We start from the raw sequence: 45117 nt of genomic DNA, 5'->3' as shown, positions 1-45117 counted from the left end.
CTACAGGGAGAGGGAGAATTGTCCCAAATGATCCTTACTTTCATTATCTAGGAATATCCTCGGACGTCCAAGAGAACATTGTGTTAAATCGTCGCTTGAAAGAGTAACTAAAAAATAATATACGAGGGAGAGGTTTCATGAAATCAACAGGAGTAATGCGAAAATTAGATCCATTAGGACGTATAGTCATACCAATGGAATTAAGACGCACGCTAGCAATACAAGAAAAGACACCGTTAGAGATTTATGTAGAAGGTGAAAAAATTATCTTAAAAAAATATGAAGCGAATGGTGCTTGTGCAATAACAGGAGAAGTATCTGATAAGAATATTTCTCTTGCAAACGGCAAGATTACATTAAGCCCAGAAGGTGCAGAGCTACTAATAAAAGAAGTACAACAGTATCTTGTAAAATAATTAGCCTCATTTATAGGGGCTTTTTTTAGCCAAATATAAATAATTTCACGTACCGAAATTAAAAATAAAAAACACAGAAATCTTCATTAGGGGATTCTTTCCCTTTTCTGAATTTAGTGTGCTACGATAGTTATATATTCGCTTTGACAGTAATAGGAGGCTTGTCTATGAAAAATCATATAAAAGTGAATGGACAAATCCTTCAAACAAACAAGAAATGGTCGCATCTCAGACAAAAACAAAGAGAACTCATTTCTAATTGTCTTCGTAGAGAATATACAAAATTTGTACAAGTGAATCATAGAAGACCTAAAAAATACGAGCATGATGAGATTCTTAGTGAAGTAATGGATCGAATAGAAGAACGTGAAATTTGGATTCCATATGGAGAAGTAAAAAGATATTATTTGAGTAAAATTGGTAAATGGTTTCGAAAAATAGAAAATGATTGGGAAGCACAAACATCCAATAAGGGGGCACCATACATGCCCATCAACTTAAGAAAACAGATCAACCCCAAAAAGAAAAAATGTGCTTTTTTTATACAAGTTAACATAAAATTTCGTTCTGGCGGGCTCTATAAAATTTTTAGTTGACGAAGATACGTCAGCACCCCTATAGCAAAATCCAAGCGTACCGACAATTGCAATAAGCCGGAGATTTTGCTGGTGTAGAATTCATTGGTACCAACACATCATGCGCAAAATATTCGGCTATTGGTTCTATAAATAAAAGAAGTAGCCATGTTGCAAGAAATATTCAATCACAGTACACCACAAATTACCCTTAAATATATTGGAATTAATAAAGAAGAAAGTATATTGGATACATTCCAAATTTGATTACATTAAATCTTAAATTTCACAACACATCAAAAAAATCAGCAATATAAATTGTTGCTCATTTATATTGCTGATATATCTAACAAACATTTATTTTAGGTTTAACTTTTAGCTTTCAAAAAGGCGAATTTCTTTAGTGTTCAATTTTACTGATGAACGATTCTATTATTTTTCCAATCAATTTTATAATGATCTACAGACGTATTTTTATGTTCATCAAGCTTAATATTTTTCGTATTAAATCCTTTCCAACCTACTGGTTTTCCTATATCGTATCGATCTTGCTCTCTACTATGCTTCACAGATAAATCAGTTGAATCCTCATTTTTATTTGCAGTTATAATTGCAATTGTACCTGGCTGAAAACCGTATGCTGTTAAACTTGGCAGTTTATCTTGAGGTACTAAATTATCTATTGCAGAACTAACTCCAGACGTGGTAGCCATGAACAATTGGTTACCATTAAAGAAAGTCCATGAATCTCTATCGTAAAATCCATTTCCATTATAATATTTATCAAAGGCAACTTTCCAATCTACTTTTTTATTCGTACTATTTTCTAAAAATGTTTTATAATCTGCTTGGTCATATGATACAGTAGTTGACCAAGATGCACCAGCTGATGCACTTGCTCCAGCTCCATCTTGTTTAGCTTCCACACCGCCACCTACATTATATGCAACTGTAGAAGATACATTCTTTGTTTCTATTGAATTTTTAGGCAAAACTTTATAAAATGCTGCACTATCATTACTTGTGATTTCTAATCCCGTTTTAAAAGTCGATGTCCAGTCCATACGAGCTTCATAATAATTATGAATGTGATGTTTTAAATTTGAACCAATGCTACTTCCTTCCGTAGAAACAACAGCATATTTTTTATCAATAGTTGGGTCGTCAATAAATGAAACTTTAATTGAATTTTTTATGTTTGCATCACTATGATAAGTTGTGTCCAAACTGGTCATAACTTTTGCGCCACTTCCAATGTCTTCAATTGCTTTTAGAGAATCAGCATGTGCAGATGTAGAACTAAATGCTAATGTTCCACCAGCAACAGCGGTAGCCAGTGTTAAAGCTTGTACTATTTTTTTGGTTTTTTTCATGTTTTTCTTTTTTGTAGTCATTTCCATTCTCCTGTTACATTTTTTAGTTTCTAGTGTTTAAAATAAAATTCATATCAACAAATTCATATTAATTTATATTCCTTTCAAATGACTTACATAAGTATTACAAAAGTCTTGCAATGATTACAAAAGCCTTTCAATATATAGGGTCACATTACATGAACTGCAATAAATAGGAGGAAATACAATAAATTAGAAGTATTAATGCAACAATTTAATAATATAGAAAGCAAAAATTTTATTAATTACACTAAAAATGACATAGAATATGAATTCCATGTCATTTTTCAAAGTGATTTCGAAAATAAAGGGGAAAGGGGTTACTCAGGCTTATTTTTCTAGCATATCTGAGCAAATAAATTTAAATCATATGTTTTAATTGCACTTGTTGAGGTAGATGAAACTATAAAACATAAGATTATATTGTACATTGCTTATACTTTTTACTTCTGAGTTAAAATAAAATCACCTTTGATATATTCATCATATTATATATCCCTTTCAATTTGCTTTCATAAATGTTACAAAAGTCTTGCACTAACTCCGATATATTACACATTCTATAATTAATAGAAGTATTAAACATCAATAAGTAGAAGAGAGCATAATAAATTAGAAGCATTTATGTTGAAAAACAACACGTTTTAAGGAGACTAGGACATCTGAGCGCGGTTGAGAGCTTTTCCTATCACATGCGAGGGCATGGCATGTTTTGTTCCGCATAACAAAAGCTTATATGTCAAAAAAATTAAAATGGATTCATATAGGTAAGAGGTAATCAATTACAGATTTTCTCAACGAGAAAGCCCATCAGGGGCGTGACCCGGCTTTGGCTGTGGGATGAATTTGAGGTCAAATGCAGTGTGTAGATAAAATGCCGCAAGGCAGATTTCTGTACATCAAGCATTTGAAATCTTACTACTAATATAAAAACCTACAATTTTATAAATTACACGAAAAAAGACATAGAATATGAATTCTATGTCTTTTTTATAGAGTAATTTATAAAATAAGGACGAGTTTCGATTAAGTTTATTTTTCTAACACATCTGAGCGAATTAATTTTAAATCATCTGTTTTAATTGCACCTGTTGAAGTAGATGATACTTTTACTTTTGTAGATGTATCCCAATAATGGCCACCTTGCCAGAACTGTGCGAAAGGTGATTTTACTGTTTTATTTACAATTCCAGCAGCTACTGAACCTGGTTTTAATGTATATTCAGCAGTAACTTGATACAATGCGGCTGTAATCGTTCTATCTGATTCGTTCGTAAGACTAAATTTACGGGATACCGTTTGTTCTTCACTTAATGAGATACTTGTACCAAATGTACTTTGGAACTCATAGCTTGCTCCAATTTCAAAAACATCTTCAATACCCGCACTAGCATTTACACCTACTGTATGAGCAAATGATTGTGATTGTTCATTCGTCATCCCTGTTGTGATATCAAAGGATACCTCGTATCCTGTATTTTTAGCTGGAATAGATGCGGATCCACCAGGAACTTTCTTTAGATATTTCTTTTCAGTTAATACAGCATCTTTTAGTGGATTAAACGGTGTTTTCGCTGAATAACCAATTGTTACGGCCTTTTCAGCACCCCAATTATTGTCGCCCCAAATTACTTGGATTCCAAGTTCATCTAAACTTTTCTTTCCGAATTCCTCTAGAATAGCTCTTTTTAAGCCGCCTGGTCCTTCAAAAAATTCTGGTAACCACCATGAATCTTCAGCTTCGCTTTTTTCGTAATATTTAGATTGCAATATTTTTTGCACATCAGGATCATTTGGATTTTGCGCATAACGGGTATGGAAGAAGTTTTCCAACGCTTCCAGAACAAGTCCTTTTACAAAGGACTCTCCATAAGTGCTTCCAAAATATTCTTCGATTTGGGATTGGCTATATCCCATAGATTGTAAGTCATAATAAAATCTAGGTGGCGGATCCATTTTTCGTAACTCTTTGTTTCTCCAATCCCCAATAATTTTATTACCATTTGTATAATTATAATCTAAATATAAATATTGAAGAGGTTTTGCTTCCTTGATATGAGGTGGTGTAACAGATGGAAAATTCGCTTTAATAACATGATTATTAATATAATCTGCATTAAACTCTTGGTTTACATTAGAATTTTCTTCAGATACCTGTCCATCTTTAAGATTTAATGATGGATTTTCTTTTTCAACAGAAGTAATTGCACTAGAAGCTGAAGATACTGTACTTGCTTCTGCTTTTAAAGAGAAAACGGGACTTGCTAGAACAGCAAATGCTAATGCTGTAGGAATCACTTTTTTCTTATTAATCATGTGATTTCTTCCTTTCTTTCTTTCATTATTTTTATGAACCTATAAAACATAAAATTATACCGTACATTGCTTATACTTTTTTATACGGATCAAAATTACATATTTGTATATTAATATTAAAATATTTCAATTCCCTTTCGTAAATGTTACAAAAGTCTTTCAATCACCTTATTTTTTTCTGATATAACAGGAAGAGTAAACCAAAATTCACTCCCCTGTTTACCGTCTGAACGATCTCGTACACCAATATTGCCTTTGTGCATTTTAATTAATGATTGTGCAATGGCTAATCCAAGTCCAGATCCCCCAGATTGTGAGCTTCTTGATAGATCTGTTCTAAAAAAGCGTTCAAATATGCGCAGTTGATCACTATAAGCAATGCCTTCTCCTTCATCACGTACAATGAATTGAACGTGATGCTTCTGTTTATTTTCCTCTACAATTAACTCAATCGTTCCAGACACTGGAGAATATCGAATTGCATTATGTAACAAATTACTGATAACCCGTGCTATCTTACAAGGCATAATCCAGAGCTTCGGCAATGTATCAGAAACTTGTAATTGCAAATGGATCTGTTTTTCTTCTAATAAAATAGAATGTGAACCTAGTACTTCTAATAGAATACGATCCATATGTGTGAAACTTGGATAAAAATCTTCTTGTCCAAGTTCTAACTTAGAAAGATCAAATAAGTCATTAATTAATCCACTTAATCGTTGTATTTCTTTATGGATTGTCGTTAAGTGCTGTGTTTTCATTTCGGGATTTGCAATTACATCATCTTGTAATGCTTCAATCATCAATTGTATGCTAGCCATAGGTGTTCGTAAGTCATGTGAAATATTCGCAATGAGCTCTGTACGTGCTTTTTCTCCTTCTTCTAATTTAGTAAACCCTTCTTTTAATTTTTTAGCCATTTGTTGAAAAGCTGCCGCTAATTCTTTAAACTCTTGTGGTCCTCGTCCAATTCTATACATCGCTCCAAATTGTCTATCGCTAAATTGTTTTGTTAATGCAATTAAATTTTGAATAGATGCCGTAATAGAGCGTGTTAATAACCAGTAAATCATCGTTGAAAGCGCCAATGCTAGGGTTATAATTCCTATAAATAGCTGTGTTTGTTCTGGTCTAAGTAACATTTTCATTTCGCTATACCAGATAGCAATTACCATAATGCTGGCGCTTAATAAATTCATCAATAACAATTGATTCCGTAATTTCATATTGTATTTCCCCCAGTTGTCTCAGACCAATAACTTGTGCTTCTCTAATTCTTCATATAGATGATTCATTAACACAGTTACTACCTTAATCTCCTCGTATTCAAGCTCCCGAATTTGTTCAAGAATTCGAGAGCGTATAAATGTTTTTTGTAATACAAAGTACCTTAAGTACCCCTTGTTGTAAAATAAAACTAATATCAGTAAGCACATCTTAGCTTAAATACCTTTCAATTTTCTTGCAAAAATATAACAAAATTCTTTCAGGGATATCATGAAAGATCAAAAGGCTTAATTGAAATTGCTAAACTGACTTCTCATTGTATTTCTCGTATGACACTGTATCGTAAGATACTATGGCCAACTGATAATCTAATGGAGAAAATGAGTAGCTAAATTAATAGTTTACAAAGATGTTAGCATGACAAGAAAATACTTCAATCCAACATCCACTGAGCTATAGTATGCTTTAGACAAGGTATTTTCTTGCATTTTAGAAAGGAGAAAAATATGTCCTCAAAACGTGCAAGAGAATTATTGACACTAGATCAACGCTTAGAGTTTGTATCCATTTCAGAACAAATTAGTGAGTATGAATTAGGAAGTTATTACACCTTGTCTCCATATGATATCGAAATTATTAAGCGCCATCGTAGGGGTACAGCCGAGATACGTGTAATTTTGAGTCATAGGCTTACTTTTATTTCCAAACGCAACCTATTGAACTTATAACTAGGTTTCGTTACGTCTGTTTATAATAAAGAGCTTGTCATTGTCTATTATGGGTTAACCCTAATCATCCATTAGTTAGTTACTGAAAACACTTTGTTCCAATTGTATGATTAGGGTGTATGATAATAAGTTAAAAAATAAAAGATTAGACATACGAAGGATTTTTATAAAACTAATAGTGTGGATTTTAAAAAAACTTGGCGGGAGAAACAATATATAAATGATTAAGGGGAGGAAGAGTTATGTCCAATAACGTAAGACAAAGAAGAATAATTTTAGATTTAGCAGTTACTTTAGATGGTTTTATTGAAGGGAAAAATGGGGAAGTTGATTGGTGTATCATGGACTCTGAGATGGGGTTTATTGATTTCTTAAATCAAATTGATACTATTTTATATGGAAGAAAAAGCTACGATTTATGGGGACAATTTACTCCAGGAATTGAAGGTACCAAAGCTGAAAAAGAACTTTGGGAATTAGTTCACAGTAAAGAAAAATATGTGTTTTCTAGAACACAAAAAGGGATTGATAATAAAGCAATATTCATAAATGATAATATTCTTGAAGAAGTAAATAAATTAAAGAAAAAGTCTGGTAAAGACATTTGGCTATATGGCGGAGCAAGTCTAATTACAACATTTATCAGCTTAGGGCTTGTGGATGAATTTAGATTATCTGTTCACCCTGTTATTTTGGGAGAAGGAAAACCGTTGTTTATTGATATAAAGCAGAGGTTGAATTTAAAAATGGTTAATACAAGAACGTTCTCCTCTGGCGTTGTGCAACTAATCTATCATTTGAATAAGAATTAATAATATTGCACATTCCAAAGATAAAATACAATAAATATCATTAAGAAATACTCGATAGTAATTGTCATTTCTTCAACAATAAGGCGCGATTCTTGAATAACATAGGTAGAAAATAATTGAACTTTTTTATAAAAACCCAAACATAAATCTGCTAAGGAAGAATCCTCTTTAATCAAACTTTATTTCAAAGTTACAAATTGAATAAATAAGGTTGAACTTAAAATTGGTGCGCAACTGATATGGAATATTTTTTCTTAATACCCCTTTTCGGGGATGGGCAAAGTTATCTATAATTGAAATCTGTATATAATTTTATCAATAATAAAATATTAGAATATAACTTATACTATAAGTAATTCTTTTTATTGTTTATATTTTTGTTATTTCCTGTTGCAGAATCCTTACAATAAGGATTCTTTTTTTATTGTATTTCAACAAAAATATTTTTGCCCCCATAATTTTTAAAATTTCTCTTGTAACCCTTATCCCTATTATTCTCTTGCAATTCATAAAAATGCCCCCATAATTAAAAGATGAAAAAATATTCTGAAAACATATTTACACATACAATATTTGTAAGATATGATGACATTGTTCTACAAATTAAAGACAATAGGAGGATGATGTTATGAAAAGAAAATATTTAGCTAAAGCAGGGGTATTTGCATTAGCAGCAGGAATAATCTTACCTTCAACTGTTGCACATGGAGAAGCTTTGCCTTCTTCTGTATCTGCATCTACAGCAAATGTTGATAATGCAGAAATTGATGATGTATCTGTAGAAGTTTACGATAAAGATGGGAATTTGGTTAAAACATATTCTAAAGAGGAATTAGAAAAATTTAATCAAGACATGGCTAAAACTCCTCTAAGGAGTTCTAAGTTTGATGGTAATATTCAAAAGGAAACAGATGTTACTCCACTTGCTATGAACGTTAAAAATTTTGGAAAAATGTCATTTAGTAACTATCAGTGGATTGATGATGGCACATCATTTTACCTACCTCAAAGTGTACAGGTAGAACCACGAACTAAGACTACTGGATTGGCAGTACAAGTATTTCATAATAGTTCGATGTGGGAAGAATATAGAGTTAAAGGTTCCTTTTCAAGTGGATTAAACATTCCAATTTCTCACCTTTTAACTGCTTCTGGTAATTATTATGAACTTAGACTTAAAAATTATGGTGGGGGAACTATATATCTCTCTAGTGGACAAGTATATTATAAATAATACAATTTCTTAAATTTAATAGTTATATACAAGTAAAAAAGACTGGACATTGTTTATCCAGTCTTTTTTATCAAATACTAGCCTATTAATACTAAGTTTCCTATATCCTGTTCACAGATTTGTTAGTTGATTCTTTGATTATCTTGACTATAAACTTCAATAGTATATAAATCATTTTCAATCCATTTTCGTGCTTGCGGTGTTTTAAGTAAATTATCAATTTCTTTCTCAATCTTCTTTCCAAATTCTTTAGCCCCTGCATCAGTACTATTTATAGGGGTATATATAGCAAACGGAATAGGTTGGCTCAATTCTATATAAGCCCGCAGTGAAAAACCTTTGTATCCTTTTTTATGGAACAATTCTTCAAAAATATAACTGTAAATTTCGTCCCATCTGTTCTCTATTTTTACAATGTCCATATCTCTTTGACTAACATTAATAGTATATGGTCTAATATCTTGGTTCTTTAACTGAGTGTTAATCTCTTTTTTTAATTTACTTGTATTTACAGTATCCACTATTTCTAGGTCTACAACTCTCGATGTATCATCCACAGACGCACTGAGAAAATCTTTTTTATTCACTGTATTCATAACAGTATCCATAACTTTTGAATCTTCACTTTTTTCTTCTTCTATATCGCTCTGTTGGCAGCTACTTAATACAATAGTTAATACAAGAGGTAACAATAACCCTTTTCCTTTATTCATCCCAATCTCCTTTCCAGTGATTCCTTGTTATATATTTGAATCGTATCTGAGCCTAGATTATAAAGAAAATACTTCAAGTGTAATTGATCTAACTTCTATTTTCATATTGGATTAGGTATTCTCCAAAACAAACGAAAAACCTGCATCTCATTTTGGGGGTTATTTTACTTTGCTATTAACTGAATTTGAAAAATATCCGATTCTTTTAGACCTAGAACTCTCATCTCCTCTTTAAACGTTCGCCAAGATTCAACTTTAATGGATTTGGTACTTCTATCCCTTAATGTATACACTCTTATGTACTGTTGCTCCTGTTTTTTATTTTCCTTCATACTATCTTCCTCCGTTATTTTTAATCGATGAAATCATAATATCTTTTTAACGAAAGTTTAGATTTAAAACCTACCTGTTTTATAATTTGTTCCTCTAAAATTCCATGTTCAATCAGCCGTAAAATGAAGGTATTTCGAAGATGTTGTGCTGAAATTCCTTTTCGTAAATTCGCTCTTTTAACTTCAATTCGAATCATTTTTTGAACAGCAATCTCTGTTAGAGCTTTTGGCGCATCATCTTCATATGACCAATGATAAGTTTTCCGAGTAAAATCAAAGGCTACGAACACTGGATCATTACTATGGTATCTTGGACGAACAGGTTCAGGAATGATTTTGTAATAGTTAAATAAGCACTTTTTATCGTCTTCAGTTAAAAGAATCGTTCTTTCTATACCCACTATCCCTGGTACTGAGATCGTATTGTTTTCAAAATGGACGTGCTTCATCTGTAAACCGACAAGTTCTTGTAAGGATAATCCATTATGAATGAGCAAATGCACAATTGAAATGTTACGATCCATAAGTACTGGGCGAACAGAACGTTGTTTTTCTGTTAATCCTTCTAATGAACTTAAAATGGACTTTAACGTTTTCTCTTCCTCTTTTGTAATAAAATCTTCATCACGTAATGCACGATTCGGTTGAATGCTAAATTGCATGTCTTCTAACGGATTTGGCAGTTGTAAATACTGATATAGTCTATTTAAGACAATATAGACACGATGCATTGTTTTGTCAGAGTACTGTCGTTTCTTCTTTAAATCGTAAAAATACGCTTCAAAATCCTTTTTATTAAGTGTCGTCCATATATTGCATGTAGGGAGTTTTTTAGATTTTTGCAACCAATGACCAAAGTCTTCAATATCATAAACATATCGTTTAATTGTAGAAGGCTTGCGTCCTTTATTTAATAAGAAAGAAGAAAAATGTTGTACAGTATCTTGAAATTCTTTTGTTGGCATAAGCTTATCATCCTAATTTTTCTTTTAGTATATCAAATTTTACACATATTCCACTTACCCATTCATCCCCAAAGAAAATATATAAATAAAAAAGATAAGACCAGAAACTCGGTCTTATCTATGGCATAAGGAGAAAAAAATGGGGTGATAACCATCACTTTTTTATCATATTACATTAACTGTTAATTTTGAATATTATAGCTAAAAATAGCGACAGTATCCATATTGAGAAATTTATTACTAATTTATTTGTGCAGTATCAAAAGGTACACCTTTAGATACATTTTTAGCTTTCATGTATTTAGTGTTAAGTGAACTCCTTGGATTGTCTATAAAAGTATACTTTTATAGGCAATCCAAAGGCTCTCCACATCTTTGAATACGTAGTAATAAAAAGTGAACCAAAAGGTGTACCTTTTGAAATGGTTATTTATGTTCATATGCTTATTTTAAATTATTTATAATATATTTTTCGAAATAGAAGTGAACAAACGTCGAATTGAAAATTTTAAATTATATGGTAATTTAAAAGGGAAAGAAAAGGGGAATTATAATTAGGTTAAGGAACTTTCAAGTAGAAAATCATGATTTTACCATACGGTAAGGAAGTTATGTATTAATATGGATATTAAACTTACATCATTGTATATTTAATAAGTATAAAAATCATTTTAGGTCGGTGAAAAAATGGAGAACCAATCAACAGAGAGTGGAAATAAGAGAAGTAAGAAAAATAATATTAAACTTATACTAAATATTATAGGAATGTATTTATTAGGTTTGGGCATTTATATAATTCATCATGATTTAAATGAATTTTTCGAGAAATATTTTCCAAAGACCGTAGAGATAAGTTTAATTTATGCAGCACCATTCATTATTTTAGGGTTAATACTCTTTAACATGGATAATCTAGAATCTTTCTTTAAAAATATAAAAAGTTCTCATAAGTTCTATTTTTTTAGTTTCTTTTGCTTTTTAGCCTATATTGTTATTTTCATATTCAAAAACGATAATATATTATTTCTCTTAGTTTTTTCAAGTTTGCTATCAATAAGTTATTATTTTTATATAGAAGGGAATTTTCATAAATCAAAAGAGCTTAAGTATGAGAATGAAGAATTTGATGAGGCTATTAGATCATTAAAAGAGGATGCTCTTGGAAGAGTCCACACAGCAAAATTAATTACTGATATATTAGAGACTAATCCTAATAAAAATATGAAGATTGGGATATACGGAAAATGGGGCTCAGGTAAGACTTCTATAATGAATTTAGTCGAATTATTATTAGAAGGAAAAAAAGAAGAAAAGAAATATATTATGTGTAGATTTAATCCTTGGATATACAACAATGAAAAAGATTTATGGATTGGTTTTCGAAAATCTATTGAAGAAGCATTAATTTTAGATAGTAAGGGAATACTTGACTTCTCTTTATTTAAAAATATAAAAAAAGTATTCTTAAGTATTTTCCAACATTCAACTTCAAAATTACCAATTGGAAAGCTTATTGATGAACTTATTAAAAATCCTGGGACGCCTATGCAAGATCAGATTAAGGCATCTATCAATAATTATCTAAATCAAAGCGTAGGTGAAAATAATAAAATTATTGTTTTCGTAGATGACTTAGATCGTTTAGATGATGCAAAAATGATATTAAATGTATTAAAAACAATTAAAGAAATATTAAACATCAATAATATCTCTTATATTTTTGCCATAGATGATGAAAATGTAAGTAGAATTATTGCTGATGAAATGAAATTACCAAACGGGCATTTATTCTTGGAAAAAATTATTGACTATCATATTACAATTGATGATCCTGCAAAAAGGGATTGGGAATTCCTACTACAACAGGAAATAAATAGACTTGATACTACAATTGATAAAAACGTAATAAAAACAATTAAAGAATATCTACCAAGTAACCCTAGAACACTTAAAAGATATATGCAAAATATGCAATTGCTTACTCCAATATTGCAACGATTTAAAGACGAGGAATTAAACTTGGGTTTTATATATTTAGGGCAACTATTAAAATCGGAGCTTCCAGATGTATATAGGGAAATAATAAAAGACAAAGAGGCTATAGGTAAACTTTCACCTTCAGCTGTAGATCCTAATAAAATGATCACAGAAAAAGACGCAGAGGTGATATTGAAGCAGTTACCTGTACAATTTGAGAATACTGGTAGAGCAAAAAAAATAATTACCGGATTACTAAGACATATAAACAAAATGGATAGAAACTTTAATATGTATTTTAGAGTAATAGAGAATTCAAATGTGTTAACGTTAAAAGAGTTTCAACTCTATTATCAAAAAATACATTCAGATGCCTTTGAATTTAATAAACTAGAATCAGATTATTTAAAAACGGCATACATAGAACGGTTGTTTATTAATCGAGAAGATCTAGTATATAGAATAAAACATATACAGTACCTCGATATGTCGAAAGAAATACAACAAAATCTAGAAATTTTAGAAAATCACATTGAAGAATTAATACCAATATTGAATTCAAAACATCAAATCAAAATTTTAGAATTGCTTTATAGAAGTCTTAAAAATTATATAAATAATAATGATCCTTTATACTCTGAAATTCGACAAAGAGAAATGGATATAATAAAAAATATTAGTAAGTTAAACTTAAATAACCACTACACTGAGTTGCTAGAAATTATAGATTTATGGGATTTTGAAATTGATAAACTTGAGTATTTTAAGGAATTTAAAAAAGATTTAATTAAGATGATTGAACCACCGTTTATTGATGAATTAATCAGTAGATTCCGCACAGTTAATGGCTTGAAACTATGGTATAAAAATGCTTTCCCTTACGAAAAGTATTATTTATTTAATAAATCTGCATTTCATCAAAACGATACATACCAAAAACTGAACATCCTTGCTGAGGAATCTAAATCTGACCGTGTAATTAGGCTGAATTTTCTCGAGTACATGTGGCAGTTCGTTCATTACTCGAAAGAGAATCAAAATTATACAAAAATAGATGATGTAAAAGAAGTATTAGAGAACGAAACCTTTTTACAAATCCTTTGGAAAGGTGTAACTTCTGAAGAAATTAACGAATATTCTCTTTCTATTCCAAAAGATTTTGAAGAACTTGTTAAAGAAATTCATAAAGAACAGGGAAATGATATTTTTGATTTTCCTGATTGGTGGAGAAATAAAGAAGCTCAATTACTCTCTTAACTTTAATCCAAAAAGAACTTGTAGGAATCTCTACAAGTTCTTTTTTAGATAATGTAAAAAAATTAAAACAAACTATCTCATAATTTGAATTGGAGCAAACACTCTAACCACGGGTTGATTTCATTATAAACCAAATCTTAACATGTTTAACTTTAATGTTTGAAAATTGTGTGAATTTAGAAAAGGAGAACAACAACTATCTTAAATCCCTAAAAATTCTAATTACTCTTTTTGTACAAAACACTTTTAGGCCTAATACCAGCGTAGCTGCGTTTAAGGGCAAAGTAGTTTTTTGTAACATAAACGATCATTTTTGTTACGTTTCGTTTGAAAAAATAACCACTTTTCTAACTATTGAAGTTGTTGTAACAAAATACCGTATCAAAAATAATTTGTAACTTTATTGGTTAAATACCTTTTTGTTACTGAAAAACATGTATATAGGGGTATAGACGAGATACATGTAATTTTGAGTCATAGGCTTACTTTTATTTCCAAACCGACTTGAAATCGGGATTTTCTCTATTATTTTTGAACTTATTATCATACACCCTAATCATACAATTGAAACGAAGTGTTTTCAGTAGCTAACTAATGGATGATTAGGGTTAACCCATAATAGACAAATTACTTAATAAAAATAAACGAAACGATATTAATAAGCTCAATAAATCAATCCTGGAAATAAAAGTAAGCCTATGACCTATTTTTACACGTATCTCGGTCGAACCCCTATATATTAATGAAATTTGCTACTTTGCCCCTGGTTACAAGAACGCTGGTACTGGGCCTACTATGTGGATTCCTTTTCCTTTGCAAAAACGATTATTTGCTAGTTAATTCTTTGTTTCTCTTGACTATAAAATTCAATAGTATACAAATCATTTTCAATCCATTTATTTACTTTCTTTACTTTAAGTAAATCATCAACCTCTTTTTCTATTTTCTTTCCAAACTCTTTGGCTCCTGGATCAGAATTATTTATTGTAGTATGTATAGCAAGGGTAAATGGTTGGTTTGATTCGAAATTAACTGGCTGAATTCCAAAACCTTTGTATCCATTTTTGGTAAACACTTCATCAAAAATAGAACTGTAAACTTCGCTCCATCGCCTCTCTTTCTTTACAATGTCCATATTTCTCTGACTCACATTAATTGTATATGCTCTAATATCTTGATTCTTTAATTGAGTGTTAATCTCTGTTTTTAACTTACTTGTATTTACAGTATCAGCTATTTCTAAGTCTACTGTTCTTGGTGTATCACTCATGGAGGCACTAAGGAAGTCCTTTTCAATTAGTTAAATTCTTTCTGCCCCCAAGTGGTACAAGAAAAGAATGGATTATCACAAGAAAAGCAATGTTTAAATGATTTGGAGAGCCAAAATCTAAAGTTGAATAAAATAATCACTCAAATTTTGCGTTTAGAAAAAAACGGGTGCTCAGATTCGTTTGTATGACGAGATAGGGGGTAAAATAATGCGATTATATTCAATGAAGCTAAGTGATTATAAAGAAGAAGATAGAGCGTTATAAGTGATTTTGGTTAAATCTGTAGGTATTTTATTTTATTTTTCATAAGAATAAATGTAAAATTCTACATACCGTATTTATAATAAAAAACAAATTAACCGAATTTAGGGGTTTCCTTGCTTTTTGTTTGGAGTGCTGGCTCGTCGTGTGGGGACGAAACCCCACGTACTAAACGTATCAAAATTTTGAGTAAGAACTATTTTTGAACGAATGATCTAAGCGGTTCGGCTCGTATAATTGCTAGTCCAAGTCGAGAACAATTGCTTTGCTTTTTGTCCTTCGGCTTGGCGAAACAAGCGAATCGAGCCGAAATGACTTAAGATCTATCCTTCTATTTTACTTTCTAGTAATTCTTTTATATATTGCGTTTAGATGTTCAGGTGTTAAACTATTTGTATATTATCTAAATATCCATCTGAACAGAAAAGCAAGGAAACCCTTGTTTTTCTGTTCAGATGTTTAGATGTTTAGAAGGATGGTGATCTGAACAGTGCAACAAAAAGACTGGTTATCAGCTGAAGAAGTAGCCAAGGAAATAAAAGTATCAGCTATGACTATAAAACGAAACTGTCAAACCTACGGTAGTTTTTTAAATTTCCAACAAGGTGAAAAGAACAAGTATTTAATTCATCAAGAATGTATACCTGTTTTTCAATTTATAGCTAAAATGAGAAATAAAAGAAACCTCCAAACAAAACAAATTATTGAGCTCCTCAGTAAAGAAGGATTACCTGAATATATAGACATTGAACCTATCCAAATAACTAAACAACAACCTGAACAGATCCAAGTAGGAGAAGGAGTTGTAGCTATTCAGGAATTGGATAGAATTGTTGCTGAAAGAGTATCTGAACTGCTAAAAAAACATGAAGAAAATTTAAAGGAATGGTTAACTGAACAGCAAAAACAACAACAGGATTTTCAAAAAATTAATGAACGTGATCAAAACCTAATGGCTATGATCCGTGAAAACCAGGAGACTAAAAAATTGATTGCAGCCACCCAACAAAAAAAGTGGTGGCAATTTTGGAAATAGAAAAAGCCTTGCTTATATGCAGGGCTTTTTTATACAGAATTCTATACAGATTTTTGTACTAATAGGGTAATTTTTCCTAAATCCCCGAAAAGGGGGAATAAGATTGATTCATTATAAATTTATATGTTATTTCAAAAAGTACACTTTATGACAATGCTGAAAATCTAGACTATTTCATTTCAAAAATACAACTTAATAATGTTTGAAACATGTCGTACCCCTTATTAACAATACAAAGAAAGGGAACCTGCTACATCCTTATATGCAATATTGCATATAAGGATGTATTGATAAAGCATAAGCGCTTACTATAATATAGATCACATCGTAGCAACAACAAAAGGAGGTGAAATCATATGGCAATCGCAATGGCAGCTTTAAAATTTATCGGTGGGATCCTTCCACTCGTACAAGAACTTTTAAAAGCAGTAATGTAAGTTCGTTATTCAGCAATTATTTATACAAATGATCTGTATAGCGAAGATGAATCAAGGTCCAGATGAGAGGAGGTGAAATCATATGGCAATCGCAACGGCAGTTTTAAAATTTATCGGTGGGATCTTTCCACTCGTACAAGAACTTTTAAAAGCAGTAATGTAAGTTCGTTATTCAGCACAATTATTTATACAAATGATCTGTATAGCGAAGATGAATTAAGGTACAGATGAGAGGAGGAAATCATATGGCAATCGCAATGGCAGTTTTAAAATTTATCGGTGGATTACTTCCATTCGTACAAGAGCTTTTAAAAGCAGTAATGTAAGTTCGTTATTCAGCACAATTATTTATACAAATGATCTGTATAGCGAAGATGAATTAAGGTATAGATGAGAGGAGGGAATCATATGGCAATCGCAATGGCAGTTTTAAAATTTATCGGTGGGATCTTTCCACTCGTACAAGAACTTTTAAAAGCAGTAATGTAAGTTCGTTATTCAGCACAATTATTTATACAAATGATCTGTATAGCGAAGATGAATTAAGGTACAGATGAGAGGAGGAAATCATATGGCAATCGCAATGGCAGTTTTAAAATTTATCGGTGGATTACTTCCATTCGTACAAGAGCTTTTAAAAGCAGTAATGTAAGTTCGTTATTCAGCAATTATTTATACAAATGATCTGTATAGCGAAGATGAATCAAGGTCCAGATGAGAGGAGGTGAAATCATATGGCAATCGCAACGGCAGTTTTAAAATTTATCGGTGGGATCTTTCCACTTGTACAAGAACTTTTAAAAGCAGTAATGTAAGTTCATTATTCAGCACAATTATTTATACAAATGATCTGTATAGCGAAGATGAATTAAGGTACAGATGAGAGGAGGAAATCATATGGCAATCGCAATGGCAGTTTTAAAATTTATCGGTGGATTACTTCCATTCGTACAAGAGCTTTTAAAAGCAGTAATGTAAGTTCATTGTTCAGCAATTATTTATAAACAATTATCATACCTTAATACGAAAAAAAGAAGGGAATGAATTTTTTGAAAATTAAAAAAAGTGTTAAAGGAATCAAATTATTAGCATGTTTATTAGTTAGTTTAAGCACTATTAGTTATTCATCTATTACCTTTGCGGAAACAAAAACAGGTAATTCAGCTGGTGCAACAAAAAATGCAAGTGGCATTGATACTGGTATAGCAAATCTTAAGTATAATAATCAAGAGGTTTTAGCAGTAAATGGTGATAAAGTAGAGAGTTTTGTTCCAAAAGAAAGTACAAATTCAAATGGTAAATTTGTAGTAGTTGAACGTGAGAAAAAATCACTTACAACTTCACCAGTCGATATTTCGATTATTGATTCTGTGGCTAATCGTACATATCCAGGAGCAGTACAACTTGCAAATAAAGCTTTTGCAGATAATCAACCTAGTTTGTTAGTAGCTAAGAGAAAACCTTTGAATATTAGTATAGACTTACCTGGCATGAGAAAAGACAATACAATTACTGTCAAAAATCCTACATATGGTAATGTGTCTGGTGCAGTAGATGAATTAGTATCTACTTGGAATCAAAAGTATTCAAAAACACATACGTTACCTGCAAGAATGCAGTATACAGAATCTATGGTGTATAGTAAATCTCAAATAGCAAGTGCTCTTAATGTTAACGCTAAATATCTTGACAATGCACTGAACATTGACTTTAATGCTGTTGCAAATGGAGAGAAAAAAGTGATGGTTGCGGCATATAAGCAAATCTTTTATACCGTAAGTGCAGAACTACCTAACAATCCATCAGACCTTTTTGATAATAGTGTTACGTTTGACGAGTTAACTCGTAAAGGGATAAGTAAGGCGGCTCCGCCTGTTATGGTATCAAATGTAGCTTATGGTAGAACAGTTTATGTGAAATTAGAAACATCATCTAAGAGTAAAGATGTACAAGCTGCTTTTAAAGCCTTAATTAAGAATCAAAGCGTTGAAGCGAGTGGACAGTACAAAGATATTTTTGAAGACAGTACCTTTACCGCTGTAGTATTAGGCGGAGATGCAAAAGAGCATAACAAGGTTGTTACAAAAGATTTTAATGAAATCCGAAATATCATTAAAGATAATGCAGAATTAAGTTCTAAAAATCCAGCATACCCAATTTCATATACAAGCACTTTCTTAAAAGATAACGCAACTGCTGCTGTTCATAACAATACAGATTATATTGAGACTACAACTACAGAATATTCTAGTGCTAAAATGACGCTTGATCATACTGGTGGATATGTTGCTCAATTTGATGTATCTTGGGATGAATTCTCATATGATAAAAATGGTAAAGAAGTACTAACCCATAAAACCTGGGAAGGAAACGGCAGAGACAGAACTGCTCATTTCAATACAGTCATACCACTTCCGCCGAATTCAAAAAATGTAAAAGTCGTAGCAAGAGAATGTACAGGTCTTGCATGGGAATGGTGGAGAACAATTATTAATGAACAAAATGTTCCATTAACAAATGAAATTAAAGTTTCAGTTGGAGGAACAACATTATACCCAAGTGCTAATATTAGTCATTAGGTAAAAGTGAAGCGCCCTGTAAACAGGGCGCTTTTTCAAATATATCATACTTCTCTATATAATTGTTGTAGCTATCACCTCTCAAAAATAAGTATTTTCTGAACAATCGGGTATTAATCAATTTTCGCTGTTTTTTTGCTGTAAACTTCCCCAAAAACTCACTCTAGAAACTATGTCCTAAAAATGTACGTTTTAGATTTGTTGTATGTAGTCTTAAGTGAGCCCTTCAACTCGTCTGTAAAAGTATACCTTTACAGATACATAGGAAACTATAAAAAACTACGTCTATAAATATCCGTTTCTCATTTTACAGACATCTGTTTATTTTGTATACCTTTACAGACATAATTGTTATAATTATCAATGAGGTGTAGCATATGAAACATAAAAAATTTGGATATGTGCGAGTTTCGAGTAAAGATCAAAATGAAGAACGGCAAATTCAGAATATGAAGAATTTAGGGATAGAAGAACGGGATATTTTCATAGATAAAGAATCTGGAAAAAATATGGAGCGAGAGAATTATCAAATGCTAAAACGTCTTGTTCGTACAGGAGATACCATTGTGTTCGATTCCTTGACAAGACTTGGAAGAAATATGAATGATACATTAGAAGAATTTAGATATTACGAAAAACATAAAGTAAATTTACAATTTATAAAGGAACCATACATTAACGTCAATTACACTGGAGAAAGTACAAATGATGTTATTCAGAGCGCAATTCAAAAAGCAACACTGACAATATTATCTGCCTTTGCAGAAAAAGAGCGAATTGATATTAAACAACGTCAAGCTGAAGGAATTGCTCTTGCCAGAAAACAAGGTAGACGTTTAGGACGTCCGCCTGTTGAAATAACAGAAGAATTTACGGATGCTTACAAGGAATGGAAATCTGGTTCAATTACAGCAGTAGGAGCCATGAAAAAGTATGGCATCAAACGTTCTTCTTTTTATAAGCTTGCTAAACAGTATGAGGAAAGAATGAAAGAATGAAAGAATGAAAGAATAGAGAGACAAAATTTTAATTTGTTAAGATAGTAATTGAGGTAGCACCAACATTCGTTAAAATGTGGGTGGGCCCCCTTTTAGCAAAACCGGAGTGGAAATGATGAGTATAAATAGTTTTGTGGAATTGATAAAGGACGAATTATTAAAAGAGGTAAGCGTAAGAAGTGAGGATGAATTCGAACCTGTAGTAGTTAAAGATATTCCTAGACTTTGGAAGTGTTTAGGGACAGGTAATTATGCCGCAGTATTTATGCACAAAGAATACAAAGATTGGGTAGTGAAAGTTTACGCGCGAGAAGGAGAAGGAATTGAAAAAGAGTCAGAAGTATACCGAAGAATCGGAAATCATCCTTCTTATTCGAAGCTTATATATAAAGGAGAAAATTTCATAGTATTGAAACGTTTAAAAGAAATTACCTTATACGATGCTATTCATAAGGGGATTAAAATTCCTAAGCAGGTAATCCTTGATATCAATGAAGCTTTAGAGTATGCAAGGGAACAAGGATTAACTCCTTGTGATGTTCACGGGAAAAATGTGATGATGGAAAACGGAAGAGGATATGTAGTCGATGTATCTGATTTCTTAAAAACAAAAGAAGATAGTAAGTGGAGAGACCTAGAAAAGGCATATTTTACATTTTACTTGCCTTTCATTTATAAATTGCCTTTCCCTGTTAAAATACCGTATTTCATGTTAAACATTGTTAGACGTTCATATAGAAAATATAAGAAGCTTAAAAAGAAATTCAAATTGTAAAAGGACCACATACTTATCTTTAGGTTAGATAAGTGAACCGCTAGTAAACAAAAGGACCGTACATTTTAGATATGTCTAATGTGTACGGTCCTAATTTTATAACTTCATGAAGTAATCAGTAAGCTTTTCATTTTCTTTTTCACGCAATTGCTTATTTTCTTCTTCAAGCTCTTTATTCTTTTTCTCTAACTTTTCAATTCTTCTTTTAAGAGAAGCGATGACGGCATTTTGATTGTTCTCGTCCCGTTTAATCCTAGAGTCCACAAATGCTTTTTCTTGTTGATTTCGCAAGAAATTCATGCGTTCTTTGAGCTCTGTATGGTTATACAGTTTGGCTTTACTCACTCCGGCTTCTTCTGACACACTATTGAAGTTAATTGCTTTAGAGCTCTTGGTTAGACGTTTTATAGCTTCCTCAGCTGCTCTTCACGGTCGAAATTTGCTTAGCGTATGTCTTCGTTAAAATGTGGGTGGGACCCCATGCCCATCAAGCTAATATTTTGAATTACCCCCAAACGATAAAATAAGTGTTTTTTGTATTAAAGTTGCAAATGAGTTTTGTTCTGAATTATTTTTCTTTTTTAAGTTGTTAGATGAGAATCATATATCTTAACAGATTGATTTTTTTTATTATAAAAAGATTCAGATATTTATATAGATACTAATAGGTGATATTATATAAAAAATAAATGCGATGAAGAGAAGAGTAAATAGATTGAATTCTATACAGAGAGCTCCAGTAGCTGAAAAGGAGTAAGGATAATTTATTGAATGAAACCTCTGAGCATCACATCGGAACTTTCTAGAAAAGGGGTGGTGTGGCGGGAGCTCCCGTTATAGAGCTAGGGTATAAGCATTTTTCATAATGCCGTACTTGATAAGGTTAATATGGTGACATATTAACAAACTGGGGTGGTACCACGAAATTTATAATCTCGTCCCCAAGACTTAAGTCTTGGGGGTGGGATTTTTTTTATTGTATAAACGATACTTTGATGAATTCTATGAAATGTAAAGGAGGAGATTTTTATTTTCACTTATAAAATTGATGACAATGTAAAATTAAAGATGTTAGATTTGCAAGACACAGAGAAATTATTCACACTAACTATAAATTCCATGGAGCATTTAAAAAAATGGTTACCATTAATTGCAAATAATAAACAAATTGAAGATACAGAGAACTTTATAAAATCGACAATGAAACAATTTGGTGATAATAACGGATTTCAAGCAGGGATTTGGTATAATGGGGAAATTTCAGGTGTAATAGGGTTTCATAAAATTGATTGGCATAACAGATCTACAAGCATAGGATATTGGTTAGGGAAAGATTTTGAGGGGGCAGGGTTAATGACAAAAGCATGTAGAGCTTTGGTAAATCATGCTATTACTGAGTTGAATTTAAATAGAGTAGAGATTCGAGCAGCTGTAGAAAATCAAAAAAGTAGAGCTATTCCAGAGAGGCTTGGTTTTATTAAGGAAGGTCAAATAAGAAAAGCAGAATGGCTCTATGACCATTACGTTGATCACATTGTTTATGGAATGTTAGCAGAAGATTGGATTGGAAATTAATCCTTTATTCAATAAAACAGAAACTATAATTTCAAATTATTTCTTGAATAGGTATCTATCCCATCTTCAGCAAGACAATATTTTAGTGTTACGTCTTTAAAAACTCAAAAGAAATCCACGATAGTCAAGTGGTTGTGCAAAAAACAACTATAGTACCCTGATAATATGTATTATATAAAATTCATATGGAACTAGTATTAATAAAAGTAAAAAAGGTGAGAGAATGATTCGTACATTTAACTTAGAGGATACTAATTATATAATTAATTCACATTACGAGCTGTACAATAAGGAATATAATTATGATTTATCTTTTAGAGATTTTATTTCAAAAAATATGGAAGGTTTTATAGAAAGGGCTGATAACATAAAAGAAAGAATATGGATTTTAGAAGTTGAAAAAGAACGAAGAGGTTCAATAAGTATAAAAAAGGTTAATGAAAATGTGGCGCAATTAGGGATGTTTCTTGTTGATCCAAATTTAAGAGGAGCTGGGTTTGGAAATCAATTGGTACAAAAGGCAATTCATTTTTGCCAACAGACAAATTATAAGACTATCATACTCTGGACTAACAATGATCTTAAAGCTGCCAGACACATTTATGAAAATAATGGATTTAGATTAATAAAAACTCGAAAACAAACCTTGTCTAATCAAGAACTTCTTGAAGAACTCTGGGAATTATCTATTTAGAGGTTCTGCTTCATTGTTATCAATTTAATTTAAATTTATGTTCATATAATGAGAAAAACGCTATTCTTTTTGTAGTAATATACAAAAACGCCACCCTCTCTGTATATTTCTACAAAAAGAATAACGCTTTCTATGAATTATGGGTATAAATTCATCTTAGGTTGATAGTAATGTGGCGATACCCCAATTTTGAGTTATAACAAATTATTACAGAGTAGAGTGTTTATTTTTATTTTTTACCATATCTAATATATCCCTTATTACACCAACAACAACTTGAGGTTGATCAATATGTATTGCGTGTCCAGCATCTTCAACAACAATATGTTTTTTATTAGTCGACAAGTTAGCAAGCTCTCTCTGGAATTTCATCCAAGTAGCCATAGACTCCACTGTATGAAAAGGCTGCAGTCCCCCTGTTACAACAATGAGTGGAATGTTTCCAAGTGATTTAGAAGTACGAACTTGTTCTAAGCTTTCTTCCACTTCATTAAGAGAACCTTCCAAAATAAATTGATTATAATAAGCCTCCTGAACTTCTTTTGTAAATAAAGAGGGCAATATTCTGTTTTGATTTTCGTGAGTTGAGTCTAAGAGAACAACTCCTACTACTTCCTCTGGATATGTGCTTGCAAATAATCTTGTATTTAATCCTCCAAATGAGTGTCCGACTAATACATAGGGAGGTTTTATACCTGCTTTATTAAGTAATATACGTAGATTTTCGACACTTTGCTGACTATGGCGGGGTCTTTCATTCATTTCACTTTTGCCAATACCAGCTCTATCATAAATAAACATTTTTGAAAACTTTGAAATGTCATCTCTAATTGGATTCCAGCTTTCTAAAGTGGCTCCATATCCAGAATCAAAAACTAGGGTTGGCCCTTCATTATTCCGCCCTAACAATTCATAGTATAATTCAATACCACCTATATCTAATTTTTGTCCTGTTTCATTCCCATTAAATTCACTCATATCCAATCCTCCATTTTTCATTTTGATATACATTTCTATTTATAGAACTGCCCTTTTTATTATCCATTTGAAAATCCTAATTAAATAAGTTCAATTTAATTGAACTTATCGTAACATGGACTGATTTTCTTTTCAATCTAAAGTTTAATATAATTGAACTAGTAGACTGAATTACAAAGGATGTTGAAAATGAATGAGCTAGGAAAACGAATAAATAAATTAAGAGTAGAAAAAGGTATGACCCTTGTAGAGCTAGCTGGTAATAAAATGTCAAAAGGGATGTTAAGCATGATTGAAAATGGGCATTCGAACCCTTCGATGGATAGTTTGAAATTTATCGCGCACCAGTTGGGCTGCGATCCTCAATATTTATTAGGGAGCTCTACATCAGATGAGCTAAAGCACTTATTTAATAAAGTAGAGGAAGCGTTTGAAAAAAATAATGATGAACAGATACTTAATTTGACACAAGACATGTTGGACCAACAGTTTCCCATTTCATTTGAATCTGCTAGGATATTAGAGATTTCTGGAAGGGTAGTTATGAAATCCGAGCAAAAAGGTGGAGAAATGTTGATAGAACGAGCAGTAGCAATCTATGAGCGGCTATCCCTTTACAGCCACTGCGTGGCTGCTAAAGTACATATGGTAGAATGCCGTGCAAAAGAGGATAATTACCATGATGCTCTGATAATGTTACGAAATATAAGAAAAGAGTACCATGAACAAGTAACAGTGATTGATATGGTCGTTGAAATAGAAGCGAATTACGTTGAAATGGTCTTACTCTTCGGGATAGGTGACTATAAATCAGGAAAGAGTAAGCTTAATCAATTAATTGAACTATCTAAGAGGAAAATGGTCTTTTATAAGATGGATAATATTTTCCGAATTGCAGCGTTTCAAGCCCTTCTTCATAACAATGAAAATGATTATGCTTATTTTATCGAGAAGTCAGAACAGTTTGCTGTTTTTAGTGAAAATGATGAATCTCTAGCTTTTACACTGTTACTTCAAGCACATTATCATAATCAAACATCAGAGGATTATGAACAGGCCCTTTATTACTTAGATAGGTTTGCTACCCTAGTAAAGGGGGATCTCGGAAGTGACTATTATTATCTTGAAAAAGGTAAAGTATTATTAGGAAAAGGACATGTAAAAGAAGCACTTGAAACATTTGAGCAATTTAAGATGCCAAATACGACTATTTACCCACTTGAATTATGTATTCTCTACACTGCAGATGCATATAGAGCAAAATGTCTTTTACAACTAGGAAGAATAGAGGAAGCACTTATCTATGCGCAGAGAGCAGCTAGTGAAATAGATTCGCTGCCTCAAACGCCTTATCAAGGTTTTATAAGAAACACCCTAGAGTTAGTGAATAAAACCTATAATATTATTTTAGAAAGAAAAAATGAATAGCTTATAGAGAATAAAGAAAAGAATGTCAAGTTAAGAAAATAGATCATCCTCCAAACGAAAAAAACAGCTGACTTCTCAAAGTAACTAACTGTAGAGAAAGAAAATTTTCATTTTGGGGGTACTTCAAAATTTTAGCTTGATGGGCATGGGGTGGGACCCCATGATAAAATAAAGCATAAAAAATTAGGAATTAGGAGTATATGATGAATAAGCAAACCTGTCCTTGTTGTGGTTATAAAACATTAGAAGAACGTAATAATTAGGAAACATGTCCAATTTGTAAGTGGAATGATGATGAAGTTCAGGCGGTTTTCCATGATATTCGTGGTGCAAATAAAGAAACTTTAAAAGAAGCTCAAATAAATTATAAAGAAATTGGAAGAGCGTCTAAAACCTTTTTCATTCAGAACCCGAACCAACTTCTAATTATGCAAAAGATAAAAATTGGAAGCCAATAGATGAAAAATAATAATTCCTTATTCAACTAATGCATGCATTAGTTGAACAACCTAAGGTTGCTTCGGTAGCCATTTTTTTGTACCAACTGGCAGTTTAGTTTTCAATATGTGAAAAGGGATTTCTAAGTGATTAATTGAATATATATTTATTGTTTACTAATTTTTGGGAGGTTCCTTTATGGGAGATAAGCTTTACTGTATTGCTGTATATCAAGTTCTTAATGAAGAAAGACTAGGAGCTTCGCACGGTTCTATAATAACTTATAGTGATGCTGTGACGGGATCTCCTGTTAGTGAGATAGGGTATTTTTTAATTTATTTATTATAGTAACGTACCCGAAGAGGTTGATATGGTGACATATCAACAAACTGAGGTGGTACCACGAAATTGCAACTCTCGTCCTCAAGAATTATTTCTTTGGGGTGAAAGTTTTTTAATTATATAAGTTTCATTATGTCATAATTTAAAGTTTTCGAGAGGAGAAATTATATGAATCCTATTTTATTAGATGTTCCGTTACAAATAGAAACAGACAGACTAATTCTTCGAGCACCACTTCAAGCTGGTGACGGGAATGTAGTAAACCAAGCTATTAAGGATTCAATTAGTGAGTTAAAGCAATGGTTGCTCTTATACCAGTCAATTCCTACTGTTGAAGAAACGGAAATTATCCTGAGAAATGCCCATATAGATTTTTTGAAAAGAGAAAGCTTTCGCTATCTTATCTATCATAAGGGTACTAATGATTTTATTGGAACTGCTAGCCTTCACGGAATTAATTGGAAGATTTCTAAATGTGAAATTGGATACTGGATTAACACGCAATTTAGTGGCAATGGATATATGACAGAAGCAGTAAGTGAGTTAACAAACCTTGGATTTCAGTTACTCAAATTTAGAAGGATTGAAATACGATGTGAATCTAATAACACTAAAAGTCGTACGATCCCTGAAAAACTAGGTTTTGAGCTTGAAGGGATATTACGTAATGAAGATCTTTCAGCTGACGGTAAAAAACTAACTGATACCTGCATCTATGCAAAGGTAAATTAGATTAAAATTTTAAAATTCGGGGTCTGTGTAGTAATGTAACTTTTTTACGCAACAAGTATTAGCGGACATTCATTTTAAGGGTTATTTCGTATATTAGTGGACATAAAAGGACTATTTTTAGTGATTTGATGTCCGCTAATGATACTTATAGGACATTCTACATGAAATATGCCTTTGATTATTTTCTAAAAATGGTTTATAAGATTAAAAATCGTTCTGTTTTAACGTGAAAAAGAGGCATTTTTACTACTCATAATGTCCGCTAATGCTTATTGCGTGATTTGGTTCCGTTGCTACACAAACCCCATATTTGTAGTTATAATATTAAAAATTAACATTTAATGTAATATAATGAAAAAGTGATGGTTATCACCCTTTTTGTTTCTTCTTATGCCATAGATAAGATCGAGTTCCTGGTCTTATCTTTTTTATTTATATGGGGTAGTGACAGGGTTTCTGTCATAGACCGCAACCTTCCAAAACCCCTGAATAAAATATTAAGATGTCTTATAAAAAAGGGATAGATTAGAGGGGGGCATGAAAAATGTACGAGATAACAGCATTGGATTCCTTACTAATGAAAGCTTTTCAAGAAAATTAAAAGTACATAATAGAAATCAAAAGAAATGATCCTTGTCCTTGTGGTTCTGGACTAAAGTTCAAACATTGTCATATAGAATCAGATAACCAATGGGAAAAATGTCTCGAATTTTATGATGGTAACTTCTCGTATGAAAACGTAAGTCTAACCCTAGAATTATTGAACACTATCCGTGAAATTTTATCTAAACTAAAATCTCATAATTCTATAGATGAAGAGTTTGGTTTAGAACTCCTGGAAAAATTATATTCAACATATGATCCAGCAATAGAACAATTACAAAAAAACGCTCCTTGTAAAAAGGGGTGTATCGCCTGTTGCTTCCAAGAAGTTAAACTTCAAAAAATAGAAGCTCAAAGAATTAATATACATATGAATAACAAAATCAAAAAAGTTATTAAATATAATTTAAGGGAAACTAAGGCAAGAAGAAAAGTTCCTTCTTCCCTTTGGACTGACAGACAGAGTTCTCTTGCACCTTGTCCTTTTCTTGATATTACAAACGGAGCGTGTTCAATTTATAATATCCGACCATTAAGTTGTAGATCATATTTTGTTGCAAACCATCCGAGTATGTGTAATGAACTATTAGGAAAGGTTAGTTGGTTTAACGACGATAGATATATCCAACTGGCACATTTAATAATAGGTGAAATTAACCAACGTGTATACAACGATAACCAACCTAAACTTTTAAGAGAATTTTATGAAGAACTTTCATTAAAAAAACAACTTAATCATTTTTTTAGACACCTTATGTAACTTTCGATTAAAATCACAAAGTAAATTCTTCAAATCATATAAAATAAGTAAATCGGTTACCAAAAACCATGGTTTTTGGTAACTATAGTTATCCTTAAAGAAGAGAGGGAGAGTCAGCTATGGACTTAATGTACTTACTAACTGACGAGAAAGGTTTAGGAACTTTCAAAATTACAAACTCTATCTCAGATACTTGGATGGAAACAATTGTAATTGTAGGGGAAAGAAGGTTAATAAAGAAAGACGTTACATATAGATATATTAGAGTTTTATCTGTAGGAGATAGACGTATAAAATCTTATGTAGACAAAGCCTTACCCTTAATTGGTGCGGTAACTACAGCAAATTTCGAAAGAATGGAAGAGGTATAAACCTCTTCTTATATTTATAACAAGATAATAGGTGACTTTATTTCAAATTCACACTTGATGGCTATATGGTGCTACCTCGAATAAAAAGGAACTTCCTTTTTATTCGTATTTTATCATTCAATAGGCCTCACCATACATACCCATCAACTTAAGAATTTTCACTACCCCTAAGTACAAAAAAACGTTATTCTTTCTAAACAATCTAAGAAAAAACACCTATATATAAAACTTAATTAATTGGTATATACTTCTTGAAACCCTTACTTATAGTTCCATTGTATCCATTTTTAGTGAAAAATGTGAACTGATAATAAAGTTGTTTAATTCTTATTGAACTAAAGCACCTGTTTGTTTAAGTGAATAAATTCACATTTATAATTCTTCTCAAATATAATATCAGTTTATATATTCACAATTCTTCTCTAACAGGTTCTTCACTAAATCTCTTAGATAAATTGTAATTTGTTAATCGATGTGCTTGTGTAACCACTGCTCAAATACTTTCAACTGTTCATCAGTATGAAAGTAGTGTTCACCTGCTTCCATGACTTCTAATTCACAACTGTGTTTTTTTGTAAAATAGTTAATAGTTTCAAATTCGCACAGTTCATCCTTGGCTCCATACATAATATATGTATCTGTATTCCATGTATTAATAGGATGTTCTTTTACATAACATAAATAATCCCAATATAACTTTTGACCAATAGGTGTTTCTATAGTCATTTCTTTTTGCAAAAGCTCTGGTGTTACATTAAACCATTTCATCATATTTTCGATAATTCGTTCCATATTAAATACCGGTGATAAAAATAATGCCTTTTTTAGCACATCGTTTTGATAAGCTAAAAGGCTAAAATAAGCTCCCATACTACATGCAAACACGCTTACTTCTTTCCAATGTTCTTTTACGTAATTCATAATTATAGATAATTCACTAACACAAAACTGTACTTTACAAGGAGTATTATCATTTTGTCTTTCTCCATGCTCAGGTAAATCAAAGCTTAATACTTGATAACCTTTTTGATTGGCTTCTTCAGCTAATATTTGAATCACTGCATCTTCTTTATTTGACATATTTCCATGTACTGCAATAAAAATTTTTTCACTCTTTTCTCCCCATAAAACTGCGGGAATATTACTAATTTTAAAATTGTCTTTAAGCATATTTCCTCCATAGAATAAGACGTATGGGATTTGCAAAAAATCACATGCATTTTATATTCTTCTACTTAGTTTAAATAAATCAAACTATTCATAACTTACCACAAATTAATTAAAATATCTCTCTATATCTGTATAACATAGTCTACTTTATATTTTAAACCTTTCTTTTGTCCACCTCTTCAGAAACATACAAATTCTCTTATTTTGATTCCTTATTGAGCTAACCTGCACCGTTAGTGGAAGAAGGATTTTTAAACAACTATATTATTTTTTAAATGACTTTATTGTAAATTAAACAACTTTATTATCTCTGCACAAAAAATTTATGTGCTTTTATTCTAGTTGCACTACTTAATAAGATAATTCTTGTGGATCCCCTTGCAATTGATATCTGTTCTACATGTTTCAATAACTTTTCACCTATTCCATTACCTCGAAAATCTTCATTTACAATCACATACTCTAGAACGGTATATGGTCTAAATTGATATCCAGGATCAAGGCAAAACGTCATAAATATACTTCCTTTGACGTTTTAAAGTATGATTCGAAATTAAAATTTTGAATATTCGTTTACTTTCGATATCAGTAAGAAAAATGAATCAGATACATGTAATTCCAGATCATAAAATCTATTTTATTTTTTTACTTGAATTTGAGTTTTAATAAATACAAAACAGCACAAATCGCATATTAAAATGACTTGTACTGTTTTATTTATGTATTATTTTTTAGATAAGATATACTTAAGACTTATACAAAATTTAAGACGCAGGTACTAATTTCCACACAACTTCTTCTTTACCTAAATAGGTCATTGTAATAGGACCATTCATTGATAATACAACATCTTCATAATAGAGATATCCACTTTCTGCTTGAAGTGTATATCCTCCTTCTACAGAAGTTATAGTCCAATAAGTTGCATTTTTCTCTTGCTCATCCAACGATACACTACTTCCCCATGCCGAAAACCAATAAGAAACAGGACGTCCTATGATGAAATTTGTAGGCATCTCAATACGATATTTCTTGTTTTCTTCAGAAAAATGTAATTTCACAGGAGTTCCGGAAGGGTTTTCTACTGTTTTACTATGTGAACTAACTAGTACATGTAATGGAGAATTATGAAGCGGGCGGAAAACTAATCCTCTTGTTGGTAAATCTGCTGGAACTATATAATAGTTTTTACTTGTATCAATCCTGTTTACTATCTCACTTACTGAATCAGATGATACAGATGCATTTGCCTTCTCTATTGGTAAAAATCCTAAAAATATAACAAAAACTAGTAAAGACATTAATCCCCCTTTAATCTTCATATCAACACTCCTTCAAAATATTTTGATTATACAATAATTGTAAATTAAAAATTTATATTTTTCAATATTAAGAAAACTAATTAAGATAAAAAACAACAATAAATAAAATACATTTGAAAGTAAACTTTTAAATATTAGTTTACTTTCATTTTCTCTTAATCATTGACTTCACAATAAATCTCCTAATATCCTCTAAATTAACAACAAAAGTATACATTCAAAGAACTATGAATAAAGGAATTATTGAACATGTCACAATATATTTATTCAAATAGTTTACGTATGATTTTTACCCAACCTAAATAAGAAAATCCTATAAGAATTGACCACAAAAATGCTAAACGGATACTTCTTGGAATTGATATCCACAATTTAAATATTTTCCAAGATAAATCATCTTTTTCGCTTTTTCTCATAATTATCACCCTTGTAAATTTCACTATAATTAGGATTATTTGTTAGTTTAATTGTTCAGTTAATATAATCTCACTTAGTGGTAGTATCCGAAAAAGCTAACTTCTTATCTTTTTTCAGATAGGAAGTTAGCTTTTTCGTTTTGGGATAGTTTATTTTTTAAGGTGATATAGTAATACCTCTTATGTTGAATATTAAAATATTTAGCTTTTATATATCTTAAGTTATACTTAAACTGCAATTAAAAATTCAAACTGAACATCCATAACATAATTTTTAATTATTCATCTAATTTCACAAAACTTTAAAATAAAATATAAAGGATCTAACATCTATGAATAATTTACAAAATCAAAATCTGATTTCATTGAAACAATTTATTTTAGGAGCACTACTAATATTGATATTTGCACCATTTCTTTTTGGGCTATTATTAAAAATAGTATTCTCATTACATTTTACCGAACAATCATTTGATAATAATGACAGTTTAGAAATAACAAAATTTTTTTTATTAACCCTTTCTATACTTTTATTTTCCATTTATTACATTTTCACACGTAAATCTTTTTATAATCTAATATTATCTACGCTTAATATTAAATCACTAAATCGAGGTAAGACATACGTATATATATTGATTGCAAATATATTTGTTGTTTTATCGGGTAAAACAACAGATCTCATCTCGAATGATTCAGCAAATATACAAGCAATATATCTAGGCATAGACACATTGTCCGAACAATCTTTTATCATATACATAATTGCTATATCAACACATGTGTTAATCGGACCTGTTTTAGAAGAAATTCTATATCGTGGAATTATTCTTAGATTTTTAGAAATCAAATATTCTTTTTTTACTGGGTTAATTATATCCAGTTTATTATTTGGTTTAGCTCATAACTATAACTTTGCATTCATTATTTTTGCAACTCTAATGGGTATAATTTATGGTTTACTTTATAAGAAAACTAACTCAATAATCCCAGTAATAATTGGACATATGATTTACAATTTATATACATTTATATAGTCATAATGAAGCAAAAGATGCATTATTTAAAATTATATTTCACAAGACTATAAGGAGTATCGCCAGCATTTGGGAAAAAACCACGCTCGCCAAAAAATACAAAAAACCGTCCATCAGGACGGCTTTACTTTTTACATAATTCTCGTTATTGGAAGTATATTTAAGACCACTATTAATTTAATAAGAGTCTAATATCTCAAGTTTCTTAGCTAATACCCAACCACTTAGACCATAAGATGCACAAATGTTGTAATAAAAATAATTCCCTTTTATTAATGTTTCCTCTAATTCTTTAATATCTTCATAACATATAGGCCAACAATAAGATTTTTTTTGCTCTAATAATTTCTTATTCTCTTTAAAAAAATCTAGAAGTGGATCTTCGTCTATATTAAAAATAATGCTGTTACTTATTTGGGTTTCAAAAAAATGTGCTAGGACACCCGAAAAAACTATATATACATTGTTTCCTGATTCAGTAAGGGTGTGAATACGAATTTCTTCTTTCTCAAGATTAACTTGGTATGAAACAATTGTATTATCGTGAACACTTATCATAACTTCACTCCTTAAATTATAGATATTTGATTTTTGTTTCTTCAATATTATTTTTTCTAATTGTAACATTTAAGAGAACTGATTTATTAAGATTTTTAGATGTATAGGATATTCATATAAGGTTAACATAACGCATCATAATCGGTAGCGAGGATAAGGAGGCTCCCTACTCTCACAAGGAAGCCTCCTTTTTTTGTTCTATGGATCTATGCATTTTTTATACATTCCTATTATGGTGTGGGTTTTCGAGTTCTCGTTTGTTATTAGATTAGCCCAAAAACTGTATAAAATCTTGCATACTCTTAGCGTGGTTTTTTTCCAAAATGCTGACGATATCCCTTTATGTAATTATACATATTAACGAAAAATACACTAAATGAATATTAAATATAGTAAAATATAAATTCTGACACGTTCTATAAATCAGATTCTTTTGAAAGACGTAACATATGAATCATTATAGGGGATGTGGCGTTACTCCGATACTGATCTCAAATCTCTTGTATTTTGTGAACTAACAATCTGGTGTATATAGGCCTCACCATATCAAAAAAAGAAAATTGTACGTTATCAAGACCTAAATCGTAAAAAGTCATAAAAAATAAAGGGCGATACATATTAGTTATGTATAAATGGAAGTAATAGCCATATAAATCCATTTTAATTCTTCGACATACCTACTATGCAGAATACAACATGATCTGCCTTGCTTTCTCATTTGGATATGGTGGGAAAAGTCATGACCGTTTCTATACGCGGCCAGATGCTCCCCTTCAAAATTATATATAGGTATAATTTTTACGTGTATGAAATAAGAGAGGGGGAATAAGTAAATTTAAAAAGTAGCCATAGTAAGAGGAATTTTTATTGTATTAACATAATAAAATGATATAAAGGGCTAGTGAGGAAATCGGCGTTTCGTATGAACGTTAGAACGAATTTAAATGAAAGGAATGATTGATATGAACAAAAGAAAGAATCGTAAATTACCAAAACCAATGAAAGTATTTATGGCATCTGCTGTTTTGACAACGACATTATTTACATCTATGACTGTAAATGGTTTTAACATTCATGCTGAAACTACGCAAACCCAGGTGCAATATGAAGAGAGGACGTTTGAACTTCCAAGTACAGGACATTATATGGGTGAAGCAGCAAGAGAAAGAAGAAGTGAGCAACGAAACTATACGCCAACAGGAATCTATGTAAAACCAAATGAACAAGTCACAATTGAAATATCGGGACTATCAGGATTAGACAAGCTTGGAGCAACTATTGGGACAAATGAATATGATAAAGAGGGGGGAAAAGCATTTCGTCTTTCCCCGGGTTCTAACACCATCTCCTCTCCAAACGGTGGTTTATTAGGGTTTGATAACTGTGAAGGGAAAGGAACCGTTAAGGTCAAAGTAACACAAGGTGGAAGTCCCGTTCCATTTTTTGAATTAGGAAAGCATACGAAAGTAGACTGGATTGCCATGCTGGACAAATATCCAGATGCACCTGCTGTACAATTGAAATCTAAACGAGCAGTACTTACTGTTACTCGCGATAGTGCGAAGAAATATATTACGGATCAAGATCCTGTGCCCCTATTAAAAAAATATGATGAAATGATTCTAGCACAAGATAAAATATCGGGACTATCTGAAACAAGTTCTAATCCGTTACATCGTTCAACTCGCCGTCTTTGGGCTTTTGTAGAAAATCCTAACAACCCACCGGGCATGTACATGTATGCAGGTGGAGATGGAGTCGTATTTACTACTGCTTATGATGCAATTAAAAGTGCTTTAAATGCAAATGAATTTGGATGGGGACAAATGCATGAAGCAGGGCATACAAGGCAACAATACCCTTGGACGTGGGATGGAGTAGTTGAAGTCAATGTTAATATATACTCTTTAGCTGTACAAAAACAATTATTCCCAGCTCAACCAACACGTTTAGAAAAAGAAGGGGATTATGACAGAGCCTTTCAATACTTAAAACAAACAGATAAAGAATATGAAAATATTAATGACCCGTTTGTGAAAGTTGTTATGTTTTGGCAACTTCATTTAGCATATGGGGAAGATTTCTATCCAAATCTTCACAAACTATATCGAGAGTTGCCAAAAGACAAACTTCCAGAAACGAATGAAGATAAAATACAATCCTTTATTTACAATACATCGAAAGTAGCGAAACAAAATTTACTGCCATTTTTCGATCAATGGGGACTGAAAGCATCACAAGAAACAAGAAAAAAAGTAGAAGCTTTGAATTATCCAACATTAACTGCCCCTATATGGGAAGCAACGGATGCGAAACCTGTTAAACCAACCGCTGCGTATGGTCCGAGAAAATAATGAAAGCAAGTGTGTGATCTAGCTAGTAATGCAATCGATGACAATCCAAATACAATTTGGCATAGCCAATAGGGCACATCATATAATTCCTTATAAACAAGGGGGATTACGTAAGTACATAGAGAAATATGGTATAGATGGGGTCACTATATCATTCTGGGAAAATTGTACGCTAAGGACTACAAAACCTTATCATTACAGCTTTCTTTTAAAGGCGATTGAGTGTTAAGAAAGATAAAAAGCTAAGTTTAATTGAACATTGATTTGTTTACATACTTTATGAACATGTTTATAGCTATAAAATGTTGATATTATTGTGTTTTAGCCTCTGTTCATAAACATAAGGTTTTCTGAACAAATATCTCTTAACGTACATAAAGAAACAGTGAGTTTATACTTCACTGTTTTTTCTATTCTTGCTGTTGTTTCACTTCTTTAACTTTTACCCCACTGGGATCAATATTAAAAGTAATTGTTACTTTGTAACTCGGAGGATTATGAGCATTTACATAAGTATGATATTCAACTGTGACAAGAAAATTAAAAGTTCCTTTTGGATATCGCTCAACTTTTATAACTTTTGTCTCTGTTAAACTATATTGATGATATGCTCCAAGTTGCTTTCTAATAACTTGACTTGCATATGGAGCCAATAAAGTATTATAAGAATCATAAAAATCCTTATTACACACATTGGTTGCTTTCCCTTTCAATGGAGATATAAAGAAAAATGTTATTATAATTCCACAAAATATTATGGATAATTTATGTTTTAGCATAAAGTCCTCTCCAACCTATGTTATAGGATAAGAGTTAGGATATGCTGAAAAATAGTAATTATTCATTTTAATTTAACGTACAGGAAACTGCTCAAATGTGTCTAAACGTACAAAATTCCCGAAATGATATGGTGAGGCCATGCCCATCAACTTAAGAATTCAGAATTACCCTAAAACGAAAAAATAAGCTTTTTTGTTACAAGTTAGCACAGAATTTCGTTCTGGGGGTACTATAAAATTTTAGCTTGATGGCTATGTAGTGCTCATCTTAATGTAACGAAAAGGTAATAATAATTACCTATGAAGTCCTTTTGTTACATTGAGTTAAAAAAGATTACATCTTTGTTACAAAAACTATTGATTATATTTAAGAGTCATAATATAATTCTTTTTGTGGAAATAAAAACTAAAATTATACATTATTTGGGGGGTATGGAAAATTAAGAAAGTTATTTTACCAATCTTAATGTCTACTATGTTTATAGTTCCTGCAGTTTCTCATGCAGAAGAAAATGGTATTACGAAAGATCATACATATGCAAGTGAGCAAGTTAAAGAAAAAAGTGGATGGATTCAGGATAAAGGAAAATGGTATTTCTTTAATGAAGATGGGTCTATGGCTAAAGGGTGGAAAAATATAACTGGAACATGGTATTATTTTGAAAATGATGGGGCAATGGTTTCATTTTCCCTAAAGAAAATTAATGGAAAAACGTATTACTTTGATGATAACGGCGCCATGATTACAGGATGGAAACGTTTTGAAGGAATGGATAAAACAAACTGGCACTACTTTAATGAAGATGGCTCCATGGCTACTGATTGGAATTACATCAATGGAACATGGTATTATTTTTCTCAATACGGGTCTATGGCTAAAGGCTGGAAAACTATCGACGGAAATTGGCATTACTTTAACAAAGATGGCTCTATGGCTGGAGCGATGGTTAAAGGCTGGAAAACTATCGACGGAAATTGGTATTACTTTAACGAAGATGGCTACATGGTTAAAGGCTGGAAATCTATCAACATGATTTTGTATTACTTTAACGAAGATGGCTCTATGGCAACAGACTGGGTAAAAGTGAATGGTATATGGTACTACATGAATACAAATGGGGAGATGCAAAAAGATTGGATACAACAAAATGGAAATTGGTACTATTTCCATTCTAATGGCTCTATGGCAACAGACTGGGTAAAAGTGAATGGTACATGGTACTACATGAATGCAAATGGGGAGATGCAAAAAGGTTGGGTACAAGTATTCGGAAAATGGTACTACTTACAATCTAATGGTGCAATGGTAGTAGGAAAACATTTCATTGATGGAAAATGGTATTCATTCAATGATGATGGCGTTATGATGTAACAAAAGGTCTTTTAAACTGAATAAATGAACACCAGATATCTATTTTAAGATATTTCTATAATAAAAAAGACACCTGTGGGGGGTGTCTTTTTTGTGTGTTATCTCTTCTTATTAATCTAGAAAAAATAACTTCTTTAAGAATAATGGGTAGTAAATATTCTCGTTCTGGTGCAAAAACTTTAAAACTTTTGCAAGTAATCTTCTAAACTTGGACATACTGATAGTATTACTCTAGAAAAAGGTGTGTAATCGGTATGAAAAAGGAAAATTTGTTCAAATGGAAGCATTATCAACCTGATATGATTTTATTAACTGTGAGATGGTACCTACGGTACAACCTCAGTTTTCGTGATTTGGTAGAAATGATGGAGGAACGAGGTTTGTCTATTGCTCACACCACCATTATGCGTTGGGTGCATCAATATGGACCTGAATTAGACGAAAGAGTACGACGTCATCTTAAGACGACAAATGATTCCTGGAGAGTCGATGAAACGTATGTGAAAGTAAAAGATCAATGGATGTATTTATATCGCGCAGTAGATTCTGAAGGAAACACCATTGATTTTTATCTAAGTGAATCAAGAGATAAACAAGCAGCCAAGCGCTTTTTCAAGAAAGCCTTGGCTGCTTCTCATATTTGTAAACCTCGTGTTATAACAGTAGACAAGAACCCAGCCTATCCCGTAGCGATTCAAGAGTTAAAAGAAGAGAAACATATGCCTGAAGGCATACAAATAAGGCAAGTTAAATATCTCAATAATATAGTGGAACAGGATCACCGTTTCATTAAGAAACGTGTACGTTCTATGTTAGGATCCAAGTCGTATGAAACAGCCACTTCTATATTGGGCGGCGTTGAAGCCATGCATATGATGAAAAAAGGACAACTTAACCTACAGGCGAAGTCTGCACAAAATGAAGTTGGGTTCATACATAAGTTATTTGGATTTGCATCATAATCTGTCATTGAATAGGCTATGTAGGTTCTATATCTCTATCAAATGGTTTTTGCACCAGAACCAATATTGCTACACATTTATCAACCTGTTTATGCTTCTGTCAAACCTTGAAACGGAACCATTTTTTCTATATGAAACGAGTTTCTTCCTATTTATAATGGTACTTTTCATAATGCTTGAAAATGATAACTTATATAAGGTTTCTGATGGGGACAGGAATCATGGCCACTACCTCTTTTTTTACTCTTTATAGGAGCAGTGAATGAAGTCCTTTCTGATCCTTTGCTATGTGTATGATTTATCAAGTGATTTTTACATATTGTTTAGTATTTGTATATAGTCACTTTTAATATAAGGGATATAAGGGGAGTCTGTAAATGATTTGTAGAAAATTGTAGAAAAACTTTTAAAATTAAAAATGTAAATTCTATCTTGTTTTTTTTATTTTCATTCTTTAATTTATTTAGTAGGAGTGAACAGATGCTCCAATTTTTTAATGGAACAGGCTAAAGGAAATAGAAGATAAAATGGAGTGTAATGTGTGAACATCCGTACACTTTTTCGCTAATTTCCCCCTAAATCTTAAGTAAAGTGAATAAGCGGTTGTTTCATATTACGTGGTTACCACACCAATACAAGTGATACAAAACTCCTTTTCGTTTTTCAAAAGAAATATTTGTGAGTTCTATGTAAATGCCCTTTATATATATCACTAGATTGATAGAGCCTCATCCAAATTATCTTCCTTTCCCCTGTTTTGTTTTCCACCCTGAAATTTTTTATCGTTACTATTCGTAACAATAAAAAATTTCAGGGTGGAATGACAAGTCACGATTTTATGGATGCAGGAGGCTACATACATATGGGTATGATGCGAAAAATTTTGATGCAAGCGATGATGCTTGTAATCATGGTTATGATGAGCGTGGTGTTTAGTAAAGAAGTAGGTGCGGAAACAAAACATATTGATTGGATTGAAAGTGTTCATGTGACGCCAAACGAGGTGCTTTTTGGTAAAGAAATCAACGTTCAAATTCGTGTTGAGGTAAATGAAGAAATCGTAAAACCAAAAAAAGGTGAAGTACTTCAGGTAGAATATAGTCTTCCTTATTTAAATGAAGAGGAAGAAGAACAATACCAAATTATATACTTAAACTATAATGAACAAACCAAAAGATATGAGGCTATTTATAAAAGTGAATTCAATTATGAACAAATCGGTACGTGGGCAATTCATAAGATTTCTCCTTGGTATAAATCATTAGTGGCATATAATTCTAATGTATATGAAGAAATTGAGCTTGCAGATTATGAGAGTTTGGAAGATTTAAGTGATGGTGACATTACATTACAAGCTCCTCCAGTTGGTTGGAATTATATAGAGTTGAATGGGACAAGCCATTGGTATTATGTTGATGCTGAAACATTAGAACTTGCTACTGGTTGGCTGTACGAAGGCGGCAAATGGTATTACTTAGATGAATATACAGGGCAAATGCAAACTGGCTGGATGCTAGTCGATGAAAAGTGGTACTACCTTCAAGATAACGGTGAGATGTTGACCGGTTGGAAACTGATAAATGAGAAATGGTATTACTTAAAAGACAATGGAGAGATGGCATTAGGATGGACAAGGGTAGATGGAAAACGTTATTACTTTAAAGACAACGGTGAAATGGCAATAGGTTGGATAGATGATGGAATAGGTTGGAATTACCTAGAGAATAACGGAGAAGCAAAAACAGGCTGGTTATATGAAAATGGAAAGTGGTATTATCTAGATCAAAATGGATTGATGGCTACTGGCTGGCTAGAAGAAGGAAACAGTTGGTATTATCTAAATCAAAATGGGTCTATGGCTACTGGCAAATTGTTTATTGATAAAAAATGGTATGAATTTGCAGATAATGGAGTCATGATTGCTAGTTAATAAGCCTTACCATGTTGAAAATAAAATTGTAAGTTCAGAGATAAATTAGATATATTTTAACCGGTTTCTTGCATGTTGTGGAACCGGTTATTTGTTTTACTGGTTCTGTTGCAAAGTTTCTTAACAGGGATACCGCCACATCGCCATCAACCTAACGAAATTAAATACCCCCAAAACGAAAATTTTCAATTTCTACAGTTAATGAATTAAAAAGCACTCAACTGTTTTTGGTTTTGAGGGAAAATACATTTCTTAATTTATATGTCGTTAGTTCAATAACAAAAAACTGAATCTATGGGGTGATAGCTTTCAATTTAAGTGAAACTTATCAATCATTTACAGGGAGCAAAGGGCGATAAATAATAGGTGATGAAAGTACTACAGATGTGTTTAATTGTCCGAAAGGAATAAGTCGATCTACTAGGGCTGTTACATCTTTCATAGAGGCTACTGCCACCTTAATAAAATAACTATTTGTTCCTGTCACCCTATGACACTCTAGAATATCAATTTCCTCTTTAATTATCTCCTCAAATCGGTGGCACTCTACTTTTAAGTTTCCTATCTGAATGATTACAAGTGTACTTTTTCCAATTGTTTCATGAGAAATACGTGCTGTAAAACCTTGAATAACTCCATTTTCTTGCAATCGCCGCAATCGTTCATTTACACTAGGGCGACTAAGATTTAATTTTTTCGATAACTGAATAATCGTTATTCGACCATCCTCCTGAAGGAGTTCTAATATTTTTCGATCAATGTTATCCAAACCTATCCTCTCCTTTTCCTAATTGTAAATAATTATATTATTATTTATTCAAATCATAAAGCGCTAACAATTCAAAATATTCAATAGTTTATATAAAATAAGTAAATAACCTTCTATAATGAAATTATATATAAATATTAAGGAGAGGATGGCTTTGGTACAAGCATTGAAGCAAACCATTTCAGTTCCACAAGGCATTGCCTTATATGTCGGAGCTGTTTTAGGATCAGGAATTTTGATATTGCCTGGTATGACAGCGGGTATCGCGGGGGAAAACGCATTAATTTCATGGATCATTATGATACTTCTTAGTATTCCATTAGCCTGTACATTTGCCTTTCTTTCAATCGATTTCCCTAGTTCAGGAGGAATATTGACTTTTGCAAACAAAGCTTTTGGGCATTATGCAGGTGCTCTCACTGGATGGTTTTTTTTCATTGCAGGAAGTGTGGGACAAATCATTGTCTCATTAACAGGTGGGACTTACATAGCTTTTGCATTCAACTTGCCACATTTTGCTGCCTATGTCATTGCAAGTGTATTGCTCATTATTGCGGTTATCGGAAACTATGTGGGATTACAAACAAGTGGGAAAGTTCAATTAGGTTTGGCTGGGCTTACATTTTTGATTTTATTAAGTACATCAGTGTTAGCTTTTCCAGTTATTAACCTTGAGAGCATAACACCTCATATTACAAAAAATAGCCTCATTCCAATCGGTCAATCTGCAATGCTCATTTTTTGGTCATTTTTTGGATGGGAAGCTATCTCCAGCTTAGCACCGGAATTTAAAAACCCAAGAAAACAAAACATTATGCGATCTACATGGGGAGCAATTGTTATAATCGGTGTTTTGTACTTTGGTATTATTTTGGCTGTAATCGGTACGGAATCTTATTCAACAGGAGAACAAACTGTTAATCAGGCTATGAATAATGCAGCACTAGCCCAAGTTGTGGAAAAAGTAACAGGGGTAAATGGTGCTTGGGTAACAGCAATTCTCGCTTTTATTATCTGTTTAGGAACAAACAACGCGTTTGTTGCGAGTATGAGTCGGTTAGGTTATTCTTTATCTCATGAACACCTAGCACCCTCATGGTTGGATCACATTAACAAAAAATATTCAACCCCTAGTCGTGCGGTTTTATTAGTAGGATTGATTGCAGCAATGGGTTTATTGTTAAGTTTTATTTTTGACATTGGATTAGAAAAGTTAGTGTTTATTCCTAACTCATTAGCAATCGCCACTTATGTTGTTGGCACAGCAGCTGGAGTTAAGTTGATTACAAATGTCTTGGGTAAGGTGTTAGCTGTAATAGCTTGTATACTTTGTCTTGCGGCTTATCCTTTCATCGGTTCTTTTATCGCGATTCCAATCATCGTAGCCCTTTCATGTATTGTGTATATCACTTGGAGCGACAAAAGAAGAAATATGGTTCGATAGAATCATATTTCTTATAATTCAATTTTGGAGGTTGGAAAATGAATCATGATGAAAAAATCACGGTAATAAAAGCTAGCTTAAATGAATTAGATTTAGTTACTGGACTTTTTGACAAATATCGAATCTTTTACAAGCAAACATCAAACTTAAAGGAGGGTAAAAGGTTTATTCAGGAAAGAATGAGAAATGATCAGTCCGTTATTTTCTTAGCGGTTGAAAATCAAACAGGCGATGTAAAACCTTTAGGATTTGTTCAACTTTATCCATCTTTTTCGTCGGTCACAATGCAAAAACTTTGGAATTTAAATGATTTATATGTAGAGCACTCAGTGAGACGAAAAGGCGTAGCAAAAGCCTTAATGGAAAAAGCAAAGGAATACGCTTTGGAAACAGGTGCAAAAGGATTAACTCTTGAAACTGCTATTGATAATTACAATGCTCAAGGCTTATACGAGTCTATAGGATATGAAAAGGATGATGAATGTTTTCATTATAATTTCTTTCTTAAATAGGGCGGGAATTTTAAGCTATATTAGGGATATTGATATATGTTCATCAAGTTAAGACAAATTTGTATTCATATAACGGAAAAAACGCTATTCTTTTTGTAGAAATACACAGAAAGGATGGCGTTTTTGTATGAATCTATCAATTTCTGATGAACTACAGTTATTTTCTAAAGAATTACAACGACATATGTCCCCATATGCTTTAGAACAGTTAGCTAGAGAGATAGGATTTGTTCAACGAAAAAGCAAATATTGTGCACAAGATTTAGTAGCTTTATGTGTATGGATGAGTCAAAATGTCGCTACGACTTCTTTAACTCAGTTATACAGCTGTTTAGAAGCATCAACAGAAGTGCTCATCAGTCCCGAGGGACTGAATCAACGATTTAATAAAGCAGCCGTTCAATTTTTACAACACCTATTAGCTGAACTACTAAACCAAAAATTGGCCTCATCTATGCCGATTTCTTCTCCATATACTTCTGTTTTCAAGCGTATTCGTATTTTAGATTCAACCGCATTTCAACTTCCAAATCCCTTTTCATTCATTTATCCGGGGGCAGGCGGATGCAGCCATACAACGGGGGTAAAGATTCAGCTTGAGTATGATCTATTAAGTGGACAGTTCCTACATATTCATACAGGTTCAGGTAAACAACATGATTGAACCTACGGTTCTCTATGTGTCCCAACTGTGAAAGCGAATGATTTATGTATCCGGGATTTAGGGTGTTTTCATTTGAAAGATCTTCAACATATACAAGATAAAAAGGCTTACTATATCTCTCGTATTAAGTCGAATACACGTATTTATCAAAAAAATCCCAATCCTAATTATTTTAAAGATGGAAGAATCAAGAAAAGTACAGAGTATATACAGATAGATATGGAGGATTTAATGAACTCTCTTCAGCCAGGACAAACATGTGAAATATCCAACGCTTATGTAGGAATGAAGGATAAGGTACAAACTCGTGTGATTGTTCATCGACTAACAAAAGAACAACAAAAAAAACGATTACATGATCAAACTGTAAGAGAAAAAAAGAAAGGAGTGAAGTATTCTCCTCGTAGTAAACGACTTAGTGGTATCAATGTATATATGACAAACACTCTTATAGATATTATTCCGATGGAACAGGTGCATGACTGGTATTCTTTGCGTTGGCAAATCGGCGTGTCCAGATAAGGACACATTATCTAGTTGGTGAAAGTCCAATCGGGAGAATAGACTCCACTCCCGTAGCCTGAGAGGCACCATGAAGTGAAAG

37 protein-coding genes, 8 pseudogenes and 1 other annotated feature are annotated in these 45117 nt (G+C 31.9%); of the genes and pseudogenes, 28 read left to right on the top strand and 17 right to left on the bottom strand.

Annotated elements, in window-relative coordinates; all coding sequences use genetic code 11:
• Window positions 1–137 precede the first annotated feature (137 nt).
• The 3 genes and pseudogenes from ORL93_RS28900 to ORL93_RS28890 all read left to right on the top strand — a co-directional run.
• A complete protein-coding gene (locus ORL93_RS28900; protein WP_006097646.1) occupies window positions 138–416 on the top strand; it encodes an AbrB/MazE/SpoVT family DNA-binding domain-containing protein in 279 nt (92 codons plus the stop codon).
• Between the two features lie 167 nt (window positions 417–583).
• Window positions 584–886, top strand: a pseudogene (locus ORL93_RS28895) (transposase); the annotation flags it as partial.
• A 137-nt stretch (window positions 887–1023) separates the two neighbouring features.
• A pseudogene (locus ORL93_RS28890) lies at window positions 1024–1258 on the top strand (site-specific integrase); the annotation flags it as partial.
• A gap of 146 nt (window positions 1259–1404) precedes the next feature.
• Here the strand turns inward: ORL93_RS28890 and ORL93_RS28885 are convergent.
• The 3 genes from ORL93_RS28885 to ORL93_RS28875 all read right to left on the bottom strand — a co-directional run bounded on the left by ORL93_RS28885 (window position 1405) and on the right by ORL93_RS28875 (window position 5927).
• Entirely contained in the window at window positions 1405–2391 is a 987-nt protein-coding gene (locus tag ORL93_RS28885) for a beta-channel forming cytolysin (protein ID WP_265960159.1), read from the bottom strand.
• Between the two features lie 1026 nt (window positions 2392–3417).
• Entirely contained in the window at window positions 3418–4701 is a 1284-nt protein-coding gene (locus ORL93_RS28880; protein WP_265960158.1) for a hypothetical protein, read from the bottom strand.
• A gap of 146 nt (window positions 4702–4847) precedes the next feature.
• On the bottom strand, window positions 4848–5927 hold the full coding sequence (locus ORL93_RS28875; protein WP_265960157.1) for a sensor histidine kinase: 1080 nt from the start codon (window positions 5925–5927) through the stop codon (window positions 4848–4850).
• Window positions 5928–6434: 507 nt separating this feature from the next.
• Between ORL93_RS28875 and ORL93_RS28870 the strand changes: the two genes are divergently transcribed.
• Window positions 6435–6656: a DUF4158 domain-containing protein gene (locus ORL93_RS28870; protein ID WP_265960156.1), complete on the top strand. Its 222-nt coding sequence runs from the start codon at window positions 6435–6437 to the stop codon at window positions 6654–6656.
• A gap of 242 nt (window positions 6657–6898) precedes the next feature.
• Window positions 6899–7468 (top strand): dihydrofolate reductase family protein, encoded by a 570-nt coding sequence (locus ORL93_RS28865; protein WP_265960155.1) that lies wholly within the window; start codon window positions 6899–6901, stop codon window positions 7466–7468.
• Between the two features lie 369 nt (window positions 7469–7837).
• Here ORL93_RS28865 and ORL93_RS28860 read toward each other — a convergent pair whose 3' ends face one another.
• The gene (locus ORL93_RS28860; RefSeq protein ID WP_265960154.1) at window positions 7838–7978 is read right to left on the bottom strand and encodes a hypothetical protein; all 141 of its coding nucleotides are present in this window, start codon (window positions 7976–7978) and stop codon (window positions 7838–7840) included.
• A gap of 118 nt (window positions 7979–8096) precedes the next feature.
• Between ORL93_RS28860 and ORL93_RS28855 the strand changes: the two genes are divergently transcribed.
• Entirely contained in the window at window positions 8097–8702 is a 606-nt protein-coding gene (locus ORL93_RS28855) for a hypothetical protein (protein ID WP_265960153.1), read from the top strand.
• A gap of 122 nt (window positions 8703–8824) precedes the next feature.
• Here ORL93_RS28855 and ORL93_RS28850 read toward each other — a convergent pair whose 3' ends face one another.
• The 3 genes from ORL93_RS28850 to ORL93_RS28840 all read right to left on the bottom strand — a co-directional run bounded on the left by ORL93_RS28850 (window position 8825) and on the right by ORL93_RS28840 (window position 10712).
• Window positions 8825–9415 carry a DUF4030 domain-containing protein gene (locus ORL93_RS28850; RefSeq protein ID WP_265960152.1) on the bottom strand — a complete coding sequence of 197 codons (591 nt, stop codon included), beginning with the start codon at window positions 9413–9415 and terminating at the stop codon, window positions 8825–8827.
• A 164-nt stretch (window positions 9416–9579) separates the two neighbouring features.
• Complete coding sequence (locus ORL93_RS28845) at window positions 9580–9747, bottom strand: hypothetical protein (RefSeq protein WP_170927964.1); 168 nt, start codon at window positions 9745–9747, stop codon at window positions 9580–9582.
• Between the two features lie 20 nt (window positions 9748–9767).
• Window positions 9768–10712, bottom strand: coding sequence for a tyrosine-type recombinase/integrase (locus tag ORL93_RS28840; protein WP_265960151.1), 945 nt, complete (start codon window positions 10710–10712; stop codon window positions 9768–9770).
• Between the two features lie 687 nt (window positions 10713–11399).
• Here ORL93_RS28840 and ORL93_RS28835 point away from each other — a divergent pair.
• Entirely contained in the window at window positions 11400–13946 is a 2547-nt protein-coding gene (locus ORL93_RS28835; protein WP_265960150.1) for a KAP family P-loop NTPase fold protein, read from the top strand.
• An 832-nt stretch (window positions 13947–14778) separates the two neighbouring features.
• Here the strand turns inward: ORL93_RS28835 and ORL93_RS28830 are convergent.
• Window positions 14779–15240: pseudogene (locus ORL93_RS28830) on the bottom strand (DUF4030 domain-containing protein); the annotation flags it as partial.
• A 728-nt stretch (window positions 15241–15968) separates the two neighbouring features.
• Between ORL93_RS28830 and ORL93_RS28825 the strand changes: the two are divergent.
• From ORL93_RS28825 to ORL93_RS28810, 4 genes are all read left to right on the top strand, one after another.
• A complete protein-coding gene (locus ORL93_RS28825) occupies window positions 15969–16514 on the top strand; it encodes a DUF3967 domain-containing protein (RefSeq protein ID WP_018783518.1) in 546 nt (181 codons plus the stop codon).
• 1477 nt (window positions 16515–17991) lie between these two features.
• Window positions 17992–19530, top strand: coding sequence for a thiol-activated cytolysin family protein (locus ORL93_RS28820; RefSeq protein ID WP_265960149.1), 1539 nt, complete (start codon window positions 17992–17994; stop codon window positions 19528–19530).
• A 377-nt stretch (window positions 19531–19907) separates the two neighbouring features.
• A complete protein-coding gene (locus ORL93_RS28815; protein ID WP_098101056.1) occupies window positions 19908–20528 on the top strand; it encodes a recombinase family protein in 621 nt (206 codons plus the stop codon).
• 115 nt (window positions 20529–20643) lie between these two features.
• Window positions 20644–21303, top strand: coding sequence for a protein kinase family protein (locus tag ORL93_RS28810; protein ID WP_141523738.1), 660 nt, complete (start codon window positions 20644–20646; stop codon window positions 21301–21303).
• Between the two features lie 96 nt (window positions 21304–21399).
• On the opposite strand, the pseudogene ORL93_RS28805 reads toward ORL93_RS28810, so the two are convergent.
• Window positions 21400–21720 (bottom strand): annotated as a pseudogene (locus tag ORL93_RS28805) (DUF6262 family protein); the annotation flags it as partial.
• Window positions 21721–21988: 268 nt separating this feature from the next.
• Window positions 21989–22249, top strand: a binding site (T-box leader).
• 83 nt (window positions 22250–22332) lie between these two features.
• Between ORL93_RS28805 and ORL93_RS28800 the strand changes: the two are divergent.
• Window positions 22333–22878, top strand: a complete 546-nt coding sequence (locus ORL93_RS28800; RefSeq protein WP_141556403.1) for a GNAT family N-acetyltransferase — start codon at window positions 22333–22335, stop codon at window positions 22876–22878.
• 223 nt (window positions 22879–23101) lie between these two features.
• A complete protein-coding gene (locus ORL93_RS28795) occupies window positions 23102–23572 on the top strand; it encodes a GNAT family N-acetyltransferase (RefSeq protein WP_097796004.1) in 471 nt (156 codons plus the stop codon).
• A gap of 207 nt (window positions 23573–23779) precedes the next feature.
• Here the strand turns inward: ORL93_RS28795 and ORL93_RS28790 are convergent, their stop codons facing one another.
• Window positions 23780–24550 carry an alpha/beta fold hydrolase gene (locus ORL93_RS28790; protein WP_097796005.1) on the bottom strand — a complete coding sequence of 257 codons (771 nt, stop codon included), beginning with the start codon at window positions 24548–24550 and terminating at the stop codon, window positions 23780–23782.
• A gap of 189 nt (window positions 24551–24739) precedes the next feature.
• Here ORL93_RS28790 and ORL93_RS28785 point away from each other — a divergent pair, with 189 nt between their 5' ends.
• From ORL93_RS28785 to ORL93_RS28755, 7 genes and pseudogenes are all read left to right on the top strand, one after another.
• Complete coding sequence (locus ORL93_RS28785; RefSeq protein ID WP_255299198.1) at window positions 24740–25978, top strand: helix-turn-helix domain-containing protein; 1239 nt, start codon at window positions 24740–24742, stop codon at window positions 25976–25978.
• A gap of 275 nt (window positions 25979–26253) precedes the next feature.
• Window positions 26254–26436, top strand: coding sequence for a CPCC family cysteine-rich protein (locus ORL93_RS28780; protein WP_309534155.1), 183 nt, complete (start codon window positions 26254–26256; stop codon window positions 26434–26436).
• Window positions 26437–26614: 178 nt separating this feature from the next.
• The gene (locus ORL93_RS28775; RefSeq protein WP_170958730.1) at window positions 26615–26764 is read left to right on the top strand and encodes a hypothetical protein; all 150 of its coding nucleotides are present in this window, start codon (window positions 26615–26617) and stop codon (window positions 26762–26764) included.
• A 162-nt stretch (window positions 26765–26926) separates the two neighbouring features.
• Entirely contained in the window at window positions 26927–27490 is a 564-nt protein-coding gene (locus ORL93_RS28770) for a GNAT family N-acetyltransferase (protein WP_098339453.1), read from the top strand.
• 607 nt (window positions 27491–28097) lie between these two features.
• Window positions 28098–28163, top strand: a pseudogene (locus ORL93_RS28765) (SEC-C metal-binding domain-containing protein); the annotation flags it as partial.
• Window positions 28164–28250: 87 nt separating this feature from the next.
• Entirely contained in the window at window positions 28251–28853 is a 603-nt protein-coding gene (locus tag ORL93_RS28760; protein WP_265960148.1) for a YkgJ family cysteine cluster protein, read from the top strand.
• A 119-nt stretch (window positions 28854–28972) separates the two neighbouring features.
• Window positions 28973–29224, top strand: a complete 252-nt coding sequence (locus ORL93_RS28755) for a hypothetical protein (protein WP_141523673.1) — start codon at window positions 28973–28975, stop codon at window positions 29222–29224.
• A 229-nt stretch (window positions 29225–29453) separates the two neighbouring features.
• Here ORL93_RS28755 and ORL93_RS28750 read toward each other — a convergent pair.
• From ORL93_RS28750 to ORL93_RS28735, 4 genes and pseudogenes are all read right to left on the bottom strand, one after another.
• Window positions 29454–29522: pseudogene (locus tag ORL93_RS28750) on the bottom strand (GNAT family N-acetyltransferase); the annotation flags it as partial.
• A 167-nt stretch (window positions 29523–29689) separates the two neighbouring features.
• Entirely contained in the window at window positions 29690–30394 is a 705-nt protein-coding gene (locus tag ORL93_RS28745; protein WP_265960147.1) for an alpha/beta hydrolase, read from the bottom strand.
• Window positions 30395–30698: 304 nt separating this feature from the next.
• Window positions 30699–30929, bottom strand: a pseudogene (locus ORL93_RS28740) (GNAT family N-acetyltransferase); the annotation flags it as partial.
• A 229-nt stretch (window positions 30930–31158) separates the two neighbouring features.
• On the bottom strand, window positions 31159–31716 hold the full coding sequence (locus ORL93_RS28735) for a hypothetical protein (protein WP_265960146.1): 558 nt from the start codon (window positions 31714–31716) through the stop codon (window positions 31159–31161).
• 748 nt (window positions 31717–32464) lie between these two features.
• Between ORL93_RS28735 and ORL93_RS28730 the strand changes: the two genes are divergently transcribed.
• Window positions 32465–33169 carry a CPBP family intramembrane glutamic endopeptidase gene (locus ORL93_RS28730; RefSeq protein ID WP_265960145.1) on the top strand — a complete coding sequence of 235 codons (705 nt, stop codon included), beginning with the start codon at window positions 32465–32467 and terminating at the stop codon, window positions 33167–33169.
• Window positions 33170–33346: 177 nt separating this feature from the next.
• On the opposite strand, the gene ORL93_RS28725 is transcribed toward ORL93_RS28730, so the two are convergent.
• Entirely contained in the window at window positions 33347–33727 is a 381-nt protein-coding gene (locus tag ORL93_RS28725) for a hypothetical protein (protein ID WP_265960162.1), read from the bottom strand.
• Between the two features lie 962 nt (window positions 33728–34689).
• On the opposite strand from ORL93_RS28725, the gene ORL93_RS28720 reads away from it, so the two are divergent.
• Window positions 34690–36081, top strand: coding sequence for a M60 family metallopeptidase (locus ORL93_RS28720; RefSeq protein WP_265960161.1), 1392 nt, complete (start codon window positions 34690–34692; stop codon window positions 36079–36081).
• A 410-nt stretch (window positions 36082–36491) separates the two neighbouring features.
• Here ORL93_RS28720 and ORL93_RS28715 read toward each other — a convergent pair whose 3' ends face one another.
• A complete protein-coding gene (locus ORL93_RS28715) occupies window positions 36492–36860 on the bottom strand; it encodes a DUF3888 domain-containing protein (RefSeq protein WP_265960144.1) in 369 nt (122 codons plus the stop codon).
• A gap of 439 nt (window positions 36861–37299) precedes the next feature.
• Here ORL93_RS28715 and ORL93_RS28710 point away from each other — a divergent pair, with 439 nt between their 5' ends.
• The 3 genes from ORL93_RS28710 to ORL93_RS28700 all read left to right on the top strand — a co-directional run bounded on the left by ORL93_RS28710 (window position 37300) and on the right by ORL93_RS28700 (window position 41124).
• Complete coding sequence (locus ORL93_RS28710) at window positions 37300–38232, top strand: cell wall-binding repeat-containing protein (protein ID WP_265960160.1); 933 nt, start codon at window positions 37300–37302, stop codon at window positions 38230–38232.
• Window positions 38233–38486: 254 nt separating this feature from the next.
• Window positions 38487–39194 (top strand): IS6 family transposase, encoded by a 708-nt coding sequence (locus tag ORL93_RS28705; protein ID WP_265960143.1) that lies wholly within the window; start codon window positions 38487–38489, stop codon window positions 39192–39194.
• 862 nt (window positions 39195–40056) lie between these two features.
• A complete protein-coding gene (locus ORL93_RS28700; protein WP_265960142.1) occupies window positions 40057–41124 on the top strand; it encodes a cell wall-binding repeat-containing protein in 1068 nt (355 codons plus the stop codon).
• A 328-nt stretch (window positions 41125–41452) separates the two neighbouring features.
• Here the strand turns inward: ORL93_RS28700 and ORL93_RS28695 are convergent, their stop codons facing one another.
• Entirely contained in the window at window positions 41453–41893 is a 441-nt protein-coding gene (locus ORL93_RS28695; RefSeq protein ID WP_265960141.1) for an Lrp/AsnC family transcriptional regulator, read from the bottom strand.
• 154 nt (window positions 41894–42047) lie between these two features.
• Between ORL93_RS28695 and ORL93_RS28690 the strand changes: the two genes are divergently transcribed.
• The 3 genes and pseudogenes from ORL93_RS28690 to ORL93_RS28680 all read left to right on the top strand — a co-directional run.
• On the top strand, window positions 42048–43337 hold the full coding sequence (locus ORL93_RS28690; RefSeq protein WP_265960140.1) for an APC family permease: 1290 nt from the start codon (window positions 42048–42050) through the stop codon (window positions 43335–43337).
• A 38-nt stretch (window positions 43338–43375) separates the two neighbouring features.
• Window positions 43376–43849: a GNAT family N-acetyltransferase gene (locus ORL93_RS28685; RefSeq protein ID WP_265960139.1), complete on the top strand. Its 474-nt coding sequence runs from the start codon at window positions 43376–43378 to the stop codon at window positions 43847–43849.
• A gap of 127 nt (window positions 43850–43976) precedes the next feature.
• Window positions 43977–45026 (top strand): annotated as a pseudogene (locus ORL93_RS28680) (IS4 family transposase); the annotation flags it as partial.
• Between the last annotated feature and the right edge of the window lie 91 nt (window positions 45027–45117).

It is taken from the genome of Bacillus sp. DHT2, assembly GCF_026241455.1.
Taxonomy (GTDB): domain Bacteria; phylum Bacillota; class Bacilli; order Bacillales; family Bacillaceae_G; genus Bacillus_A; species Bacillus_A pseudomycoides.
The sequence above is the reverse complement of the archived record's forward strand: the minus strand, read 5'-3'. Positions and strand labels throughout refer to the sequence as shown.

Bases quoted from the DNA above. Each gene is read 5' to 3' on its own strand.
- ORL93_RS28705 (WP_265960143.1), top strand. From the start codon at position 38,487: ATGAAAAAGGAAAATTTGTTCAAATGGAAGCATTATCAACCTGATATG.
- ORL93_RS28880 (WP_265960158.1), bottom strand. From the start codon at position 4,701: ATGATTAATAAGAAAAAAGTGATTCCTACAGCATTAGCATTTGCTGTT.
- ORL93_RS28720 (WP_265960161.1), top strand. From the start codon at position 34,690: ATGAACAAAAGAAAGAATCGTAAATTACCAAAACCAATGAAAGTATTT.
- ORL93_RS28685 (WP_265960139.1), top strand. From the start codon at position 43,376: ATGAATCATGATGAAAAAATCACGGTAATAAAAGCTAGCTTAAATGAA.
- ORL93_RS28785 (WP_255299198.1), top strand. From the start codon at position 24,740: ATGAATGAGCTAGGAAAACGAATAAATAAATTAAGAGTAGAAAAAGGT.
- ORL93_RS28810 (WP_141523738.1), top strand. From the start codon at position 20,644: ATGAGTATAAATAGTTTTGTGGAATTGATAAAGGACGAATTATTAAAA.
- ORL93_RS28790 (WP_097796005.1), bottom strand. From the start codon at position 24,550: ATGAGTGAATTTAATGGGAATGAAACAGGACAAAAATTAGATATAGGT.
- ORL93_RS28900 (WP_006097646.1), top strand. From the start codon at position 138: ATGAAATCAACAGGAGTAATGCGAAAATTAGATCCATTAGGACGTATA.
- ORL93_RS28855 (WP_265960153.1), top strand. From the start codon at position 8,097: ATGAAAAGAAAATATTTAGCTAAAGCAGGGGTATTTGCATTAGCAGCA.
- ORL93_RS28745 (WP_265960147.1), bottom strand. From the start codon at position 30,394: ATGCTTAAAGACAATTTTAAAATTAGTAATATTCCCGCAGTTTTATGG.
- ORL93_RS28700 (WP_265960142.1), top strand. From the start codon at position 40,057: ATGGGTATGATGCGAAAAATTTTGATGCAAGCGATGATGCTTGTAATC.
- ORL93_RS28735 (WP_265960146.1), bottom strand. From the start codon at position 31,716: ATGAAGATTAAAGGGGGATTAATGTCTTTACTAGTTTTTGTTATATTT.
- ORL93_RS28775 (WP_170958730.1), top strand. From the start codon at position 26,615: ATGGGAGATAAGCTTTACTGTATTGCTGTATATCAAGTTCTTAATGAA.
- ORL93_RS28835 (WP_265960150.1), top strand. From the start codon at position 11,400: ATGGAGAACCAATCAACAGAGAGTGGAAATAAGAGAAGTAAGAAAAAT.
- ORL93_RS28860 (WP_265960154.1), bottom strand. From the start codon at position 7,978: ATGAATTGCAAGAGAATAATAGGGATAAGGGTTACAAGAGAAATTTTA.
- ORL93_RS28730 (WP_265960145.1), top strand. From the start codon at position 32,465: ATGAATAATTTACAAAATCAAAATCTGATTTCATTGAAACAATTTATT.
- ORL93_RS28770 (WP_098339453.1), top strand. From the start codon at position 26,927: ATGAATCCTATTTTATTAGATGTTCCGTTACAAATAGAAACAGACAGA.
- ORL93_RS28885 (WP_265960159.1), bottom strand. From the start codon at position 2,391: ATGGAAATGACTACAAAAAAGAAAAACATGAAAAAAACCAAAAAAATA.
- ORL93_RS28870 (WP_265960156.1), top strand. From the start codon at position 6,435: ATGTCCTCAAAACGTGCAAGAGAATTATTGACACTAGATCAACGCTTA.
- ORL93_RS28820 (WP_265960149.1), top strand. From the start codon at position 17,992: ATGAATTTTTTGAAAATTAAAAAAAGTGTTAAAGGAATCAAATTATTA.
- ORL93_RS28725 (WP_265960162.1), bottom strand. From the start codon at position 33,727: ATGATAAGTGTTCACGATAATACAATTGTTTCATACCAAGTTAATCTT.
- ORL93_RS28715 (WP_265960144.1), bottom strand. From the start codon at position 36,860: ATGCTAAAACATAAATTATCCATAATATTTTGTGGAATTATAATAACA.
- ORL93_RS28850 (WP_265960152.1), bottom strand. From the start codon at position 9,415: ATGAATAAAGGAAAAGGGTTATTGTTACCTCTTGTATTAACTATTGTA.
- ORL93_RS28795 (WP_097796004.1), top strand. From the start codon at position 23,102: ATGATTCGTACATTTAACTTAGAGGATACTAATTATATAATTAATTCA.
- ORL93_RS28815 (WP_098101056.1), top strand. From the start codon at position 19,908: ATGAAACATAAAAAATTTGGATATGTGCGAGTTTCGAGTAAAGATCAA.
- ORL93_RS28865 (WP_265960155.1), top strand. From the start codon at position 6,899: ATGTCCAATAACGTAAGACAAAGAAGAATAATTTTAGATTTAGCAGTT.
- ORL93_RS28845 (WP_170927964.1), bottom strand. From the start codon at position 9,747: ATGAAGGAAAATAAAAAACAGGAGCAACAGTACATAAGAGTGTATACA.
- ORL93_RS28755 (WP_141523673.1), top strand. From the start codon at position 28,973: ATGGACTTAATGTACTTACTAACTGACGAGAAAGGTTTAGGAACTTTC.
- ORL93_RS28875 (WP_265960157.1), bottom strand. From the start codon at position 5,927: ATGAAATTACGGAATCAATTGTTATTGATGAATTTATTAAGCGCCAGC.
- ORL93_RS28840 (WP_265960151.1), bottom strand. From the start codon at position 10,712: ATGCCAACAAAAGAATTTCAAGATACTGTACAACATTTTTCTTCTTTC.